The organism is Bacteroides sp. 1001302B_160321_D4, from assembly GCF_015667765.1.
Lineage (GTDB): Bacteria > Bacteroidota > Bacteroidia > Bacteroidales > Bacteroidaceae > Bacteroides > Bacteroides xylanisolvens.
Genome location: NZ_JADPLO010000041.1, coordinates 1 through 57,671, shown reverse-complemented (window position 1 = coordinate 57,671; position 57,671 = coordinate 1). Strand labels below are relative to the sequence as shown.

Sequence of the window (57,671 nt, the reverse complement as noted above, 5' to 3'; positions counted from 1 at the left end):
TAGCTTCGGCACCGTAAGGGTTACGTGTGTCTTTGGCCAGTTCACGATAGTCCTCCATTGCTTTCTTGTCAGCCTTTTGCTTGGTGTAGGCTTTAGCACGGTAATAAAGAGCTTCATTTCTTAGCTCCGGACTAAGTTTGGCTTCTGCAAGCAGGTCGGTAGCTGCATGGATGGTTTCTATATCATCTCGTAATAGGAAGGCGCAACGCAGAATACCCGTTTCAGCAAGTTGGCGGCGCTCTACGTTGGTTGCTTTTTCTTTCAGCATTTTGTAGCTAGCCAATGCTTCAGCCATATTTTGCTGGTTGAATTGCACTTCAGCACGCAAGATCAGTGCTTCTTCTGCAAACGGATTGTTTGGATATTCCAACAACTTACCGGAATGGAGAAGAATCATATCATAATTCTTCTGTTCGTTTCCGATCAGGCAGAGATAATAATGTGCGTTCAGGCTGAAGGCTCCTTCCGGGAAAGTTTGCAGGTATTTGTTGAGGCTTGTTTTGGCTTCTTCCATTCTGCCTCGTGCATAAATCTTTTCTGCGGCGGCATACGTAAGCGAGTCTTGTTCGTTAGCATCGAAACGGATGTGTCCTGGCATAGCATTTGCTAAAGCAGCAAATTCGTCGATGCGGTTGAGGTCTACATAAATAGATTTCAAATCACGCATGGCAAGACGTGCTTCTTCACTGCCCGGATATTTTTCGATAACCTGTTTGTAGGCTTCGATTGCTTGGTTGTAATCTCCTTTTTGGTAATATAATAATCCGATTTCGGCGGCAGCTTTCCGGCTGACCGGGCTTTCAGGATATTTAGTAAGCAATTCTTTGAAAGAGGTAATGGCTTGATTGTTGTTGTCCATCAAAACATAGGAACGCCCTTTCTCGTAAATAGCGTTTACGGCATAAGGAGAAGCAGGGTACTTTCCTACCAGACGGTTCAGCAAGGTAATCTTACCGGTATAGTCTTTCTGCAGACCGGATACAAGAGCCAGCTGATAGAAAGAATAGTCTCCGGAAGAAGTATTCATTTGTTCGGCTTGCGAATAATACTGTTTGGCTTCTTCAAAGTTACGTACATGCAGGTGGCAGTCACCAATACGATTGTATGCATCGGCAAGTGCGGTTGCATTTTCACCTTTCTCCAGTTGAATGTATTTTTGGAAATAATTGCTTGCTTGCGTATAGTCTTTCCGGTGGAAAGCGATATATCCTAAGTTATAATTGGCAAGCGCATACATTTCGTTATTGGGTTGGGTGGTGAGTTGCAGATAAGCATTAAAATCACGTGCGGCTTCTACCATTCGGTTTAGACGGTAATAGGATTCTCCGCACCAATAGTAAGCGTCTGCCTTGGTTTGACGATTGTATTGTCCGATGGCAATGGATTGGTTCAGATATTTCAGAGCTTGTTCGAAGTCGGCGTTAGCGAAAGATTGAGTTCCTAATTGGAACAGTATCTTTTGTTTGGCTTCCAATATTTGCGCGCTTGGTTTGGCAATCCGGTCGATTGATTTCAAAGCTGCATCGTAGCTACGTGTATTCATGTAAACTTCTACCAGGTAGCTGCTGACTTTTTCAGCATAAGGAGAAGTCGGAAATTCATTCAGGAATTTCTCGAAGGCAGTAACTGATTCACCGAAAGCGGAGAAAGAAGTCTCGTGCAGGCAAAGAGCGTAATTGTAAGCTGCCTGTTCCTTGATTTGCATATTAGCATTGGAGGCGGCTGCCTGTTCAAAAGCCATGCGTGCTTTGTTTTTCTCTGCCAGTTGCAGATAAGAGAGTCCCATGTGGAGATATGCATTTTGGGTAAGGGCATCGTTGTCAGTTGTCACCTTACCTAATGTTTCGGCTGCTTTGGAGTATACTTTTGTTTGGTAGTAGGAGAGTCCCAGCATATAAAGGGCATCCCGGCGGGGAGCCGAGCGATCCTTATTCAAGTAATTGTTGAATGCTTCTACGGCTTGGTGATATTGTCCGAAATGGTAATAGGCATCTCCCAGAATACGGTACATTTCTGCTGCGTGCTCGTTATTCGGGTAGGCTGACAGGTAGTTTTGTGCTACAATTTGTGCCTTATCATAGTTTTTGAGCTGCGTATAAATTTCGGCTATATAATAAGGGACGAGTGCTTTGTATTTTGAGTCGTCCTGTAAGGGGAGGAAGCCTTTCAACGCTTCAGTATAACGCTTTTGTGTATAGCGGATGTAGGAAAGATAGTAATCACAATCTTTGGCGTATTTGGGGCTGTTGGCACGCAAAGTTTCAAACCAGATGGCTGCTTCTCGTAGGTTATCGGTTTTCAGATAACAGGTAGCCAGTTGGTAGGTGCAGTCGTCCCGTTCTTCATTACCTAACAAATCGAGGTCGGCAGAGTTGAAGAGTGCCAGTGCTTCATCATATTTTCCTTCGTAGAAATAGCAGGAGGCTAACAGCGCATAAATGCGGTTAGCGTATGGAGTATCAGGATAACGGTCGAGATATTTGCGGAGGAGTTCGATGCGGTTTTTGTCTTTCAGTTCGTAAGCCGAACTGACTAGCATATACTCTGCGTCCTGAAGAAGGCTGGCTGCAGGCTTTTGTTTTACAAATGCTTTCAATGCCGGCAGAGCAGCTGCATAATTTCTTTCCTGGAAAAGTTCTTTTCCTTCTTTATAAAGATTGTCAGTCGAAGTGAACTTGTCACCTGTCTGGGCAAATCCTATAATGGGCGTGCAGCAGATGGCAGCACAAATGAGTCTAGTAATTTCTTTTTTCATAATCGGGTGTTTATGCAAAAGTACTATATATCTTTCAATGACGTATTTTAATAGCTATTAATTTAAAGCTCATTAAAATATAAGACAGAATGAAAGGGGAAATGTTTCTGTAATTTGTTATATTTTAACGAATTATCTGCCAGATAAAAACTTTTTAAGTCCTCGGCGAATAGAATCTAGTCCAAAATCTTCCGGATTAATTTCAGAGAGAGGCAGGAAGAAAGAATCTGCTACATCATCCATTGCCGAAAAATGGCTCATGTCTTCTACGGTGCACAGAAAAAACATATCGAGTGTGTGTACAGGAAAACCTGAATAGACATAAATATTGGGAAGTGTAAACTGGTAAACTGCTTTTTTTACCTTCAACCCTGTTTCTTCCAGCACTTCACGGGCTACGCCTTCTTCACCTGTCTCGTTCATATCGATAAATCCTCCGGGAAGGTCGAGAGTTCCCTTTGCCGGCTCTTTAGCACGCCGGCAAACAAGCAATTCGTTTTTCTCATTTAAGATGAGTGCTACGGTGGCGGCGGAAGGGTTAAAGTAATAGACGAAGCCGCAATCTGTACATTTTTTGGACTTTTCGTTATTTACTTTGAAATGCGGAGAACCACATTCGGGACAATATAGGAATTGAGCTAGAGGATGTTTCATAATCGTATATACTTCCAGTTTTTTTGTTTATACACGCAAAGGTATAAAATGCTTTTATTAATTTCATCTATCACAGCATAGAAATATTCGATTGGGCTTTTTTTGCAAAGGCGGGGTTTCTGCCTTTATCTTTGCATCAGAAACAAAAAACAAAACGTTGTTTCTGATGTTATAAGTCAAATCAATTAATAACAATAAAAGCAATAAAGATTATGGAACCAATTTTAAATTCTCAACTTCCTGAATTCAGTGTTCAGGCTTTTCACAACGGAGCTTTCAAGACTGTAACCAACAATGACCTGAAAGGTAAATGGGCGATTCTTTTCTTCTATCCTGCCGACTTTACTTTCGTATGTCCTACTGAATTGGTGGATATGGCTGAAAAGTACGACCAGTTCAAAGCGATGGGTGTAGAAATCTATTCGGTAAGTACTGACTCTCATTTCGTGCACAAAGCCTGGCATGATACTTCTGAAAGTATTCGCAAGATTCAATATCCGATGTTGGCAGACCCGACTGGCGCTTTGAGCCGTGCACTGGGTGTATATATCGAAGAAGAGGGTATGGCCTATCGTGGTACATTCGTTGTCAATCCGGAAGGAAAGATTAAAGTGGTGGAACTGAATGATAACAATATTGGCCGTGATGCAAGTGAATTGCTTCGTAAAGTGGAAGCTGCACAGTTTGTAGCCAGCCATGACGGAGAAGTTTGCCCGGCTAAATGGAAGAAGGGTGAGTCTACCCTGAAACCAAGCATTGACCTGGTAGGTAAGATTTGATAGATCTTGATAATGGTGATTATGGGAGGCCGGTAACGGGAGACGCTGCCGGCCTTTCTTTTAAAAAAATGAAAGGGAAAAAGATATGTTAGAATCTGCATTAAAAGAACAATTAAAGGGTATTTTTGCTGGGCTGGAGGCAAACTTTACTTTTGATATATCCGTATCATCCAGCCACGAAAACAAAACAGAATTATTGGAGCTGCTGGGAGATGTAGCGGATTGTTCCGATCATATCACTTGTGTAGTGAATGAGGGAGACGCATTGAAGTTTACTTTACTGAAGAATGGCGACCGCACCGGAATTACATTCTGGGGTATTCCTAATGGACATGAGTTCACGTCATTGCTTTTGGCTGTCCTGAATCTGGATGGCAAAGGAAAGAACTTTCCCGATGAGGCCGTTTGCAACCGTGTGAAAGCACTGAAAGGCCCGATACATCTGACCACTTATGTTTCGTTGACTTGTACGAACTGTCCTGACGTGGTGCAGGCTCTGAATGCAATGACTACTTTGAATCCGGCTATTACGCATGAAATGGTAGACGGTGCGCTTTATCAGGATGAAGTAGATGCACTGAAGATACAAGGAGTACCCTCTGTCTTTGCAGATGGAAAATTGCTTCATGTAGGCCGTGGTGAATTTGGCGAATTGCTTGCCAAGTTGGAAGATCAATATGGTATTGACGAAACCAAAGCGAATGCAGAGGTGAAAGAATATGATGTGATTGTAGCCGGTGGAGGACCTGCTGGAGTATCGGCAGCTATTTATTCTGCCCGTAAAGGGTTGCGTGTAGCTATCGTGGCCGAGCGTATTGGCGGACAGGTGAAAGAAACGGTGGGTATTGAAAATCTAATTTCTGTTCCGGAAACGACAGGAAATGAACTTGCCGATAATTTGAAAACTCACTTGTTGCGTTATCCGGTGGATTTGCTGGAGCATCGTAAAGTAGAAAAAGTAGAAGTGGTTGGAAAACAAAAGCAGATCACTACCTCTGTTGGTGAGAAATTCCTGGCTCCGGCACTGATTATTGCAACCGGTGCAAGCTGGCGTAAACTGAATGTTCCGGGAGAAGCGGAGTATATCGGTCGTGGTGTTGCTTTCTGCCCTCATTGTGATGGGCCGTTTTATAAGGGAAAGCATGTAGCAGTAGTAGGTGGAGGAAATTCCGGCATTGAGGCAGCGATTGACTTGGCTGCTATCTGCTCCAAAGTCACTGTTTTTGAATTTATGGATGAGTTGAAAGCAGACAGTGTACTTCAAGATCGACTTAAATCATTGCCGAACGTGGAAGTGTTTGTAAGTTCACAGACTACGGAAGTGATAGGAAATGGTGATAAACTGACTGCCCTGCGCATCAAAGATCGTAAAACGGAAGAAGAACGTTTGGTTGAGTTGGATGGTGTATTTGTACAGATCGGGCTTTCTGCGAATAGCAGTGTATTCCGCGACATAGTGGAAACCAACCGACCGGGCGAAATCATGATTGATGCACATTGCCGTACGAATGTGACGGGTATCTATGCAGCCGGAGATGTTTCTACGGTTCCTTATAAGCAAATCATTATCTCTATGGGCGAAGGAGCGAAAGCTGCACTTTCTGCATTCGATGACCGAGTGAGGGGGATTATCTGATTGACATATTCAGATATAAAAAGCACATAAACATAACATTAGCAAGAGGAGGAATGACTCCTCTAAAAAATACCCTCGTTACAGATTTGTAGCGAGGGCTATTTGATATTTAGTCATGATATGTATATCTGACGAAATCAAACAATCCGGAATTTTCCTGCTGTGCCGGTTGTTCTCCAATAAATTTAAGATTCTCTACACTGCAAAAAATATGGAATGCAATGTCTTTCCCAAATTCCAGTTGAAGTTCATGTTTGGGCTCGTTGTCTATTAACCAGGTGATGTAATAGTTCCCGTTTTTTAATGTCAGATCAATTTCGAACAGATGCCATCCGGTCTTGATTACTACAGGAACGGAAGAAAAAGGATATGCCTGCGATGTCATATAAGCAATCATTTCGTCGGGAGTTGCATTTAACTCCTTGCGAACTGTATCTTTACCATATCCGACTTCAAAATCCAATTCATGTTGGTCGTCATGGTATATCCACGAACCCACGCTACATTGATCTCCTATTCCCATTTGCGGGATATGAGTACGCCAGGTATATCTTCCTGTTGTATAAATCCGTTCTACAGTGTGAACCTTTTTCCGATCCACCGAGTTAGCCCGTGTAAAGATCCGTAAGTAACCATTCTCTAATATGCATTGATTATCCGGGTTGTTATCTTGATGTCCGTATTCCCATCCATCCAGATTGTTGAAGTTCCATTCTTTGTTTGGCGGATTTTTAGTAACGGTGTCATTGGTCTGTTGCTGTGCAAAGCAAAGGCCGCAAATGCATATTAGTAACAGAGTTAAATAGTAGTTTCTCATAATAATTGAATTTAAGTGTATTCGTTTTCTATCAATTGCTTGCTGCAAAAGTAGTCGAATGCTTTATTCTACTCATCAGATTTTAGTCATTTCAAATCATGAAACGTCCAAATCTGCACTGGAAATCCTAATCGCTCTGTTCCGGGGAGTATAATTTCTATATAAATGATAAACTAAAGTGCTGAATCTACTCTGATTGTTGTTGGGTGGAACCATGTTGTGCTCTGAATTGAGAAGGAGTCATTCCTTTCATTTCTTTAAATAACGTACTGAAATATCGTTGATAAGTGAAACCTACCTGCTCTGATATTTCAGTAATGCTCATGTCAGACTGAGTTAAAAGAATGATTGCTTTGTCGATTCTTCTACGATTGATATAATCGTTTGCTCCCATGCCGGTCAGTTCCTTGATCTTATTATATAAGGATGTCCGGCTCATAGCCATTTGAGCAGTCAGGAATTTTACGTCCAGATCTGGTTGAGACAGATTCTGATCGATCATTTCATTCAATTTAATCATAAATTGTTCATCCGCATTGCTGAAAGTAGCCTCTTGCGGAGACAGAATGAATTGATTGCCCCTGTATCTGGATTTAATATATTCACGATTTCTCATCTGGTTCTGGATCACGCTAAGGAGCATTTCCATTTCAAATGGTTTGGGCAAATAGGCATCGGCTCCTAATTTGTATCCTAACATCTGGCTTTCAGAATCGGCTCTGGCGGTAAGTAGAATAACAGGGATATGGCTAATATTCAGATTCTCTTTAATTTCCTTGCATAGCTGATAGCCATTCATTTGTGGCATCATTACATCACTTACTATAATGTCCGGTTGCTGTTGCTTAATAACTTCCAACGCTACCAATCCATTTTCTGCCTGATAGATCTTCTTGAACTTATCCTTAAGAGCATTTTTTAAGAATTCTCTTAAGTCCTGTTTATCTTCTACAATCAACAGTGAATATCCTTGTAGAGAGAAAGAACCGGATTCTATTTTCTCTTCTTCTTCCGGAGAACTTAAAAGTTCGTTGAGGTAGGAATGTTGAGGACATGATACTTCTTGTTCTTGTAGATTAGCCGGTATTTCATAAAAGAATGTGGCCCCTCTGTCTTTATTATTGAAAGCGCCCATCCTGCCTCCATGTAAGTCAATCAACATTTTAGCATAAGATAAACCGATACCACTTCCTCCCTCATTATGTTTGCCTTGGTAGAAACGGGTAAAGAGCTTCTTTATATCTACATTATCCAATCCGATTCCCTGGTCTTGTACGTGTATTTGTATACTTTCATTTGTACGGATGGTTTTTATAACAATACGAGTCTGATTAGGACTATATTTCAAAGCATTCATAATCAGATTGGAAAGAACAACTTTGCATTTAGTGTCATCATACGCGATAGATTGTATACTGTCGTCAAAGTCGTATGTAATTTCAATTTCTTTGGCTTTAGATGCAGTTTGAAATGTTTCTGCCACTTCCTGTATCCACTTGTGCAAAGGATGCGAAGAGATGTGTAGCACTTCCTGTCCTACCTCCATTTTGCGTGTATCAAGCACAATGTTGATAATATCTTTCATCTGATTCGCCTGTTTGAATGCCCCCTGTAGATATTCCGGTAGCTCGTCTTGCTTCACCTCTTTATTGAGAATTCGTTTCAGGGAAGCATAGATGAGTGTCAAAGGGGTGCGTAGCTCATGGCTGATATTGATTAAGAAGCGTATTTTCTCTTCATATATCTTCTTCTCATGTTCCCGCATCTCACGTTTCAGCCGATTTTCTTTTTTTCTTATCAAACTAAAGAAGACCATTCCTGCCACTAGAAATGCAAAGAAAATGCATAGTATAATAAACCAGGTAGATTTCCACCAAGGAGGTGAGACTATAATAGTTAAGATCTCTGTCGGCTGGCTCCATTCACCGTTGGAGGTGTCGCAGGATACGCTGATGGTATATTCTCCTGATGCTAATGTACCCAATTCGAGTGTCTGGAGATAACTCTCGATCACCATTTTGTCTTTTCCTGTGATGACATATCGGAAAAGGTGTTTTCGGAAGGAGTTCTTTTCGTCAGCAATCACTTTAATGTTGAACGATGAATGATTCCAGGGAATCGAAATACAGTTATTATTAACCTGTTTCAGAGTTGATTTACCATTCAGTTTTACTTCAAGTAGCTTGAGAATAGGAGACGAATTGCTTTCGAAAATAATATCCGTATTAATGCGTACCAGTCCCATAGTACCTCCCATATACAGATTGGGAGTACGAAGAGCAGGAATAGGGGTAAATATCAATTCGTTGGAAGGAACTCCATCGGATTCGTCCAGGATAACAAAACGTTTTTCGTTGATAATATACGCAAAGAACATGTTCTGTGCTCCTATCCAGACTTTTCCTTTTTTATCATAGGCAAGGCTGGATACACTGTTGAACAAGTTGGTATGTATTTTTTCTGTTTTTCCAGTCTGTTTATTATAGAAGAGCAGTCCGAAATTACTTCCTATCCAAAAGTTACCTTTATCATCCCGGCAGGCCGATGTGAAATCATCTCCCTCTTTCATATTGACTAATGAAGACAGTTCGTTGGTTTTGAAGTTTAGTTTAAACAGGTTATTGGTTCCCATTAGATACAGATGCGTATCGTCGGAATAAATTGCCTGCATAGCTATTTGGCGTTGAATGTCTATTTGGGGTGCGTAGAGAATAGATGTTTGCCGGGTATGCTTGTTGTAGATATAGACTTTTGCTCCTAATATGTAAATATTATCTTTTGTAGCATATAGATTTACCAAATCACCGGATGAAAATTCTCTTTTCGAAATAGAGTCATTGATAATGGGAAAAGGTTGCATCTGTGCGGTTCTCTTATTAAAGGTAAATACCCCTTTATTAAAACATGATAATAAGAGCTCATTTTCAGAAAAATTTGTGATAGAGGTAACTTTCTCCCCGTATGTAGTAGGGTAATGATGAAATGTATTCGTTTTTTGGTCAAATGAGTTGATACCTCCTCCGTCTGTTCCAATCCAGAGCAATGTATCCTTATCTTCAAAGATGCTAACCACGGTACGTTCGCTAATTCCATTGGGATTGTTCAGTGGAACATCTTTATAGGTTTTGATGAACACTTTCTTAATGGCGAATAATCCTCCGTGTATACTGCCTATCCATATATTGTCCATCTGATCTTTATAAAGCCGGTAGATAGAGTTATTCGGCAAGGATTGTTCATCATCGGAAATATGTTTAAGATGAGAGAATTTCATAGTCTGGAAGTCAAGTATGTTGATACCTCCTCCGTCAGTAGCTATCCAAAGTTGGTTGTCTTTTTCAAGAAAATCAAAAATGATATCGTTGTTGAGCCCGGAATTTTTGGTGGATAAACTGAAAAGCCTTTTCCCCTCTTTCGAGTAGCAGGCTATTCCTTTGCCATAGAATGATACCCAAAGCCGGTTTTGAGAGTCAACAAATATGGTGTTTATCTCGCGCTCTTTTACAAATGGACATCGATACATTTTCTTTTTTGTCAAGTCGTACATCCAAAGCCCGTCTTTTTTACTGCTGGTTATCAGCACATCGGGACTCCACTGAAAGATGCGATTGATACATTTTAACTTGTCTCCATCAATGTCGGGGAAGATCGTCGTAATACTTTTATCCATTAGATTGTATTGGTATAAAGTTTCTTCTCCTCCAAACAGGAAATTGTCACCTATTTGAAGATAAGACCAAGCGTTAAATGGCTTCCCGTTATATTTCAATGGCTGAAATTGATTTTCTGCTTTATTGTAGATGGCAATTCCTTTATTGGTAGAAACGTATAAATCGCCTAAACGATCCTCTGTAATAAAACGAATGAAATTGTCGGGCAATGAGTTTGGCTGCTCCCGGTCATGAAAATAACTTTTCAGTTCAGATTGGTCATAACTATTTAACCCCCATTTGGTACCTATCCATATGACTCCTAAATGATCTCTGTAAATGCACTGCACTCTTGATTGTGACAATCCCTGTTCCAAAGAAATTTGTCTGAAGTAGTAGTCTTGTTGTTCAGCCTTTGTAGAAAGAACAAAGAATAATATCCAGATTAGAAAAGAATACCTCTTTAGTACGTGTGCTTTTGACATAGTTATGTTCTTTTGATAGAGCAAATATAAAAGAAGTTATGAAACTGTACAATAGATTTCATCTTCTTTTGTCCACAAAGCTCATTAGATAGCTCGAAAGGATATTCAGAATACTCCTTTTGAACAGTAGCGGACTAATTATGGATGTTATTTGATCTCTATTTCCACGCTTTGCACCTATATTTGCATAGTTGACACTAAATACGGAATAGTATTAAACCTTAAAAAAAAGACTATTTACTATGAATACATCCTAAAACTGTAGAATGAAGAGGTGGCGGAGTAATGTTGGGAACATTTTGAATGCCTTGACTTGTATCTAAAATTCCTAAAAATCTAATATTATTATATTCTAACTAAATGAAAAGTATATGGATAATCTAAGAAAAACGCTTGGCTGCTTGCTACTATTTCTTTTTGCAGCAGTTACATCTACTTATGCACAGGTTGCAAAGCAGTATTCGGGTACTGTTATGGATGCCGACAGCAATGAACCTATCATCGGTGTCAACGTAACTCTTAAAGATGCACAAACTGGTACCGTAACGGATATTTCCGGAAAGTTCTCGATTAGTGCTCCTGTTGGCTCTACACTATCATTCTCTTATATCGGATACGTGACTAAAGAGGTTAAACTGGGAACGAATACCAGTTTGAAGATTACAATGCAGGAGGATCAGAACCAATTGAGTGAAGTAGTGGTCATCGGATATGGTGTAGTGAAAAAATCAGATATAACCGGTGCTGTGGCTTCTGTTTCTTCCAAACAATTTAAGGATCAGCCGGTAAAGCGGGTGGAAGATATTCTGCAAGGACGTACTGCAGGTGTGGCAGTGACGAGCGTAAATGGTTTACCTGGTGGTACAGTTAAAGTTCGTGTTCGTGGTACTACTTCTCTTAATACCAGCAATGACCCCTTGTATGTCATCGATGGCATTATGTCTGGTGGACTGGATGTAAATCCAGCTGACATTCAATCTATTGAAGTTCTGAAGGATGCTTCGGCAACGGCTATTTATGGCTCACGCGGTGCTAATGGTGTGGTATTGGTAACTACTAAAAAAGGGGTGGAAGGTAAAGTGCAGATTTATGCAGATGTGGCTATAGGCGTATCGAACATTCTTAAAAAATATGACTTACTGAATGCTTATGAATATGCGACTGCATTAAAGGAGTATAATGGTATCTCATTTGCAGATGATGAGATGGAAGCCTATAAGAATGGCTCCAAAGGCATTGACTGGCAGAATTTGATGTTGCAGACCGGTATTAGTCAGGACTATAAATTAGGTATTTCGGGTGGAACGGCTAAAAATAAGTATCTTATTTCCGCCAATGTATTGAATATGACAGCCATGACCATCACGACCAAGTATCAACGTGCACAGTTGCGGATAAATTTGGATAATGAACTCACTAAGTGGTTGACACTTTCTACCAAAATTAATGCTTCACGTACTCACAGTCACAATGGGGGCATTGACATTATGAACTTTCTGAACTATTCTCCTACGATGGAAATGAAAGATCCGGTAACGGGCGTTTATAATATGGACCCTTATAATTCAGTAAATGGAAACCCTTATGGTGCACGTGTCGCAAATTATGGTGACTCATATGTGTATGCTTTGAATACTAATATGGATTTGACTTTCAAAATAATGAAAGGGTTGACATTGTCTGTACAGGGTGCTGCTAATTACTCTCATGTTCCGAGTTACTCTTTCACCTCGTCATTAGCAAAACCCGGTCAACTTAGTGGTATGGAAAATGCGAGCAGGATGAATCTTTTCTGGCAGAATACCAATAATGTGACTTATAACACAAGTTTCGGCGATCATCATTTGACTGCAACCGCTGTGTTTGAAGCAAGTGGCGCCGAAGGTAGAAATTTAAAACTGACCGGTAGTGATTTAGCCAATGAATTTGTTGGTTATTGGAATGCAAAAAATGCAAAGACACGCGATGGAGAAAATGGCTATTCCGCAGAAGCTATTGTGTCCGGGCTTGGTCGAATTATGTACAATTACAAAGGGAAGTATATGCTGACAGGTACTTTCCGTGCCGACGGTTCATCTAAGTTTCAGAAGAAGAATAAGTGGGGATATTTTCCGTCAGCAGCTGTTGCTTGGGATGTTGCTAAAGAAAACTTTATGAGCAAACAAAACATTGTCCAGCAATTGAAACTAAGAGCCAGTTTTGGTGTTGTTGGTAATCAAAGTATCGGTGCTTACACAACATTAGGTATGTTGGCTCCTACAAATTATGACGGTTATGGTAGCGATGCAATCCATACCGGTTATTGGACTGGAAATCTCGCTACACCGGATGTAACATGGGAAAGCACCTATCAGTATAACATAGGTTTGGACGCCAGTGTTTTAGACGGTCGCTTGAGTTTTACAGCCGAATGGTTCCGAAAGGATACTAAGGACCTGTTGCTTCGCAAACCTGCTCCTCAATATAACGGAGGTGGCTCTTTCTGGGTCAACCAAGGTGAAGTTAGAAACTCTGGTGTTGAATTCACCATTACAGCTACTCCTTTGACAGACAAAGATATATTTGGTTGGGAAACATCGCTGAATGCATCTTATTTAAAGAATAAGATAATCGATCTGGCAGGTAGTGATTTTATCGTTGGGGAGAATTATACAAGTATTGGCGGTGGTCCTATTCAAATTAAAAAAGTAGGGTATCCGATTGGTTCTTTCTATCTTTATGAATGGGCAAACTTTAATGACCAGGGTGCCAACTTGTATAAACATCAATCTAATGGAAGTTTGACAACCAATCCGGGTGCTGACGATCTGGTTACTAAAGGGCAGGCCGAGCCTAATTGGACTTTCGGATGGAATAATACATTTACTTGGAAAAACTGGACGCTCAATCTCTTTATCAATGCTGCATTAGGACAAGATAGACTGAACGTAAGCCGCTATGCGATGGGATCTATGACAGGTGTATATCGTTTCATCTCTTTATCTGATGCTTATTACAAAAGTTGGGATAAAGTAGCCAATAAAGCAGATGCTGTGTATGCAAGTCATAAAAATTCAGATAATAGAAACTATCCTGATTCCGATTTCTGGCTTGAAGATGCATCATTTGTGAAACTGAAAAATATAAGCCTTACGTATAATATTCCTAAGAAGATAACGAAAGTAGCCGATATTCAACTGTCGGTCAGTGCTCAAAACCTGTTTACATTAACGAAATACACAGGTATGGACCCAGAAGTGTACAGTGAATCCGATTATGGCTTTAATGGTGTGGATATGGGATCTTATCCTGTTCCAAGAACATTCACTTTTGGTATGAAACTTAACTTTTAATCTTTTAACTATACATGGATATGAAAACAATATATAGAATATTCAAATCTGTCGGACTAGCATTGATAGCACTTTGGATGGTGTCTTGCCAGGATTTACTGACAGAAGATCCTAAAGGGCAGTTGGCGGTGACTAATTTCTTCAATTCAAAAGGTGATCTGGACTTGGCTCTGAATGGAATGTATTCCAAAGTTGCGAGTGATATGTATGCAAATATCTGGGCAGGTTTCGAATCAGTGATGGGTGATGATATTTCTACACACCCTGCAGCTAATAAACAGGGGTTGCGTGAGGTAGATACTTATAATGTTTCGGACAATAACACTTGGGTGACTGAATTGTGGGGAGCTCGTTGGAGATTAGTAAAAGCTGCTAATTTCATTATAGATAATGCCGGACGAACTCCGGAGGTGAGCCAGGAAGAGAAAGATGCAGCCATTGGACAAGCTTATTATTGGCGCGCCTATTCTTACTTTTATTTTGTAATGGCTTGGGGAGAGGTACCTATGGTTGTGAAAGATGAAATCAATTACAACATGCCATTGGCAACCGTTTCTGAAATTTACGAACTGATTGTTTCTGACCTGAAAAAGGCAGAGACAATGGTGCCTGCTAATTATACTAAAGAACCCTACGCAAGAAACGGGGTAAACATTGCTGTTAGTCAAGGAGCTGTAAAAGCAACATTGGCTTATGTGTATATGGCAATGGCAGGATGGCCGTTGAACAAGGGAACAGAATATTATCAACTGGCCGCTGCAAAGGCAAAAGAAGTAATCGATGCTTCGAAGAAAGGTACTTATTACTACAAGTTATTACCTGATTATAAGCAAGTATATTCGATGGAGTATAATAAGAATAATCCAGAAGTGTTACTTGGTGTTTACTATAATTTGGGAATAGATGCACTTACTAATGCTCCTTTAGCCGATTTCCTGGCAGACTATGCTTATGGTGGCGGTGGATGGGGAGATACGAACGGAGAAATTAAATTCTGGTATGATTTCCCGAAAGGCTCACGCAAAGATGCGTCTTATTTTCCGAAAATTATATTGAAGAATGAAACACAGTTACGTGATTGGTGGGAAGATCCTAATCCGGAAGCGCCGCGTGTGGTTGTTGCTCCCTGTTTCATGAAGAAAGTAGAAACGACCACTGGAGAAGAATTCGACTATACGAATCCGAAAATTTCGATGAATCAGAATGGAGAAAAGACGCATCAGATTATTCGCTTGGCAGAAGTATATTGCTGGTATGCCGAAGCCGTAGGTCGTTCAAAAACAGGTAGTATCACGGAAGCTGTCAACTTATTGAATGAGGTACGTAATCGTGCTAATGGATCTGTTGTTGCAGACCGGGATATCTATAAGACAACCATGTCGTATGATGATCTGGCAGAAGCTGCCTATAATGAACATGGCTGGGAAATAGCCGGATATTATTGGGGAAATATTGCCACTAGAGCAAGGGATATGTTTCGCATGAATCGCATTAAAGATCATTTTGAATACAGAAAATTAAATCCGGAGATTGAAGTGGCTCCTGGAGTCTTCAGGAAAGAAGCTGTTTCCGTATCTGGTACGTGGAATGACAGTAAGATGTATCTTCCCCGTCCTTTTGTAGATTCGTCTATTAATCCGAATTTGAAGAACTGAGTGAAACAATAAAAACAATCATTATGAAACTAAGATATTTATATTTAGCAATAGGTGTATTATGTAATGCCTCTTTAGTATCATGCGGCGATAGCTTCAAAGAGAAAACAGAGATTGTTGCATGCGGAATCTCCACAAATGCTTTGACATTCGGAGTCTCCTCTACTGAAGTTCAGACTGTAGATATTACGTCAGAAGCAGCTTGGGAAGTAGCAGTGGATCAGGCAGGTGGTAATTGGCTTACAGTTTCTCCTTTGGAAGGAACTGGTAATGGTACGCTAACAATTGCTGCTGATAAGAATAACGGCCCAAAACGCAGTGCAACCTTGACCATAGCGGCGAAAGGTGCTGAACTTCGAACCATCACAGTTATTCAGGATGGCTATAAAGGAACCATTTATAATTACGGTGACTTTACTGGATTGCAAAAGACGGGGCTTGTGGCAGGGATCAATCCGATCACTATCGTAGATAATGACGAATGTGAAGATGGAAAAGCGTTAAGAATCTATACCCGGGCAGGTGAAGAGTATGAAGGTACTAATGGGGACCGTTTCAAGGTGCAGACAACAACGCAATTCGGATCAGGTCGTTATGAATGGAGGATATATGTCCCTAAATTCGGAATGAATGACCGGGCTAGTATTGGAGCATTTTTATATTTTGACGATGGGCATGAATTGGATTTTGAAATTTGTTCCGGTACAGCTGCAGACCGTGCAGCACATAGTGCCGGACCAGATGATATGCTGTGCCTTGTGACTAGTCAGGCTAATCCTTTTTTCTCTGAATTCACGCCTATTAAGGGGGATGCTTGGCATACGTTTGTATTGGATTTGAAGTTAGAAAATAAGAAATATCTGGCGGAGTGGTCGGTTGATGGTAAAGTTTTAAAGAGGGCACAATTAGATTATGGTGAAGAGGCTTATTTCCGTGCTATATCTAGTGTCGAGAATCTTTATGGTATGGGCGATCATGCGGCAACTCAAGAAAATTATGCCTTATTTGATTATCTTGAATATGTTCCTTATGATTATTCAATGAAGCCGATTATCGAAGGTCAACTTCCTCCCGAACCAGAGGGAACAACAGTGAAGTGGGACTTTGAGGAAGCTGGTTTTGTTCCTGTTGGATGGACTAACAATGGAGGAACGATTGCGGATGGAAGTTTGAATCTATCTAACGGGAATAACTTCGTTTATGGTCCGGAGATAGGAGCTGGAAAATATACATGGGAAATAGATGTTCCTTTGGTAGGGGTAGGTGAAAAATGGTTGGCAGGTGGTAATATCGCTGCAACTAATGCTGAAGAAAGGTCATTCTCTATGTTTGTTTTCTCGGGTACTGAAAATGATCGTGCGGCTTGTACGGTTCCTCCTGTTCCTGGTCAGATGCTGGTACGTTGTTATACGGAAGCTATGGGAGTTTACGGTGTACCTATTGATCCGGGTAAACACACTTTGACTATTGACCTTAGACTTAATGCAGATGGTGCATATTGGGCGGCATGGATTATAGATGGTGAAGTGGCGAAAACATTTACTACTTGGTATACTCCGGCACAGTTTAAATTTGGATTCTCAATGATGACCTTTGCTGATGGAGGTGGCTGGCAAGGAGATAAGCCTACTGCAAAGACATATACAGTCAAATATGACTATATAGAATATAAGAAGTATAATTATGATGAAGAATAACAGTTTACTTTACATTCAATGAGGTATTTAAGTATAATTGGAACAGCTATATGCTGTGTAATGTTGGTAATGACGAGTGTTTCCTGCAAGCAGGAAACACTCTCTTCCACCACCCAGGAGAAGAAAGTAGCTCCTTGGTATGTCTATATAGATGGAAGCTCTTTTAAGGATATAGAGCCAGTGAAAGAGATTATTAGTTCCATTAGCGTTTTCGGGAATCCTCCGAAATCATTTATCGATGAATGTCATCAGAATCATATCGAAGTATATCAGGCTGTAGGTGGGAATGAAGAAACGATTGATACGCCACAGAAAAGAAAGGCACTTGTTGAGAAGTATGTAAGCGATTGCAATGCAAACGGATATGATGGAATAGATCTTGATCTCGAACATTTGAGCCCTGATATTCAGGATGCATATACCGAATTCCTGAAACTGGCTTCAAAAGAACTCCATGCTGTTGGAAAGAAATTAAGCCATTGCGTTAGTTTTTATCCGGCTTTGTATCAGGATAACGAAACTAAGATGTTTCACGATCCGGCAGTTTTGAATACTACCTGCGACTTAGTTAGAGTGATGTGTTACGATATGTATTTTGCACCTGGGATAGATAAGCCCGAGCTCAAACATAGGGATGATTGTATGGGCATTGGACCTACGTCTAATTATCTATGGACTAGAGAGGCGATGCTTTTCTGGATGAAACATATTCCAAATGATAAATTAGTGATGGCGTTGCCTGCTTATGCAAATGATTATGCTGTAACTGGCGGCATCAAAGGAAGGCAGATTTACCAATCTGTGCCTGACAGTATAAATGGAATTTTGCCTTCTCCTACCTGGTTATGTTATGAAAAGGTAAACATGTATCTGTATGATGGTACTGATGGTAATCGGCATATGTTTTATGCAAGTGATGCCAGAAGTACGGAGGCGCTACTTGAACTAGCTGATGAACTGGGGATCTCTCAAATCGGTTTTTGGCACTTTAATAGCGTAGATCCGCAAATGTGGGATACTACCGCAAAGTGGCAAAAGAAATAATAAGATAATAAATCGACCTTGTAAATAATATAGCTTTATTCTCATCCCCCCATTTAGAGAAAAGTTATTCTTAACAATAAGAGGCCGCAAAGGTATGAATCCATATCTTTGTGGCTTTTTATTTTTTTCTTACCTTTGGGGGAACTTAACATAACCCCCAAAACTGAAGAACATGAAAAAGATCTTTTTACTCATTTCCGCCATTCTATTTATTTTTCCAGTACAGGCTCAACATACATTGAGACTGATGACTTATAATATTAAAAATGCGAATGGCATGGATGATATTTGTAGTTTTCAACGGGTAGCCAATGTGATAAATAATGCTTCTCCTGATGTTGTGGCTATACAAGAGGTAGACAGTATGACCCGTCGGAGCGGGCAGAAATATGTGCTGGGTGAAATAGCTGAACGTACACAGATGCATGCCTGTTTTGCACCTGCTATAGAGTTTGAAGGAGGTAAATATGGAATCGGACTGTTGACAAAGCAAGTTCCGCTACGTTTACAAACTATCCCTTTACCTGGTAGAGAAGAGGCTCGCACCTTGATTCTGGCAGAATTTGAGGATTATATTTATTGTTGTACTCATCTGTCATTAACGGAAGAAGACCGTATGAAATCTTTGGAAATAGTGAAGTCATTGATTGCTTCCTATAAAAAGCCTCTTTTTCTAGCCGGGGATATGAATGCTGAACCTGAATCCGATTTCATCAAAGAATTGCAAAAGGATTTTCAAATACTCTCCAATCCGGAAAAGCATACTTATCCTGCTCCCGATCCAAAAGAAACCATTGATTATATTGCCGCGTCAAAGCAAAACGCTACCGGATTTGCTATCATATCTGCGAGAGTAGTTAATGAGCCAATGGCTTCCGACCATCGTCCCATACTTGTGGAATTGCGTACTGCTGAAAAGGCAGACAAGATATTCCGTACTAAACCTTATTTGCAGAATCCTGTGGGTAATGGCATTACTGTGATGTGGGAAACAACCGTTCCTTCTTATTGCTGGGTGGAATATGGCACAGATACTACCCGGCTGGAACGTGCGCGTATGATTGTTGACGGTCAGGTGGTCTGTAATAACAAGCTGCATAAAATACGTATCAACGATCTGATACCGGGACAGAAATATTATTACCGTGTATGTTCACAAGAAATATTGCTTTATCAAGCATATAAGAAAGTATTCGGAAATACTGCCCAGTCAGATTTCTCTGAATTTACGCTTCCAGCAACAACCGATACAGATTCTTTCACTGCCATTGTCTTCAATGATTTGCATCAGCATACAAAAACCTTTCGTGCTTTATGCAAACAGATACAGAATATCAACTATGACTTTGTTGTTTTCAATGGTGACTGTGTGGATGATCCTATGGATCACGAGCAGGCAACCACATTTATCAGTGAACTGACCGAAGGAGTGTATGGCGACCACATACCGACTTTCTTTATGCGTGGCAATCATGAAATCCGCAATGCCTATTCTATCGGTTTGCGTGATCATTTTGATTATGTGGGAGATAAAACTTATGCCTCTTTTAACTGGGGAGACACCCGTATCGTCATGTTGGATTGTGGAGAAGATAAACCGGACGACCATTGGGTATATTATGGCTTGAACGATTTTACCCAATTACGTAATGAACAGGTTGATTTTCTGAAAAAAGAGCTGTCTGCCAAAGAATTCAAGAAAGCAAAGAAACGTGTCCTTATTCATCATATTCCGCTTTATGGTAATGATGGAAAGAATCTCTGTGCAGATCTATGGACTAAATTATTGGAAAAAGCACCTTTCAATGTGAGCCTGAATGCTCATACTCATACGTATGCCTATCATCCGAAAGGTGAGTTGGGAAACAATTACCCGGTCATTATTGGTGGAGGGTATAAGATGGACAGTGCTACCGTGATGATTCTGGAAAAGAAAAAAGAGGTGTTAAGAATAAAAGTATTGAATACGAAGGGAGAAACTTTGTTGGATATAACAGTTTGAATATGAATTAAATTATAGAAAAAGGGGGTACCCTTTTGCCCCCCCTCCCCTTTTTCTATAATATTATTAACTACCTCCAGATAAAACGATGAATGATAATCCTATGACAAACAGGATAAACATAACCCCAAGAAGTCTATTTGTCGACTTAGAACTACCAATAAATTCTTTCCAAATAAATACTCCCCATAAGGCAGCGATCATTGGAGCTCCTTGTCCAAGTGCGTACGAAATGGCTGTTCCTGCTTTTTCTGCAGCAATATAACTTAATGCTGTACCTAATCCCCAAATACATCCGCCAAGGATTCCCACCATATGAGTACTTATTTTCCCTGCAAAGTATTCTTTGTAACTTACGGAAGAACCAACAAACGGATGTTTCATTACTAGTGTATTAAAGAAGAAGTTGCTAAGGAAAATGCCAATAGCAAAAATAAAGAATGCAGTATAGGGTGTTGCCATTCCTGGAGTCGGTGACTCAAAGTTGTTCAGGTCCATAGCTGCAGCTACAAAACGATAGAAGAAAGACATGAGTATACCGGCGATAGCTGCTAAAATAATTCCTTTTTTATTGCTGCCAGTATTTTCTTTTTTATTTTTTCCAGCCGCAATACCATTGCATATAATGGCAATAACAATTAAAATGACTCCGCCAAACAGCCAAAAAGGATCTCCTTTTGGAGCACTGAAATAGTTGACAAATACTCCTAAAACTAAAGCTAAACCGACACCTAAAGGGAAAGCGACTGCCATTCCAGCCATGGATACAGAAGCAGAAAGTAAAATGTTGGACGCATTGAAGATTACTCCACCAATCAGTGCGCTGATAATGTACTGGTTATCTAGTTGTTGGATATCTTCAGAGAAACTTCTACCGCCGCTTCCGAAACTTCCTAATGTGAATACCAGAAGTAATGCAAATAGTAAAATTCCAATGGTATAATCCCAGTAGTAGAGCTCATAACGCCAGTTTTTGCTAGCCATTTTTTGGGTATTTCCCCAAGAGCCCCAGCATATCATCGTTATAAAACAGAAGATGACGGCTAGTGTATAACTATTAACTATATACATAATGAATTCTTTTTAAAGTTTTATTTTTTTCCAGTCACTTGATTGACTAGTGCTTTGATAATTGTTTGGATATTTTCTTCTTTCTGCATTATGAGATATTGGTGTTTCCCATTTTCAGAAGTAGAAAAAATACTTTGTCCGATGCTGTCTATGGTGATTATTCCTTTCTCCGATAAATTGAAATAATTACTTTCCGGTTCTATTGCCTGTAATACAGATGTCAGATCCCAGGTTTCCCGGTCATAGGGCATTCTCTGATATATTTTATATGAAACGCAGAGAGGATGTTTATAGCTGTCGGGAAAATCGTTCAATATACTTTGATGAGGATATAGGATGCTAGTTCCTATTTCCCAACCACTGGCAATAATAGGTGTCGGCCATTCTTTAAAAGTTGTTTGGGCAGCATTCAGGTCTTGGAGAATATTCCATTCCGGGTGATCTACTCTTTCATCAAAACGCCCTGCCATGACAGATAGAACTTTAACTTTGCGAGCGATGAGAGATTTACCATTTAATGTGCTATATTCATCTGGCTCGGAAGTAAGCAATCTGGCCAGGTTCGTTTCCGGTCCTACGGCTATGAATACGACAGAACTGTCTTTTTGTGCGGCTAACATTTTACGTAATAGTTTGTATCCTTCCGGTATACTATTATTGATACTCCTCTGTGGGAATAGAATTTTATTTCCATCAATGATTGTATCTATAGTTTGGCGGAGATAATTACCATCTTCAGGATTAACTCCATTGTATGCATATCCCAACGGAATATCATTTCTCCCATTAAGGCGACAGTATCCGTCAATATATTCTATAGTATAAGGATTGGATTTACTGATTGTGATTCCTAATAAATCGATTTTACCCGCTTTTTCATAATTGAATAACATTTGCATGGCCAATACGTCGTCAATATCATTGCCGGCATCAGTATCAAATATAACAGGTATACAAGTCATTTTTTCTTCGTGCCTTGTGCAAGAGCACAAGGTCGAGAATACGAGAATAGCCAAAAGGATACTTTTGTTTAACTTTGGCAAAAAGCAGTTCTTGAATAATTTGTAATGCATATGCTGTAATTTATAATTATTTTATATCTGTTACACATCGAACAGGATAAGCTTTTCTATTCGAAGTATATTCATCAATTCCCATATTACCATTAGCGTCTATCCAAATGGTTTGTCTATCCCAGTTTTGAGGTGAGTTGGGACGTGATATACTAGTGATATTTGCTGGCCACCATGTTTCTTGGTAACCTGTTTCGTTATGGCGGTATCCCGATTGTGGTAAGAAAATTCCTCCTTTCATATCCTCTTTAGTTGCAAGTACTCCTTCACTTCGGGCAATTCCTACAATGGCACCAGGTATTGCAAAGTGGCTGTCTTGGGGTTCTTTCCATGTGAATTTAGGTTCTGAAGATGTACCTACCAGATTTTTAATTTCTTCAATTGTCGGTACTCTCCATCCTGGCGGGCATGGATTATTTTCGTCCCTCCATGTATTATATCCTGTATCATAATATCCTGTCTCAAATCCCTTAGGGCAGTTTCGATCTTCGTTAGGACTGCTGTTTGGATATCCTATTTTTGAATCATATTGGTATAATAATCCGCGTGTATCCGGACTGGCTGTAAAAGTGTTAGGTTCGGCGACGTCACTATTAGCCCAAACAAGTCCGTTGATTATTGTGCCTTCACCTTGGCTGACCTTTAGCGTGTAATTAAGTTCACCGGACGTTATAGAAATAGCAGCGGTTCGTGCTTTTTCATTTCTTAAATCAGAGACATGAATAGTAAAACTACCGATTCCTGTTCCCGTTTCATTGCTTAATGTACACCAGGAAATAGCTTCTTTATTGACACTTGCTTGCCATTCTGCTCTACATGTAACAGTAACAGTATACTCTTTGGCTTGTGCCGAAGCTATAATTGCTTCGGGATCAATACCTAACGAAGGTTTTGCCAATTGGGTAATTGTGACCTTTTTAGTTTCACTACCGGCTGTTATGACAAGAGTTGCATGTCGGTCATCCAAGACGTTCTTATAAGATTCTATCATTAGTGAATATACTCCGTTTCCGTTTAGTACAGTTGGCAATAAAAAAATCCATCCATTTTCTTCTGCAGATTCATAAATAATATTTGCTTTAGATGCAATATTACAAGAAATAGGTATGTTGATTGTACCACCATTATATTCTGCTTGAATACTTTCTTTTTCTATAATTAGATTGGGCGAGTCATCATCCTGGCATCCGACTAATAATGCCATAAATAATATTTCTATTATGAGAATACTCTTTTTCATATCATTGGATTTATAAATTTAAAATTGTATTTTATAAACAATACATGGTTCCAGCGAGAGTTGATTTCCTGTTGGTGTCATTTTTTCATCAGAAACCCAGTTGCCATTAATGTCATAATACCCCTTTTCTATATTTTTTATTTGTATATTTCTGAATGTCATTTGATCGTTTTGAGTAGATGCAACGACTAGATAATTATTCCTCTCTACTGCAAAAGCGACTCCTCTGGAACTAGTGCTCCATTTGATGCCCGCATGAGTAGTATTCTGGTTTTCTGTAGTTTGCTCTTGTCCGTCATCATACTTCAAATTGAAACCAATAATATCTTTGGCGTCTGCGGAAGCCAAATCTACCCATGCTCCTTTGAATATTTTGAAAGCATCTACAATTCGCTGTGTATGTGGTTTGGGGGTGAAATCCGGATTATAAACTCCTCGTAATGTCCAGTCTACCAAATAAGGGTGAGGAGTGGTAATAACTTCGAATATTTCATATCCGCATCCAAGGCTTATTGCTTTTAAGGTAAGAAGATCATTATTGGCGTATTCACCACCATTTTCTGCAATGTGGCCATAATTATCTTTTATTTTTCGTAATCTTCTCAGTTTGCTGTCTATTCCTAACATATTGTTTTCATAAGGATCCAGTCCTACATAATCTATTCCTGCTGTAGCTGCGATTTCTGCACTTCTTTCCATATAATCCGAATATGTTGTTGTTTGATTTACTCGTGTGTAGCAATCATATGCGGAGTTTTTGACAACTTGCCCTAATTGGTCCAGCATTGAGATCAAGTCCGGCCATAACTGTTCTGGACTATATCCATGTTCCTGATTGTGTCTTGTTGCTAACATGTCGGGCTCATTTTCTACTTGAATACCAATAACAGTGTGTTTCTGACCATGGTTATTGTCATAATGATAAATGGCGTCCATCATTTGTTTCAACGCTTTAGATTCGCGTTCAACTAAAGCTGGAGTATTAGGTTTCAGATAATAGTGTTTTCCTAACCATCCTTCAAATGCTGCACTAGGCTTAAGGTCAGGGTAAGTTGAGGTATTGTTTATTACATAGTCGGGAATATAACCTTCTACAGAATAACCGCACATATAACTACCAAACCATAGAATTTCCAACTTTAGTTGGTATCTATCGCATAATTCAATATATTTTTCTACTAATTCAGTATTATAAATGTCCTTTTCAGCTTCAACATCTTTCCACGCAACTGGTACTTGTACGACTAATATATTCATGTTGGCAGCTAATTCAAAATAAGGTGCCAGTTCCTCCGGTGTCTTTTTATCCAGTTGTAAAAAGAAGTCAGTACGTAATTGAGCTCCTAACATTAAGAACGGTTTTCCGTTAACCATCAGATGCTTGGTTATAATTGTATTATTAGGATCTATCTCATTTGCATTACTACAGGCGAAGAGAGTAGACAAGAAACAATATAATAAAAATTTGAGTTTTCTCATGATTCTTTCATTTTAAATTTATTATTGTAATAACTTAAGAGAGTTCTTATTGGGCTCCCTGTCCTGCTTGTAGCGGCCAACCGGGGTTTTGATATAACGGTGATGCTGAAATGTCACTAGCACCGGTAATCAAAAAATGTTGTATAGCTATCGGGTCAAGATAATGAGCCATGTTCCAACGGTAACCGTCATAAACACGGTTATTGGCTATGATATGGAATGGAGCTAAATATTTGCTGAAAGATTGTGGTGAAACATTTTTATTTTGTTGCAATCCGTCCTGATTGGATTTTAAGAAATCTGCATTATTAGTCATTTCTTCCCACAAGTTCATACCTAAGATATGATAAGGGGTATTTATCATCTGATCCATGGATCTCCAACGTCTGATGTCTGCAGAGCGAAACCCTTCTGCCATTAGTTCACAGCGGCGTTCCCGACGAATGTTAAATAGAGTCGGGTCAACTAAATTTCCGGCAGAATAGGCTCCCCAGTCTGTCTGGCTCTCCGTAATCATGTTAGTGTTATCAATTGTAATATTGTAATCTCCTATTTTTGAACGATCTCGAATTGCTTTCCAATATTTTTTAGCATCACCGTCCAGTGTTCCGGATTTCTCATAACATGATTCCATATAGTTTAAGTAAGCCTCTACAGCTCTGAATATGATGCATCCAACAATACTTCTGTCACGAACAGAATAGGCTCCATTAAAATTCAATCCTTTACGTATTGTTAACCCTGTAGTATATTTCATAGAGGATGTTGAGTTTACGATATTCGGATAGGGTTCTATTTCATAAGATTCCGGCCCCGGTGATGAATGTAGATTCCTATTGCCGGGCTTTTTAAAGAAAATTTCAGCACGTGAATCTCTTCCATGGGTTATTTGAGTAAGATTGGAATCTCCATTATATTCACTGCCTGTAGCATAAATAGGTTTACCATTGTTCATTACAAATGCGTCAAGCATGCTTTTTGTCATTCCCCAGCCTTGATTAGCAGCTGCAGCAAATTCGACAACGGAATTTACGACTCCTGCCGCTTGACTATATTGTTTCCAAAGCAGTACTTCCGGATAGGTACTCATGTCGGAGGCACCGAACATATCAAAATAGGAATTAGAAGCTTCGTTAGCAGTATTTTGGAATACTCCGGTGTTATCTACCAATCCATATTTATCCGCTACAATCTTAGACTCGTCCATTGCTTGGGTGAGAAAATAATCAATTTCTTGATCAATTCCACCTAAAGGATAGGAGTAATCTTTGTTATAATCTTTATCTTTTCCTGGCCAGTTCGGACCATTAGGTACAAATGCTGTACCTTTGAAATATTTCAGCCATGTTCCTTCATACAATGCAACTCTTGATTTGAATAGATGAACGCAGTCTTGACTAAGTCTGTTGGTTCCTCCTACCGGGGGAGTATTTTGCATATATTCAAGTGCTTTATCCAGATCGGAGAGGATGAAGCGTGCAACCTCATTACGGGGCATACGTTTGCTTTCGGCAGTAAGCGCTTCAAGATTGTCTGGTAAAGTCTTGGTGATGATTGGGAAGTCACCTAACGCTTTCAGCTTAGCGAAATATTGCCAGGCTCTGAAAAAATAAACTTCTCCAATATAATGACGAATGTTGGGATCAATGCCTGTTATACTTCCTTTTTCGTAGAGTGGCAGTACAAAATCCAAAAAATAGTTACAACGATAAATCGTGGTAAATTCGTATGAACCGCCAGTTTGCCCTACTCTCCAATATCCAGGTGCGAAGATATCACTAGGAGTTACGTAAGCCATGTTGTCGGTGTTGTTATCATCTGACCATCTTCCCCAGCTATTTGTACCATGTACTGGGAAGGTATTGTATAAATCTGTGGCATATGCTGCAATATTTTCTTCTGTCGATAGATATTGTTCAGGAGAAAGTTGGGATAACGGCTCCTGGTCGAGGAATTTATTACAACCGGTTAATAGTGTCAGCGATATACAAGTTAGAAATATTTTGGTTTTCATAATTGTAAGATTTAAAATGTTACACTCAATCCCATTGAATAGGTTTTAGTCAATGGATATACATTCCCTTCACCATTTTCACCGATGGTTTCAGGATCAAACAGGTCTTTCATTTTTGTGAAAGTGAATAAATTCTCTCCGGAAACGAATATGCGGCAGTTAGTAATTCCTATTTTGTTAGTAATCCTGGAAGGCAGAGTATATCCTAATTGTAAGTTCTTGATGCGCATATAAGCTGCATTTTGGAGATACATACTTTGTACCTGATAGTTTTTGCCATTGTCCAGGTGAGGACGTGGATAATAACTATTAGTATTCAATCCGAGTGGATGATCGGGATCATCGCGATAATAATTCAGATGTTGTTTCAAAACCATTGTCCCCCATTTGCTACCTCCTATTGAACCAAAGAAATATTTACTTCGTTGGAAATAATCACGTTTTCCAACTCCTTGTAAGAATAATCTAAAGTCTATTCCTTTCCAATCGGCTGTGATATCGATGCCGTAATTAAAACGTGGTGTCGTATTTCCTATAACAACAAGATCTCCATGATCTTCTACTGTATTTGCTCCAGTATCTATACGTCCGTCTTTGTTCACATCTTTAAACATAATATCTCCAGCTTGCCAGTCAGATCCTAAGCTGCTTTGTCCACCATTGGGCAGCGATGCCAAATGTTCGAGCATTTGATCGTCAGAGCGGGCAATACCAATAGATTCATATCCCCATATTTGTCCCCATTTCATGCCGGCATAGTATTTGTTTAAGGTTCGGGATGGATTTGAGTAGCGAGTGATTTTAGCTTGTGCGTCTGACAGTACGAAACGAATACCGTAGTTCAGGCTGTTGAACGCTCTGTCTCTCCATGCAATCTCAAGTTCGAAACCCTTAGTCTGCAAGTCTGTATTATTTGTATTGGGTACATTGGTTCCCAATATAACAGGCAGTTCATCTGCTGGACCTATCATGTTTAATGTCTTTCGTATGAAATAGTCGAAGGAACCTGTTAATCTATTGTTTAATAAACTAAAGTCCAAGCCTATATTCCATGAACGTATTTCTTCCCAAGTAAGTGTTTTGCTTATAAGAGAAGGTGGCCATGCTATATTGGTTTTTTGACCATTGATTAGCCAGCTACCGGAGACATTGGCAAATCCCATTGCTTGGTAGGTTGGGTAATATGAACTTGTGTTCTGATTCCCTAGTGAACCATAAGATGCACGGAACTTAAACGTGTTGATATACGGTTTTAATGGTTCAAAGTAAGCTTCTTTTGCTATGTTGTATCCTATTGAAAATGAAGGGAACAATCCCCAACGATTGTCGGAGCGGAAGCGGGAAGAACCGTCATATCTAAGGTTAGCCTCTAACAAGTATTTTTCCATATAGTTATAATTGAGACGTCCAAAGAAGCCGGCGGTCCTCCAACGATTATAGTCACCTGCTACATTGGGTGGAACTTGTTCGCCGTTAAATAATCCTGAAGAGGTGTTGATGGTAGGTATATCCGGGACAATAAGTCCTTCCTTTTGGGCATAGACAGTTCTGGTGTTGTATTGTTCAGCTTGAAATCCTGCCATAACCTTGAAATAATGCCGGTCTGCAAATATCTTTTCATAATCTGAGTAAGCGTTTATATTTATATATTCATTTCTACCTACATCTTCTGCTACTCCGGAGTGTTCATCCCATACACTGCCTGGAGTTATACCGTCAATACAAGTTTGAGATACAGGTATTGTTTCGGTGTGATTAAAATAAGAGCGATAGCGATAATTTACGTCTCCTACAATTCTCCACCCTTTGATTGGTTCAAATACCGCATTAAATTGGTGTACTTGAGTCGTATTTGAAATTTTCATTTGTCCTCCATCACGAAAACGGAGTACTGTGTCATTAAAAAGATTCCCGTTCGGATCATACAGGGGGGCTACCGGCCATAAATATTGTCCGAATAGTTGGAACATTTCATCACTCATAACTCGGGGTTGGTGATAATCTTCCCGAATATATCGGGTACTGTAACCCAACGTAAGGAATTTGTATGGTTTCACTTCCATTTTCCCAAATAAGTTTAGCCTTTTCAGACCATCTAAATTCCAGTTTAGCGTTCCGTCTTCTGTCAAATAGTTGGCAGACATAAAATAGTTCATTTTCTCATTTCCACCATTGATACTGAGATTATGCTCTTGTCCGGTAGTCATATCTTTGTAGAATACATCATAGTAGTCTATATTGTCATTACCTTCCGTGTATGCTGTTCCCCATTGGTCTCCTACAGGAATAGTTGAATAAGAGATTTTTCCGTCTATGTAATCTTTGATTCGTTGTAAACGTGCCGGACTGATATCATCTCCATTGCCATCATTATGTGCTCCATCATTGAAAAACAGTGCCCATGAATAGGAATCAGCCTGACTAGGCATATTAATGGGAACGTTGAAACGAAAATTGTTATTGTAATTGATAGACGTTTTTCCGGCTTTTCCTTTTTTAGTTGTAATCAGGATAACCCCGAAAGGAGCGCGTGAACCATAAATTGAAGAGGCGGCAGCATCTTTCAAGACTGATATATTTTCTATATCTTGTGGATTGATACTATAGGGATCTCCTTCCATTCCGTCAATAAGTACAAGCATATCTCCATTGGAACCTTGACCAATAGTAGTTAACCCGCGTAGCTGCATATTAGGATTCTTGCCGTATAACTGCCCGCTTTGTTGCTTGATAGTTAACCCGGGAACTTGTCCTTGTAATGCTAGTACTGTATTTCGTACAGGCATTGATGTTAATTCTTTAGAGCCGACTGTGCTGACTGAACCTGTTAGGTTTACTTTCTTTTGGGTTGCGAAACCAACGACAACAACCTCATCAAGTAATTGATTGTCTGCTTCTAATGTTATGTTTATCTTTTCTTTTCCATTTACGGCTGTTTTTTGAGTTTTATATCCGATACAGCTAAATTCAAGAGATGCATCAGGTGTTGCTTTGATTTGATAGAACCCATTTATATTGGTTATGGTACCTCCTTTCTGAATATCTCCTTTTTTCACAACGACAGATACTCCAATTAATGGTTCACCTTCGCTGTCTTTTACGAAACCGGATATATTATTCTGTGCATACATGTTCATTGTATGCATAATGAAGTAGCCTAGAATTACTATTAGTTTATAATATTTAGTGCAGTCAGAAACTAATAGAATCATTTCCTTTAATAGTTTAAAAGGGTGTTTCGGGTAGTTTTTCATGATTCATTAAATTTAATAAGGTTGATTCGTTTTCTAAAATGAAGTGTTTTACTTCGTCGAGAGTAGGGATAGATGGTTGGGCACCTGATCGTGTAACAGCAATCGCGGCTGCGGTATTGGCGAAACTCAGTGCTTCCCGATCTATTTCCCTTTGGGCGCAAAATACAGCTAGTGCTCCACAAAAAGTATCACCAGCCGCAATAGTATCAATCGCATTTACTTTACAACCGGGAAGCTGAATTGTTTCTTTTCTATTTTTCATGTACACACCTTGACTTCCCAGTGTGATAACTACATTACTTGTACCCGCTTTCAACAATGTTTTGGCAATTTCCTCGAGGTTATTATCTGTATAATCAATTCCTGAGATGAATGCTGCTTCCAGTTCATTGACAACTAGTATATCAATGGCTTTCATCAGTTCTTCATCAATCAGACAGGCGGGTGCGGGATTAAACAATACCTTTTTACCTTTTTGCTTTGACGATAGAGCTATTTTTTTTATTGTTTCATAAGGAATTTCAGCCTGCATGACGATGATATCAGCCTCATCAATTACTTCTGAGAAATGGGTAATCGAACCGGGCAATAAAGAATAGTTAGCCCCGGGAGCTACTGCAATACAGTTTTCACCACTGTTGGCCACAAAAATCAGTGCGGTTCCTGTGGGATGATTGACATCATCAATAATGTAATCAGTGGCAATACCTTCTTTCTTAAAGTGATTTTTTAAGATATCTGCATACATGTCATTCCCCAAAGACGTGACAAACGTCACAGAGCCACCAAGCCTGGCTGCCGCCACAGCTTGGTTAGCTCCTTTGCCTCCGAGAGACTGCATGAAATTTGCATCTCCGACTGTTTCGCCGGGTGCCGGGAGATGGCTGACTTGTGCAACCATGTCGATGTTTGAACTTCCAATAACTACTACTTTCATTTGAATCAGATTTATGTGATTAACCTAGGCTTTATTTGTTTTATAAAATAACTTCTCTTTTATATGGAATAGCACTTTGAGCTCCGATGCGTGTTACGGCAATAGCTGCTGCTGCATTCGCAAATCTTACAGATTCTGCCAGTGAATACCCTTTCGAAAGATAAACGCTGAATGCTCCACAGAAGACATCTCCTGCCCCTGTTGTGTCGATGGTTTCTACTTCTTTGGCAGGAACCATGGTATATGTATCTTTTTCTTTGACATAGGCTCCGTCTTTTCCTAAAGTGATGACAACATTTTCTATTCCTTTCTCTCCAATGGCTTTAGCTGCTCGGTGGGCGCTTTCGATATCCATCACTTTAATTCCTGATAACATCTCTGCTTCTATACGGTTAGGCAATATAGTGTGTACATTCTTTAAGAATAAATTACTTAATGTAGACGCAGGTGCCGGATTTAGTATTACTTTCTTACCATATTTGTAGGCAATAGTAGCTGCATACTCCACTGTTTCTATCGGAACTTCAAGTTGCATGAGTATGATATCAGATTCCTTAATTTTCTCTTCAGCTTTGTTGATATCTTCTATTGAGAGTGATCGGCTGGCACCCGGCGCTACAATAATACTGTTTTCACCAAACGAATCGACAGAAATAAGTGCTACACCTGACGGGCTTTTCTGATCGGTAAAGATGAATTCGGTATTGATTTTCTCTGACCTGTATATTTCTAAAGCTTGCAAACCGAATAGGTCATAACCAATCTTAGAGATAAATGTTACTTCGGAGCCTAGTCGGGCTGCTGCAATAGCTTGATTAGCTCCTTTGCCGCCGGGGTTCATATAGAAGGTCCCGCCTAAAATGGTTTCTCCAGGGACTGGTAGCCTGTTAGCCTTTACAACCATGTCGGTATTGCAACTACCAATGACTACGATTTTGGGTCGATGACTAGATATAGTTTCCATAATATTTAAAATTAAGATGATGCAAATAAAAGAAATAATAATGCTTCGTTTTTTACATTAATAATTCATTTGTATAATTACAAATTGAGTATATGGTATTTAATTCTCTTTTTTATAAGTGAATTATAAATTGTAATATCGTATAGTTTTGTATAATTTCAAATTGAAAAACTGAAAATAGAATGAGTGCTTTTTATATAGGGAATATGGATTGTAGGCTTTGTTCTTTTAAATTTCTTTAGTATTTGTATGCCTTCTAAGGACTTCTGACAGTTTCTCTTTCCGGATTTTCGATTCTATCCATGCTGTAAAATCGAAGAGACGTAAAAGTTGGTTTTCGTATTTATCATTATATAATTCTTGTATTTCCGGAGATAGCTTTTCCCAAAAAGCTTCCCGGTCTTTAAGCAGAATAGGGAGATTCCTTTTATTCAGGAACCATAGAATAATTCGTTCGGTTTTAAATGTTTGCTCTTTAGGAGAGGAGAGACTTCTGGTGATGGAGCGTGATTCGTGCCTAATCAGTTCGTATTCTTGTGTTTCGTAATAGGCGATGAGGCGAACCAAGCGAATAGTTCTCATCAGTGGTAGATATTTAATATTGTGGTCGATGATAGCGTTACTTATATATTTCTTTGCTGCTTTATAGTTTTGGTTACCAATATGTATGAGGGTTGTATAAAGTAATAATTCACTTTTACGTATGGGACTTAACCATGCTTCTTTATTGTAGAGCGATTCCTGATAGTGGTTCATGAGTTCTGTACAATTAAGGAAGTCACCTTTATCCAGATAAGGAAACAGCTCGTATTGAAAGAGCAGGCAGGTAGCATTCACTTTGAACTCAAGTGACGAGTCTTCTGCTATCAATTCTTTTAATTTTTCAATAAAGTAGGGCATCTCATCATAGTTGCCTACTGATCGTAGACTTCCGAGTACTCCTTCAAGTACGGATAAATAATAAATGGGTGGGTTTGACCAGAATTGTTGATTCTGTTCAAATAGACGGTTTAGTTCTTTGTAAGAGTTCAGGGCAGCTCTATAGTCCCCTGCTCCCATTAAATAATTTGCTTGAAAAAGTTTATGATTTCGTGTCAATTCAAAGTTCCCTTCCGCTTCGGAGGAAGCTGCTATATAAAGTTCGTTGACCATCAGGTCATTCATGTCTTGTTTTTGTTTAGCTGTTCGGATGGCGCCAATGTGCGAAAGACGATATTTTAATAAGTTGTGTAAAGAAGATTGCTCTGTGATTTTCCGGATCTTTTTTAGTGCTTCGTTTTGGATGAAATGTTTATGGAAAAGTTCCTGCTCCGTCATGTTGGGGAAGTTTAGTCGAAGCAAATATTCTAATTCTAACTTTTGTGCAATTGTCAGTATTTCATTGTTCTCGTAAAATTGCGCCTGTTTTATTGTATCGGATAAGATTTCGAAGCATTCTTCAAATAATGAACGTTCATATAGCATACGAGCCTTGCACAAATCGTTCAGCAGATCATAATAAACATCTTTCTTTTTGCGCAGAGTGAGCAAAGTATCTACTAGTTTTTCATATAGATATTGAATAGACACTTCAAAAGAACCATTGGGGCGGCGTTTATAAAACTCCTCTTTTACTATATTCCCATTTGGCTGTTTACTCTTAGTAATAATGTCATAAATCACCAGATAGTCTTTTTCCTCCTTGTCTTTGATGACTTGCAAGGAGAAGTGTTTTTTTTCTGATTTTGATAGAGAATATATAAGAGATATAACAGAATCGACTCTTTTCATGGAAGCCCTTTCAATTAGTATTAGGCTGCAATAATCGGGATTTTCTGTGAGAAAAACAAGCTATTTTAGAAATTAACAAATCCGGCTTAAACGAGTTTAAACCGGATTTGTCTCAAAAAAATAATGATGTTGCGTTACTTATGCTGCCGGATCCGGTGCTTCCCCGCTACCACCTCCTTCTCCTTTATCGTCTCCCTTTCCATCATCAGGGGTGATGGGACTATTGGTTTTAGAACTATCCAATTTCTGGATACTTATTGATTTTATCATGCCTTTAAACATACTTCCTGGAGTGAAAATTATTTTACGGTTCTTTAATGTGTCCGTAGTCACTTCTTTTTCATCATCCTGACTTTTGCACCCGAAAGATGGACGAAACGTTCCGAATTCTCCAAGGCTTACTGAAGCCCCAATTTCCATATAGGTTATCAGTGAATCTATCAATCCGTCAAGTACTGATTTTACAGTACCGCGTGGAACGAATCCTACTTTTGTTACCTGATCGCATAGCATTTTAAAATCAACAGTAACCACGTTGAATGGTCTTGCTACATATTTTTCGGCTTTTTCCTTATCAAAGCCAAAGGTTGTTTTCTTGACTACATATTTCAGTGCCATAATTCTTAATAGTTTTAATCGTTAGTAAATCTAGTTATTATTTTGTGATCACGTTGCAAAGATATGGTATCGGAATTTGCTGTGCAAGCGATTTTGAAGAAGTGCGTTAATAAAATAATTAATATTGATCCAATCGATTGTTTTATAGTTGTTTGTGTGTTTATTAATCTTTACATTAATGCGATTGGTTATATAAATAGATGCTTTAGCCTGTTTTTCTCGGAAGATTATTCATCCAAATACTGGCAATGCACATAAAAATAGCCTACTTATACATTTCTATAGATTAAAATTTTAACTAGCAGTAATTTTTAAGTTTGCCGATGTGCAGAAAGAAGCAAGGATAAAAATATCTTTGGAGGAAATGCCAATTATCTTTTTAAATATACCACCGTCTTGCCTCCTCCGTATTTTCGTATGATTCCCTCTTTTAAATAGCTATTTAACAGCTCGGTTGCTTTGTACCTACTTATGCCGGCCAGCCTCGTAAAATCGACACAGGTGATACAACCTTGCTCGTCCAGATGTTGCATAAGGAGGCTACGGCATTTGTCTTCATCGGGATTGCCATTGCTTCGGTAAGGTGATTCCATGCGTTCCAGCGGCAATGGTTCCAAACTCTCACGGAATTTCTTGTTGATGCGAAGGTTCACTTTATTCAGGTGGATGGAAGGAGAGCGGATTTCTTTCTTCTCCATTACCGGATAGTCGCATTTCAGCGATAAGGAGAAATAACCTAATTCTCCGACTTCCACAATCCAGCCTTGTTTCAACCAATGTTGTAACTCATCGGTGACTGCTTGCAAGCATCCTTCAATGGTAGCCTGACTGAAGCCGTTGCTTTTAGATACTAATTCTATAAACTTCTTAGCATCAAGAGTTCCTGATGGAATCACTCGTGCGTGAAGTGGTTGCTGCTCATCCTTTTTTTGTGGGTTGCCACTGGCATAAAGATCGTAATAAACACTCATGTCTTATTTTGTTTTTAGTTGTTCAGTAAATATTGTCTCCGGCTACATGATTTTATTCGTTTGACTATAGTCATTTAAATCGTTGACTATAGTGCTTCTTTTATTTGACTATAGTCTATCGAAAGAAACACTATAGTCAAATGAATTAATTTGTGCACTCAAAGGTATTAATTATTTCAGGTAAAGACACTAATTTATGCATTAAATGAGAAAATACTATCTACCCCTTTCTATTTTTGCTATTAAAAACGATACCTTTGAAGTGTTTTCTTTCTTTTTATCAAGTATGGATTGATTTCCGGCAAGTTCTCCTATATTTTCCGAATTAATATTCATTAACTTATTTGCCGTAATACTTTTTAATATCTCTTGTGTATTAGCTAATAGATATTGAACTATTAACTTTAAAGACTAATATTATGGAAAAAGATTCTCCTTTTTCATCCACCGGCAGAAGGTGTATTGTAACCCTAATGTGCATATTTGTCACTGCTTTTGTTTATGCACAACAGCAAAAAATATCGGTTAGTATCAAAGAGCTTCCTCTTAAAGAGGCTATCAGTCAGATAGCAGAGAAGGCATCGATGAATGTAGCCTATAGCAAAGAATTTGTGGATACGAGTAGGAAAGTGTCATTGGAGGTAAAAGACACAGAGGTAAACAAAGCGCTAACTCTTTTGCTAAAAGGGACTAACATTGGGTTCCGTTTCCTGGATGACAGTATTTTATTTTATAATAAAGAATATCAAAATAAAACTGAACCTGTTGATTCACAAGGAGAGAAGAAGGAACTGTATGTGAAAGGTAAAGTTACTGACGAGAATATGGAACCGATCATCGGAGCCACCGTATCAGTAAAAGGCTCGACTACAGGTACAATCACCGATATCAATGGTCAGTATTCCATCAAGGTACCCTATGGAAGTACACTTCGGTACTCATACGTCGGCTACCGTGAAGAAAGCGTCATAGCGAAAGCAACGATAGTAAACGTAGTGATGAAAGAGAATGCTGTCAGCTTGGAAGATGTAGTAGTTGTAGGCTATGGCGTGCAAAAGAAAGTGAATGTAACAGGTGCTGTATCTATGGTTAAAGCGGAGGCTATTGAGAACAGGCCTATAACTAACGTAACTACGGGGCTGCAAGGACTGTTGCCTGGAGTTAGTATCGTTTCTTCTTCGGGGCAGCCGGGTGCTGTGCCCAGTATCAACATTCGTGGTACGGGAACTATTAACAGTAGTACAGCACCTTTGATCTTGATTGATGGAGTAGCCGGGGGAGACATCAACTTATTGAATCCTTCGGACATCGAAAGCGTATCCGTACTGAAAGATGCCGCCTCATCGGCCATTTATGGAGCACGTGCCGCTAACGGTGTTATTCTTGTAACGACTAAAAAGGGAGAAAAGAAAGAGCGCGTAGTATTCCAATATAACGGATATGCCGGATTCCAGACTCCCACAGCATTGCCCGAACTTGTTAATGGAAGGGAATACATGGAACTCTCCAACGAAGCCATGAGTGCTGCCGGATTTTCCAAGCCCTATACACAAGAGGCTTTCGATAAATATGATTCGGGACTGTATCCCAACGAATATTCCAATACTGACTGGATTGACGAAATATACAAAAGCCGGGCTTTTCAAACGGGGCATAATGTAAGTGCACGGGGTGGAAGCGAGAAAACCGGATTTTTTATGTCGTATGGTTTCCTGGATCAGGATGGACTGGTTGTAGGTGACGGATATAGTTCCAAAAGACATAATGCGCGTATCAGTGTAAACACGGAGGTGTATGATCGTCTGAAACTGACCGGACAGATGAGCTATGTCGATTTCTATAAAAAGGACTTAGGTTATAGCGGCACATCAGGAGTATTCCGCCTGTCACAGCGTATGTCTCCGTTACTTCCCGTCATGTGGCAAATTCCTGATGAGAATGGCCGGATGGTAGATAGTGAGAACTGGTCGTACGGTTCGGTACGTAACCCCTTGCAGGTAGCCTATGAGTCGGGAATGGAAGAACGGAAAACACGTGTGCTCAATGGTATTTTCAATGCAGATCTCAAAATTATAGACGGACTGAACGTAGGTATGCAGTACTCTGCTAATATATATACCCGCCAGGTGGATGAGTTTAACCCGAAGATGTTGTCTTATTACTCGGACGGTAGCCCGTTGAAAGCAAATGAAGATGCCAAGGACTATATCTCACAAAGCCATCTTGACGTTATGACCCAAACGTTGCAATTCACCCTGAACTTTAATAAGACCATAGGACGCCACGAGTTGGGAGCATTGTTGGGATTTTCGCAAGAGTGGGAAAATAGAAGTACGTTGGGGGCTACGCGTGATAATGTGATGGTTGAGGATATTCACGTTATTAGTGCCGGAATGATTAATTTTATGAATAGCGGAACAAAAGACGAGTGGGCTTTGCGTTCTTACTTTGGTCGTGTCAACTATGCTTTTGACGGTAAATACCTGTTTGAAGCTAACCTGCGTGCCGACGGAACTTCAAGATTTGCCAAGGGCAATCGTTGGGGATATTTTCCATCATTCTCGGCAGGATGGAACTTCTCACGTGAAAAATTCATGGAGTTCGCTACTTCGGTATTGAGCTCGGGTAAGCTGCGTGCTTCCTGGGGTGAGTTGGGAAATCAAAACATTCCCGGTAATTACTACCCCTACTTGTCACCTATCATAACCGAAGAGTCTTATCCTATCGGAGCTTCTAATACACCTGTTATGGGACTTTGGCAAAACAAAATCGGTAATCCCGACATCAAGTGGGAAACCATCCGCATGCTTAATTTCGGGGTAGACCTTAGTTTTTTGAACAATAGACTGAATGTGGACTTTGATTGGTATAAGAAAGAAAATATTGATGCATTGGTTCGTCCCGATGTTCCGGCTATTGTCGGGGTTTCCAGTAGTAACGTAGGTTATGTCAATCTTGGTAAGATTGATGTCAAAGGATGGGAACTTAATCTGTCATGGCGTGATAAGATCGGAAATGTAAATTACAATCTCGGGTTCAATCTGTCGGACGCCCGTAATAAGATTACCGATTTGGGTGGAACTCCGGAGTCGCTGACCAGTACGGCTTCCGGTTCGTATCGTCGGGTCGGTGATCCGATAGGTGCTTTCTATGGTTATCTGACTGATGGGCTGGCGCAAGTGTATGACTTTGAATCAGTGAATACAACTACAGGTAAGTACCAGAAACCAAAATTTCCTCTTGTTGCATCACAAAACGGCATTGTACAGCCCGGAGATATTAAGTATCGGGACATCAGTGGTCCTGACGGCGCTCCCGACGGGGTAATTGATGACTACGACAAAGTGGTGTTTGGCGAGAAAGAGCCCCATTACACCTATGCAATCAAGGGTGGTTTGGAATGGAAAGGCATTGATTTCAGTTTCTATTTGCAAGGAGTAGGCAAAGTTGCCGGTTACCTTGAGGATGAGGCTCGGCATGCGTTTATCAATGACTACTCAATCCCTAAAAAAGAGCATCTTGACAGATGGACACCTATGAATCCAAATGCTTCTTATCCCAGACTTTATCAGTCGCAGGAGCACAACAGGCTCTTCAGTGACTACTGGAAAGAGGATGCATCGTACTTGCGCCTGAAGAATATTCAGATAGGTTATCGTTTTCCTGCCCGGATGGTGGCACCTCTTGGCATTAATAGTCTTAGAGTATATGCTTCGGCAGATAACTTGTTTACTAAAACCGATTACTTCGGAGCTTATGACCCTGAAGTGAGGACCACCAGCGGAGATGTCTATCCGCAAGTAAAAACCTATGTTTTTGGATTATCAATAACATTCTAACCTATTAAACGACTATAAAGATGAAATACTCAAAATACTTTTTAATCATTGCTTTCTTTGGTATAGTTACCTCATGTAGCGATTTTCTGGATAGAACGAACCCTAACGAGCCGGACAATGTAACATTCTGGGTAAATGAAGATCAGCTTAAAAATGCCTTGCCTCCCTGTTACGAAGCTTTACAAAAAGACTATCTCGTGAATTGGAGTGAATCGACGGCCGAAACTGTTATGTGGGGGAATATTACTAGTGGACTAAGTAAGGTTTCCGGAGGCAAGCACTCTTATACTGACGGCTTCCCCTTCACTACCTATTGGACAGGAGCATATAGCTATATTTATCGCTGCAATAATTTTCTGGACAACTATAATAAAGCGCAGGTAGCTCAAAATAAGAAGGACGTTTATGCCGCAGAAGTAAAAACCATCCGGGCGCTTATGTACTTTTACCTTACGGTGTTTTGGGGTGATGTACCTTGGGTAGGAGAAGTCATCCAGCCCGAAGATGCATATATCGAACGTACTCCCAGAGAGAAAGTCATTGACCAGCTCGTCGAGGATTTGAAATGGGCGGCAGAGCGCATGCCTGAAGAAAGGTATACAGGCGACAAACTGGGAAGACTCGACCGTTGGGGCGCTTTAGCCATATTGGCACGTATTGCCTTGCAAAACGAAAGATGGGAACTGGCTGCAAAAACGAGTGAATATATCATCGAAAACAGTCCCTATGGCCTGTATGAATACGAAAAACTATTTCATCACGAAGGGGATGTCGAGAATGATCCGAAAAATATCGAAGCCATCGTATATAGCCTTTTTGTACCCGAAATCCGTACACAAAGTCTGCCCAATGAAACTTGCAGTCCGACGGACTATATACGCCTCAATCCAACGAAGTCGTTAGTGGATGCTTATCTGTGTACAGACGGTAAACCGGCAAAAACCGGATTGGAATATTATAAAAAGACCGGTGTGCAGACCTCATCGTTATACAAGTCGCCTGAAGAGCATTATGTGGATTATTTCCAGAACAGAGATCCTAGAATGAAGATGACTTTATATGCTCCGGGTGACAAATGGCCGGGAGGAGATGACGGTGATCCTGATACGGATAAGGCCAACGAGATATTTAATCTGCCTCGTTTTGCTTCATTGCAAGATAATAACCGTGTGGGGGCAAATAGCCGTACAGGTTTCTATCTGAAAAAGTATAACGATATTGATTTGGCCGGCTCAAGTGTGGGTGGACATGGGAATCTCAATGTCATCCGCTTTGCCGAAATCTTGCTGATTTATGCCGAAGCCACTTTCGAACTACAAGGCAAGAAACTGACACAAACACAGATTGATTACTCCATCAACAGGCTTAGAGATCGTGTGAATATGCATCGTATGAACCTTGACGAACTTAGCGCATGGGGGATGGATCTCGAAACCGAATTGAGAAGAGAACGTCGCATTGAGTTGGCAGGTGAAGGAACAAGATACGCCGATGTGATGCGCTGGCGTGAAGGCGAACTTCGCTTTGGACGTGCCATCACCGGTCCCAGCCTGAAAGTTTGTATGAACGATTTGGGTGCCAACCCATATCCCGATACCGGAGTAGATGAGTTTGGTGATGTTATCTACGAAAAGTCTACCGCGGAAGGCGGCGCGCGTTACTTCGACGCAACGAAACATTATTTGTGGCCCGTGCCTAATCCCGAGCGTCAGAAGAACCCTCTGTTAGGACAAAATCCGGGCTGGGAAAAGTAATCATTTAAAAATAGAAACCATGTATTCAATGAAGAAATATTTATTATTGTTTTTATGCCTGACTTTGGGCGTTGCCTATGCGCAAGATACTTTACGGGTGCGGGTAATGACCTATAATTTGAGATTTGGCGAACTGGCATCTTTAGAGGAACTTGCTCATCACATCAAATCCTTCAAGCCTGATTTTGTGGCGCTTCAGGAAGTGGATAGCAAAACAGACCGTAAGCGTACCCCGCATCAGAAGGGGAAGGATTTTATATCCGAACTTGCCTATCATACAGGGATGTTTGGGCTTTACGGAAAAACGATTGACTATTCTACCGGTTATTACGGTATTGGGATGTTAAGTAAATATCCATATATTTCTGTTCAAAAGATAATGCTGCCCCATCCGGTCAAAGAGCATGAGAGACGGACCATGCTGGAGGGATTATTCGAAATGGGTAATGATACCATTGTTTTTACCTCTACGCATCTGGACGTCAACTCTCAAGAAACACGGGCGGAGCAAATAAAATTTATTACCGGGCATTTCAAAAATTATAAATATCCTGTAATTTTGGGAGGTGATTTCAACGCGCGTCATTACTCGGAGGCAATACGTGGTATGGATAGTTGGTTTGCTGCAAGCAACGATGATTTTGGAATGCCGGCATGGAAGCCTGTGATTAAGATCGATTACTTGTTTGCTTACCCGCAAAAAGGATGGCGTGTGATTAGTACACAAACTGTTCAGTCGCTTTTGTCAGACCATTTACCGATTATTACGGAACTGGAATATGTGAAAGAAGCATCGAAGAAAAAATATTGATACTCACTTATAACATTTATGATTTTCTATGATACATACAATAATCAAGTATTTACTGATTTCAGCAACGCTTTTTTTCTGCTCATGCCACAAGCCTAAGACGGATATTATCACCCCCGCCAAACAGTTAATAGAACGTCAGATTGGGGAAAGAGCACAGTCTATCCACTTTGAATATATCGAACCATCCGACGGTAAAGATATATTCGAAGTGATAGCAAGCGACGGCCGGCTTACCCTAAGGGGAAGTAGCTCCGTTGCTATCTGTTACGCTTTTCATACGTACATGAAAGAGGCCTGCAAGAGTATGAAAACATGGAGCGGTGAACACATAACGTCGGTGATGCCGTGGCCCGATTATGAATTGTATGAACAGGTGTCCCCTTATGAGTTGCGCTATTTCCTTAATGTTTGTACATTCGGCTACACTACTCCTTACTGGGACTGGGAGCGTTGGGAAAAGGAAATTGACAGGATGGCTCTTTATGGTGTAAATATGCCCTTGGCTACCGTGGCCAGCGAAGCCATTGCGGAACGGGTATGGCTGCGTATGGGATTGAACAAAGAAGAAATCCGTGAGTTTTTCACTGCCCCCGCACACCTTCCCTGGCATCGCATGGGCAATCTGAACAAGTGGGACGGTCCCTTATCTGATACATGGCAACAGAACCAAATCGCTTTGCAGCATCAAATCCTGACCCGTATGCGCGAGTTGGGGATGCAGCCCATAGCGCCTGCGTTTGCAGGTTTCGTGCCGGAAGCATTCGCACAGAAACATCCCGACACACAATTCCGGCACATGCGGTGGGGTGGTTTTGATGAAGAGTACAACGCCTATGTATTGCCACCGGATTCACCTTTTTTCGAAGAGATAGGCAAACTGTTTGTCGAAGAGTGGGAAAAAGAGTTTGGAGAAAATACGTATTATCTCTCGGACAGTTTTAACGAGATGGAACTGCCTATCGATAAGGCAGATAAAGAAGCGAAATATAAGTTGTTGGCCGAGTATGGAGAAACGATCTATAAATCAATTACAGCCGGAAACCCGGATGCCGTTTGGGTTACGCAGGGATGGACATTCGGATATCAACATTCATTCTGGGATAAAGAATCGCTTAAAGCCTTGTTAAGTAATGTACCTGATGATAAAATGATTATCATTGATTTGGGCAATGATTATCCGAAATGGGTATGGAGCACCGAACAAACATGGAAAGTACATGATGGATTTTACGGAAAGAAATGGATATTCAGCTATGTACCCAACTTTGGTGGGAAAAACGCCATGACAGGAGACTTGGACATGTATGCTAGTTCCTCGGTCAAAGCATTACGTGCCGCAAATAAAGGTAACTTGATTGGGTTCGGTTCTGCCCCTGAAGGACTCGAAAACAATGAGGTTGTTTACGAACTGTTAGCCGATATGGGATGGTCATCAGACAGTATCGATCTGGACGATTGGATGAAGATATACTGTGAGGCCCGTTATGGGGGATATCCCGATGCCATGGAGGAAGCTTGGAAACTTTTTCGGAAAACAGCATATAGTTCTTTATATTCATACCCCCGTTTTACCTGGCAAACCGTAATACCCGATCAACGGCGGATCAGTAAAATCGACCTTAGTGATGATTACTTGCAGGCTATACGTTTGTATGCTAGTTGCGCTGACGAACTGAAAAGCTCTGAATTATACAGAAACGATCTCATAGAGTTTGTTTCGTATTATGTAGCGGCTAAAGCTGAAAATTTTTATAAGCAGGCCCTAAAAGATGATTCGGAGAATCGTGTTCTCGCAGCGCAACGTAATCTGCAACAAACTGTTGATTTGTTGATGGACGTTGACAAGCTATTGGCTTCTCATCCTTTATATCGATTAGAAGAATGGGTGGAACTTGCGCGCAATAGCGGAACAACTCTTCAGGAAAAAGATGCTTATGAAGCAAATGCCAAACGCTTGATTACAAGTTGGGGTGGTATTCAGGAAGATTATGCTGCCCGTTTCTGGAGCGGGCTGATTAAAGACTACTATATCCCTCGTATACAGCTCTATTTCACAAAAGACCGGAATAAAATCCGAGAATGGGAGGAGCAATGGATCACATCTCCCTGGAGCAACAGTACGACTCCGTTTGATGATCCGGTCAAGGCTGCATTGAATTTAATAGAGAAAACAAATAAGTGATAGCTTTTATGAAAAAGATTGTATTGGCATTCGACTCGTTTAAAGGTTCGGTTGGTTCTTTCGAGATAGCGAAAACTGCCGAAAAAGCGATTCAGGAGGAATTACCCGACTGTCAGATTATACGTTTCCCCATAGCTGATGGCGGCGAAGGGACTACAGAAGCTTTATGCTCTGCCCTTCATGCCCAAATGGTGTCATGTCGGGTACATGATCCATTCATGAAGCCAATTGAAGTATCGTATGGTATCGTAAACAATGGTGCGATGGCTATTATCGAAATGGCCTCGGCCTGCGGTCTGCCATTGATTGATTCAAGCCGGAGAAACCCCATGAAGACTACGACTTATGGAGTTGGAGAAATGGTTGCTGACGCATTAAAACGCGGGTGTCGGGAATTCATTATCGGGATCGGCGGAAGTGCTACGAATGATGCGGGAATAGGTATGCTGAAGGCTTTAGGTGCACGCTTTTTAGATAGCGGAAACGGTGAGTTGGAGCCTGTCGGCGAAAATCTGATAAAAGTCCATCAAATAGATATTTCCCAATTAAATCCGGCATTGAAGGAGAGTAAATTTACGATTGCCTGTGATGTTAGTAACCCATTTTTTGGAAAAGAGGGTGCGGCCTATGTATATGCTCCCCAAAAAGGGGCAAATAGTTTGCAAGTGATAGAGTTGGACAATGGGTTGCGGCATTATGCACAGGTGATAAAGGAATATACAAATATGGATATATCGCAGCTTCCCGGTGCTGGAGCAGCCGGAGGAATGGGAGGCGGTCTGCTTCCGTTTTTGAATGCAGAATTGCAATCCGGAATAGAAGTTATATTGAAAACGCTTCGTTTCGAGGAGGTCGTCCGACAGGCAGACCTGATACTGACCGGAGAGGGGAAGCTGGATCGCCAGACTGGTATGGGAAAGGCGCTGGACGGAATCTTACGTGTCGGTGAGAGATGTCAGGTTCCGGTGATAGCGTTGGGGGGAGCGGTCGAAGCCACCGAAGCGCTTAATAGGATGGGGTTTACTGCCGTACTGCCTATTCAACCTTTTCCGGTAACACTTGAAGAGGCGATGCAACCGGAGTTTACGAAAGAAAACATAGAGAGAACGGTGCGACAGGTGGTGAGAATCATAAAACAATTTACTAAATAATACTCAATGACAGCGATAGGCGCATTAATCGGGCTTTCATTATCCATACTGTTAATCATAAGAAAGCTTTCTCCGACATACAGTCTGATTATCGGAGCGATAGTCGGAGGGTTGTTGGGAGGACTATCTTTAAATGAGACCGTAACGGTGATGACCGAAGGAGTGAAAGAGGTCACCCCGGCGGTATTGCGGATTCTGACAGCCGGAGTCTTGTCAGGCATATTAATACAAACCGGAGCTACCACGGTCATCTCCAATGCGATTATAAACAAAATGGGTGAAAAACGGGTATTTATGGCATTGGCACTCGCAACGATGTTGCTTTGTACGGTAGGCGTCTTTATTGATGTGGCTGTGATAACCGTTGCGCCGGTGGCTCTTTCGATAGGCAAGCGTCTAAACCTGTCTCCATCTGTGTTACTTATTGCTATGATCGGAGGAGGTAAGTGTGGAAATATCATATCACCTAACCCGAACACCATTATAGCAGCCGGAAATTTTAATGCAGATCTATCGGCTGTAATGTTTGCCAATATTTTACCGGCAGTGATCGGTTTGTTTTTCACTGTTTTTGTTATTGTCCGTCTGATGCCTCAAACAGTGAAAAACAAAAAAACGATGATGCAAACAGAGGATAAAGAGGAAGAGAGAAATCTGCCCTCGTTAAGAACCAGTCTGATTGCTCCTGTTGTTACGATTGTTTTATTGGCATTACGTCCTGCGGCAGGAATCAATATCGATCCTTTGATAGCGTTGCCGGTAGGTGGTTTATGTGGTGCTATCTGTATGAAACAATGGAAAAATATTCTTCCCAGTATAGAATATGGACTGCAAAAGATGTCTGTGGTAGCTATTCTGTTGATAGGAACCGGAACTATTGCCGGTATCATAAAGAACTCTTCTTTGAAAGATTGGATTCTTACAGGATTGGATCATGCTCATATGAGTGATGCATTGATTGCTCCTATATCAGGCGCGTTGATGTCGGCGGCTACCGCATCGACAACAGCCGGAGCGACACTGGCTTCTTCTTCGTTCGCTGAAACGATATTGGCTATAGGCATTTCTGCAGTTTGGGGAGCGGCTATGATTAATTCCGGAGCTACAGTTCTTGACCATTTGCCACATGGTTCGTTCTTTCATGCGACAGGAGGCGTATGCGAACTCAATTTTAAGGAACGTCTGAAGCTGATACCTTATGAATCGCTTATAGGGATAGTGTTAGCTGCCGGAACGACTATTTTATATATAATAAGTAATTAAAAGAATCAAATATTATGAATCCGAACAAACGGTTACTTTCGCTTGATGTACTTCGGGGGATTACTGTTGCCGGGATGATCTTGGTCAACAATACAGGAAAGTGCGGGTATAACTTTGCCGCTTTTGCACACGCCAAGTGGGATGGTTTTTCGCCTGCCGATCTGGTATTTCCGATGTTTATGTTCCTGATGGGTATTTCGACCTATATTTCCTTGTGTAAGTATAACTTCCAGTGTCGACCGGCCATTGCGAAAATCATAAAAAGAAGTCTCTTATTAATATTTATTGGTCTGGTTATGGAGTGGTTCATTACAGCAATCGATAGTGGTAACTATTTTGATTTGAGTCAGCTCCGGTTGATGGGAGTTATGCAACGGCTTGGGATTTGTTATGGTATTACAGCCTTATTGGCAGTAACAATACCGCATAAGCGTTTTATGCCATTAGCTATTATCTTGCTGATTGTCTACTTTATTTTTCAGTTATTTGGAAACGGATTTGAAAAGAGTGCGGATAATATCGTCGGGATGATTGATTCGGCTATTTTAGGATCTAACCACATGTATCTTCAGGGCCGCCAGTTTGTCGATCCCGAAGGGATACTTAGTACGATTCCCGCTGTGTCTCAAGTGATGATCGGTTTTGTTTGCGGAAAGATAATTATCGATATTAAAGACAATGACCGCCGGATGCTGAATCTATTTCTTATAGGTACCACTCTGTTGTTTGTCGGCTATTTGTTAAGCTATGCCTGTCCTTTGAACAAACGTTTGTGGTCTCCTTCGTTCGTTTTGCTCACTTGTGGGATTGCGGCATTGTCATTGGCATTGCTGCTTTATATCATTGATGTAAAGCAGAATAAAAAGTGGTTTTCGTTTTTCGAAGCATTTGGAGCGAATCCGCTTGTAATTTATGTGTTTAGCTGCATAGCCGGAGGATTGCTTGTGCATTGGCATATCCATACGGCTGTGTTCAATAATTTGCTTAACCCGTTATTCGGAAATTATTTCGGTTCATTTATGTACGGTGTATTTTTCCTGTTGTTCAATGGGCTGTTGGGATATATTTTGTTAAAAAGAAAAATCTATATAAAATTATAAATCAGAATGAAAAGAAAAAGTGTATACACGTGTCTGGTTATGCTGCTTATGTCGTTGGCTCTTCAGGCTAAAGACAAAGACGTAGCTGTTGCGGAAGCATTATTGAAACGTTTGCTACCGTCATACATCGAGAGTTTTCAGTTTCAAAAGTTAAAAGGAGAGAAAGACTGCTTTACGATAGAGTCCGTAAAAGATAAAATTGTAATCGGTGGAAACAACGCCAATTCAATGGCGATGGGACTGAACCATTATCTAAAATATTACTGTCTCACTACAGTGTCATGGTATGCGGATATAGCCGTTGAAATTCCTGAAGAATTGCCGATGGTTGGTGAGAAGGTGGTTTCGGAAGCGAGAGTGGATACTCGCTTTTTCCTGAATTACTGCACGTATGGTTACACGATGCCTTGGTGGCAATGGAAAGAATGGGAACGTTTTATTGACTGGATGGCCCTTAATGGTATAAATATGCCTTTGGCAATTACCGGACAGGAAGCCGTGTGGTATAAAGTTTGGTCGAAAATGGGAATGTCGGACATCGAAATACGCTCTTACTTCACGGGACCGCCGTATCTGCCCTGGCATCGGATGGCTAACATAGATCGCTGGAACGGTCCGTTGCCGATGGAATGGCTGGAACACCAGGTAAGCTTGCAAAAAAAAATACTCGCACGTGAGCGTGAATTGAATATGAAGCCCGTATTACCAGCCTTCGCCGGACATGTACCTGCCGATTTAAAACGGATTTATCCCGAGGCTGATATTCAACATTTAGGCAAATGGGCAGGCTTTGCTGATGCATACCGTTGTAATTTTCTGAACCCTAACGATGCTTTGTTTGCGAAAATTCAGAAGCTATTTCTTGATGAACAAAAAAAACTTTTCGGAACCGATCATATTTATGGTTTAGATCCTTTCAATGAGGTTGACCCGCCCAGTTTCGAACCCGAATATTTGCGGAAGATAGCTTCGGATATGTACGCTACATTGACGGCTGCCGATCCCAAAGCCCAATGGATGCAAATGACGTGGATGTTTTATTTTGATAAAGATAAATGGACTTCCGAGCGAATGAAGGCTTTGCTGACAGGAGTGCCACAGAATAAAATGATATTACTTGATTATCATTGTGAAAATGTTGAATTATGGAAAAGAACAGAGCATTTTCATGATCAGCCCTATATTTGGTGTTATCTGGGCAATTTCGGGGGAAACACGACTTTGACAGGTAACGTCAAAGAAAGTGGCGCACGACTTGAGAATGCTCTCATTAACGGTGGAGGCAACCTTAAAGGAATCGGCTCTACGCTGGAAGGATTGGATGTGATGCAATTTCCCTACGAATACATTCTTGAGAAAGCATGGAACCTGAATGTAGATGATAATAAATGGATTGAATGTCTGGCTGACAGACATGTGGGATGTGTGTCGCAGTCTGTGCGCGATGCTTGGAAACGATTATTCAATGACATTTATGCACAAGTGCCGCGCACATTGGGTACTTTACCCGGGTACCGCCCTGCATTGAATAGGAACAGTGAAAAACGGACAAGTAATGTGTACAGCAATGTTGAACTACTAGAGGTCTGGAGAAAACTGAATGAGGCACCTTCTGACCGGAGAGATGCTTTTCGCCTGGATTTGATTACTGTAGGCAGACAGGTGCTTGGAAACTACTTTCTTGATGTGAAAATGGAGTTTGACAGGATGGTTGAAGCTAAAGACTATCAGGCTTTGAAAGCTTGCGGCGAGAAAATGAAGGAGATATTGAATGATTTGGATAAACTGAATGCCTTTCATCCTTACTGTTCGCTGGATAAATGGATTGATGATGCGCGGAAGATGGGGGATTCTCCCCAATTGAAAGACTATTATGAAAAGAATGCTCGCAACTTGATTACTACTTGGGGTGGAAGCCTGAACGATTATGCCAGCCGTTCGTGGGCCGGGCTGATAAGTGATTATTATGCAAAGCGCTGGGAGGTGTATATCGATACATTCATCAAAGCGGTCGGGGAAGGTGTAGAGGTGGATCAGAAGCAACTTGAAGATGAATTAAAAGAAATAGAAGAAGGTTGGGTAAATGCAACTGATCGGAAGGATGTTCGAAAAGATGTTCATTCAACAACTAACGGATTATTATCATTCTCCACTTTTTTATTCAGCAAATATCAAAGACTGGTGAAATAAATAAGAGGCCTGTTTCATTTGTTGCTCGCGAATCATGCTATATCAGAAAGAATTAATATATTTGAAAGTAAGGACTTGATATAATAAGTTTTTTATTTTCATATTTAAAATGATTAAGATGTCCCAGAAATACTCACAGGATGAAGCCCAAGCTTTGGTTAAGGCTCTGAAAGAGGGGAACCAGCTGGCATTTAGTATTGTATACAAGACGTATGCGGCGCAGACCTTTTCTTTGGCATTTAAATATCTGCTGAATAAAGAATTGGCTGAAGATGCCGTGCAGAACTTATTCTTAAAACTCTGGCTGAAAAAAGAAGAGATCGACGAGACAAAACCCATAAACAGATACCTTTTTACGATGTTGAAGAACGATCTGCTCAATACGTTGAGAGATTCAAAGAAAAATATCTATTTGCTTGAGGATTGTCTTTCAATGGTTTTGGAACTGGAAGACAATTCTCAAAACGAAAACCTTAAACAAGAACAAATGAACATCATACAGCAAGCTCTTGAGCAACTTTCGCCGCAACGCCGCAAGGTTTTTGAAATGAAAGTTTCGGGAAAATACTCCAATCAGGAAATAGCCGATAAACTTAATCTTTCGATCAATACAATTAAATTTCAATATAGCCAATCTTTGAAGCAGATTCGCGCGACAGTGGGAGAGCTTGGCCTATTGTTGCTTTATTGTATGATGTAGTTTTATCACTTTTTGCTGATATGGAACGTTCTTTTGAATTAACACGGTTTAACGTAGTCTGTATAATACTTTTTTGTAACAGTGTGTACTACTAATAGATATTGAAATATGAAATCAAAAAAGAAACATACAAATCAGGACTTTGAAGTAGTTGACGGCATCGGGAAATATATGGATGACGACATTCAGAGGATAATAGAAGGCAAACAGCTCGAATTGGGCGACAGAGAATTGCCTCCTTTTGATGAATATCGCATTTATAAGAATATTCAGGCAGCCGTGATGCGGGAAGAAAAACGAAAGAACAGGAGAATCAGAATACCATTGTTCTTTAAGTGGACGGTAGCCTGTGCAATTGTTTTGCTAGTGATAGGTGTGGGATATAATTTCTATCAAAGTCATAATGAGGCAAACCTTGTTTATCGGGAGGTCTGTGCTGTAAGGGGGGAGAAGCTACTCGTATTACTTCCTGATGGTAGCCGGGTGTGGTTAAATGCCGATTCTAAATTGACCTATCCGGAACAGTTTGCAAAATACAACAGGAATGTTACGCTGGAAGGAGAGGCTTATTTTGAGATAACAGAAAACAAGAAATCCCCTTTTCAGGTGCTTGCCGAGAATGTGAAAATACAAGTGACGGGAACGTGTTTCAATGTAAAAGCATACGCTTCGGATAAGGTAATTAAAACTACACTCGACGAAGGAAGTATAAATATCGGGCATGTGCAAAGCCGCAGGCCTATGCAGCAAATGCTTCCCGGACAAACTGCAGTTTATGAAAAAAGGAGTAATGTAATAAAAATAAAAACTGATAGATATCACGATGATGCTTCGAGTTGGAAGAGCAACCGGCTTATTTTCAGAAATGCATCATTGAAAGAGGTGCTTACAACACTCTCGCGTCATTTTGATATAGAGATTACAGTTAAAAACGAAAAGATTGCTTCGTTTACGTACGACTTCGTTTGTAAAGGGAACGATTTGAACTATGTGTTGGAGGTGATGCAATCCATAACACCGGTTAGCTTTAAAAAAATATCAGAATATACATATACCGTTGAATAAGTAAACTTAATCTAATAACAAAAACAAATTTATGAAAGCACTTTTAAAGCCCATTGTATGGGTATGCCTTTTCTTCTTTGCGTATCAAAGTACGTATGCGCAGGCTCTTAAAATAATGAGCTATAATTGCCGGATGTCCGGACAGATGACTGGTTACTCGGTGAAGGAGTATGCTGTATTTATCAGGAAATACAATCCGGATGTTGTAATGTTGCAAGAGATAGATTACAACACAAAAAGGAATAAAAATCAGGATTTCACCACTCAACTGGCTGCGGAGTTGGGATTGTTTTCCGTATTCGGGAAAGCGATGGATACTGGTGGTGGAGAATATGGAGTAGCTATCCTTTCAAAATATCCTTTTGTTTATATCAATAACAAAACTTTTGAAGGTATAGACGGAGCCAAAGAACCCCGGACACTATTATATGTAGATATTCAGGAACCGGGAACTTCAGACGTAATCAGGATAGGAACGACTCACCTGGATCATTCGACGGACCTGATAAGGAGCGCAATGGCTGAACAGATTAATGAACGGATTGGTACGGGAGATACCCCGACACTGCTGGGGGGAGATTTTAATGCCCGGACCGACTCTAATGTGATTTGTGAGGTAATGAAGAACTGGCAGAGAATCTGCGATGATACATTCACCTATCCGGCAGATCAGCCGACAATCAAGATTGATTATATATTCGGACTTCCACAGAATAAGTGGAAAGTGAAATCGTTTAAAGTTTTATCTAATCCGGAGGTTTCTGACCACAGGGCTTTGTTTGCTGAAGTTGAATTTGTAAAATGAATGAAATATGAAATCAAACTATCTATATCTGCTATTTATATGTGTCATCTCTTGCTTGTTCGTTTCGTGTAGTGATGAGGATAACAAGGGAGAAGATATTCCGGAATGGAACCGATTCAGAACAACTAACGTGTTGGTTTATGCGCACTTGTCAGAGCAAAATTTATTTAGCTCTTGTAGTTATAAAGAGGTGGCGTCATCTATCAGAAACACTGTTCATTCAGTGGCATTGTTGGACAGGACGAACGCTGTCTATGGGCAAACAGCAATCATAAATACGGGTACGGAAACTGCTAGAGAGAGTAAGAAAGTACCGGTGTTTGTACCTGTCAGCTATAGTAACGGAGAGAAAAAGATAATCGGTAGTACGGTTCTTTTTCCTTCTACTATTTCCGAAATGACACAATATGTAGTAAAAAACGATTGCAGATATCTTGAAACAAAAACAGAAGCAGTGAACGGAATAGATATGCTCTTCTGTTCTGTATCATTAAATAGTGAAGACCTGATAGCTCCGGCTGTCGACGTTTTCAAGAAAAAGGTAAACGAACAGACGGTTCTGGTAGGCACTGTTAAACGTGCGTTATTGCCTAATCTTGAGTCGGCAATTACTTCTAACTTAACTTCTGATACCTATTCTTTCGTAGAAGTGGAAAATAGAAATAGAGACTCCGAGTATTGTATATTTGTCCTGACTTCACATAAATGGGCTTTTAGGGGGGTAACCGAAACAAGTGTAAGCGGAGATTTACATTGTTTTCAATTACAAATTGAATCTTTAAAATAAAAAATGAACGGTCATGAAGCAATATATCAAAAATATAATGATCCTGATACTTGCCCTTCCATGGGGTTTGTTGTTGACAAATTGTAGTGATAGTGAGTCCGATTATTCGGACGACAACGCATATCCGCCACCTACTGTAGAGCTCACTTCTCCTTCTGAAATAGATGTGGTGGAGTATAACTCAACGGTGACTGTATCTGCCAGAAGTTTCTCTGCTGTGGGTATACATAGTATATATGCTACCTTGTTGAAGATGGATGAAAATGGAGAATATGAAGAGATAAACGCGACTGAACGTCAACGTTTAAAGATAGATACTCTGCAAACTGATATGACACTTGAATTTGACTTGAATGTCAAGGTCAACACGCGTGAAGCAGCCGGAATACTGGTAACATCAACGGATGTTTTGACAAAAACGGCACAAAAGGTAATACCTATTAAAAAGATAACTAAACTTCCATCCCAGATATTCACTGAACCATCAGATTTCCCTGTTTTAGTACCCGATGAAGAGGTTTCTTTGTCTGTAGTGATTCGTTCTGCTGTGGGCATTAAGTCTATAAAACATACATTGTGTAATAAAGTACTGGGTGACCTGAAGGAATATACGACTATTCCGGTATCAGGCAATCCGTTGGAAATGGAATTTATCCTGAAAACTGTCGTAGACAATAAAGAGACCAATGGAATCAAGATTGTGGTAGAAGATATAGAGGGGTTGAAAGAGGAAAAGATTATCAATATCGAAGGTCTTGAGGGTGTTGACAATAATGTTGCGCTTGTTTTCAACGATATCGAAATGGCACCCGAATGGGAACATTCGACAGAACCGGATCAACCTTATATTTTCTCCATAGAGGGAATAATGATACGGGGTGTGCAGAAACATGTATTAAGCTTGAAGGAAATTAAAGGATATGGTTCAAAGGCAAATGGCGTAGACTTTGCTTTCATCAATATATGGAGAAATCCAAGCTTTGTTGCCGTTAAAAACAGAGGTTTCTCCTTTGTCAGTGCGTCAAGAATTAATGGAGGGCCGATAGGGAGAGCTTATGATGTGAATGACTGGATCAAACCGGCAGGTGTTGCTACCAACAAAACGTTGTTTACTCTTATACCTGATGATAAGGTTACTGATCTTGGTATTGATGTGATGATGGCGAACGCGGCTTCGGACGTCAAGACTTTTGAGGCGTTGAATGTATTGGAAAGTATAGCTAAAGGAGGTGCCGATATGTTAATGCAAAGAGTCAATGCGTCTGATGGATATCCGAATGATCCTTGTAGTTTGCAGATAAAAGACGGTTCTTATATTGCCTTTGTTACTGCGGCGGGCAAATACGGTGTCATTCATGTTATTGAAGCCGCAAACGATATGGATGCATTAGTTGCCGGAGGATGTAAAATAGCTACTCCTACAGGAGTGGTAGGAAGCCAGGGGCCAGCCTATTCGGGAGCTGGCATAACCGGACTCACTTATGATGGTGTGGCATTACTCTATGGACGTACCTGTAAGTTGAAAATTGTGGTTCAGAAGTAATGTTGTTATAAATTAAGGAATAAAGAACAATACATTTATATTTTGATGTAAAAGTAAAGAAAGGTCGGCTCATAAAAGAAAATGAGTCGGCCTTGTTTTTAGATGTTTTTTTAAAATATTGGTTATAATAGTTTTGATGTTATCTCATTAATTTGCGTATCAAACACGAAAATATTATTTTCCTTTATGCTTTTTGCCGGAAAAGCTATAACTTCGAAGCACTTTTTAATTTGAATAATAAATGTTGGATTTAAAACAACTTACAGCTGATGTATGCCGGATTGCTACGGAAGTTGGACATTTTTTGAAAGAAGAACGAAAGAACTTTCGTCGTGAGCGTGTGGTGGAAAAACATGCACACGATTATGTGTCTTATGTAGATAAAGAATCTGAAGTGTGTGGTGAAAGCCCTAACTGCTTTACTGCCTGAAGCGGGATTCATAACAGAAGAAGGCTCTGCTATTTATCAGGATGAACCATACTGCTGGGTGATTGATCCGTTGGATGGAACTACGAATTATATTCATGATGAGGCTCCTTATTGTGTGTCCATCGCTTTACGTAGCTGTACCGAACTTCTTTTAGGCGTCGTTTATGAGGTTTGCCGGGATGAATGTTTTTATGCTTGGAAAGGCGGAAAAGCGTTTATGAATGGCGAAGAAATTCATGTGTCGAACGTTGAAAACATCAAAGATGCATTCGTCATTACAGAATTGCCTTATAATCATCTGCAATATAAACAGACCGCTCTTCATCTCATCGATCAGCTTTATGGAGTAGTGGGAGGCATTCGCATGAATGGCTCGGCTGCTGCCGCAATCTGTTATGTAGCTATTGGGCGTTTTGATGCATGGATGGAAGCATTTCTCGGAAAATGGGATTATTCTGCAGCGGCACTGATTGTTCAGGAGGCGGGAGGAAAGGTGACTAACTTTTATGGTGAAGATCATTTCATAGAAGGACATCATATTCTTGCAACGAATGGAAATCTTCATCCTTTCTTTCAGAAACTTCTGGCAGAAGTCCCTCCATTGAATATGTAATTGCAATATGTAGGTGCTATTGCAACTTTAAATCTCTATTATTATGAAACACACACTTCTTATCAAAGACTGGCTTAGTTCTTTCTTATCTTTGCTATTTCCCCGTTGCTGCGTTGTTTGTGGCCGGCCGTTAGCAAAGGGTGAAGAATGTATCTGTACAGAATGTAATATCAATCTACCCCGTACTAATTATCATCTTCGAAAAGATAATCCGGTAGAGCGGCTCTTCTGGGGACAAATCCCTTTGGAACGGGCTACTTCTTTTTTCTTTTATGAGAAAGGAAGCGACTTTCGGTTGATTCTTCATCGGTTGAAATATGGTGGACAAAAGGAAATAGGTGCAATTATGGGGCGGTATATGGCTGCCGAACTTTTGTCTTCCAATTTTTTTCAGGGAATTGATGTGATAATCCCCATACCGCTTCATAAGAAAAAACAGCAAATCCGTGGTTATAATCAGAGTGAGTGGATTGCTCGTGGTATTGCTGCTGTAACAGGAATCCCCATCGATACAGAATCAATATTACGTAAGAAAAATACGGAAACGCAAACGCGTAAATCTGTGTTTGAACGTCGGGATAATGTGGAAGGTATCTTTGAACTTCAGCATCCCGAAACACTTGCAGGGAAACACATACTGATAGTTGACGATGTGTTGACTACTGGTTCTACTACTCTGGCATGTGCTTCCTGTCTGGTAGATGTGGAGGATATACGGATTAGTATATTGACGTTGGCAATGGTGGAATAAATATGTATATCAGTACCCTAATTCATTATAGGTATTCAACGAAAATGAAAATAATCTGTGTGAATCTGTGTAATCCGTGGTGAACTCTAAATTAGCATTTAGCTTGTTTCGGTACGGAAATAACCAAAAATACTGTCGCTGACAATAACTCGTCAATATGCAGCTTTTATCTCTTTCTCTTGCTTATATTATTTTTTCAATTGCCTAACGAATTATCGTTTGACAACTGTTGAACGAACGCTTGACAGATGTTGAACTATCGCTTAACAATTGTCAAACGAAAACTCCTTAGGCAATGAAATAACTATTAATAGGTAAACGTTCGCTTAAAAATAACTAATAAAATCATTAGTGGTAATTGATTCCAAACGGTACGGTTATAAATTTATTCCATATCATTATATTTTAGACACGATAAGATTATCATTGAAATATATTTCAACATATACATTCCTACGATAGAAGTGTCAAAAATAAAAGAGACGAACAATTTCCTTAATTTAAGTTTAGGACTTTATCAGTCGATTCGTTTCTCGGTGAGAAACACTTCGTTTCTCGGTGTCGAAAAGGTTGTTTCTCGGTGAGAAACGGGCCGTTGGTTTTAAAGGAAATTATAGAATTGTAACCGGTTGGATACCAGTGGTTTATAAAGTAGTGCTATCTATCAGAAATACATAGGAGTTTTATTGACATTTTTTGCAACACTGTTTGGCTCAGTTGTAATTCTTGGGGGATTAAGTTTAGTCAATTCCCTTCATGCATATACCTTTGCTAGCCTAAAAAGGAA

Annotated in this window: 36 protein-coding genes and 1 pseudogene (1 of these 37 running past the window's edge); 22 read left to right on the top strand and 15 right to left on the bottom strand. The window is 40.2% G+C overall.

The window, feature by feature from the left end:
* Both KFO40_RS16190 and KFO40_RS16185 read right to left on the bottom strand, forming a co-directional pair.
* Nucleotides 1-2,755: the 5' portion of a tetratricopeptide repeat protein gene (locus KFO40_RS16190; protein WP_211146579.1), read on the bottom strand. The gene continues 263 nt to the left of window position 1, outside the view; 2,755 of the gene's 3,018 nt are visible here — the first part of the coding sequence; the start codon lies at nucleotides 2,753-2,755; its stop codon lies off the left edge, out of view.
* 132 nt (nucleotides 2,756-2,887) lie between these two features.
* Complete coding sequence (locus KFO40_RS16185; RefSeq protein WP_074910362.1) at nucleotides 2,888-3,409, bottom strand: NUDIX hydrolase; 522 nt, start codon at nucleotides 3,407-3,409, stop codon at nucleotides 2,888-2,890.
* A gap of 212 nt (nucleotides 3,410-3,621) precedes the next feature.
* On the opposite strand from KFO40_RS16185, the gene ahpC reads away from it, so the two are divergent.
* Both ahpC and ahpF read left to right on the top strand, forming a co-directional pair.
* Entirely contained in the window at nucleotides 3,622-4,188 is a 567-nt protein-coding gene (ahpC, locus tag KFO40_RS16180; protein WP_004323108.1) for an alkyl hydroperoxide reductase subunit C, read from the top strand.
* An 85-nt stretch (nucleotides 4,189-4,273) separates the two neighbouring features.
* Nucleotides 4,274-5,824: an alkyl hydroperoxide reductase subunit F gene (ahpF, locus tag KFO40_RS16175; protein WP_004323109.1), complete on the top strand. Its 1,551-nt coding sequence runs from the start codon at nucleotides 4,274-4,276 to the stop codon at nucleotides 5,822-5,824.
* Between the two features lie 109 nt (nucleotides 5,825-5,933).
* Here the strand turns inward: ahpF and KFO40_RS16170 are convergent, their stop codons facing one another.
* Nucleotides 5,934-6,641, bottom strand: coding sequence for a hypothetical protein (locus KFO40_RS16170; RefSeq protein WP_004323110.1), 708 nt, complete (start codon nucleotides 6,639-6,641; stop codon nucleotides 5,934-5,936).
* 187 nt (nucleotides 6,642-6,828) lie between these two features.
* Nucleotides 6,829-10,776 (bottom strand): two-component regulator propeller domain-containing protein, encoded by a 3,948-nt coding sequence (locus tag KFO40_RS16165; RefSeq protein ID WP_211146578.1) that lies wholly within the window; start codon nucleotides 10,774-10,776, stop codon nucleotides 6,829-6,831.
* A gap of 371 nt (nucleotides 10,777-11,147) precedes the next feature.
* Between KFO40_RS16165 and KFO40_RS16160 the strand changes: the two genes are divergently transcribed.
* The 5 genes from KFO40_RS16160 (at nucleotide 11,148) to KFO40_RS16140 (ending at nucleotide 20,506) form a co-directional block, all read left to right on the top strand.
* Nucleotides 11,148-14,108, top strand: a complete 2,961-nt coding sequence (locus tag KFO40_RS16160; RefSeq protein WP_151923587.1) for a SusC/RagA family TonB-linked outer membrane protein — start codon at nucleotides 11,148-11,150, stop codon at nucleotides 14,106-14,108.
* A gap of 20 nt (nucleotides 14,109-14,128) precedes the next feature.
* Nucleotides 14,129-15,763 (top strand): RagB/SusD family nutrient uptake outer membrane protein, encoded by a 1,635-nt coding sequence (locus tag KFO40_RS16155; protein ID WP_115484439.1) that lies wholly within the window; start codon nucleotides 14,129-14,131, stop codon nucleotides 15,761-15,763.
* 23 nt (nucleotides 15,764-15,786) lie between these two features.
* Nucleotides 15,787-17,460: a BACON domain-containing protein gene (locus KFO40_RS16150; protein ID WP_004296466.1), complete on the top strand. Its 1,674-nt coding sequence runs from the start codon at nucleotides 15,787-15,789 to the stop codon at nucleotides 17,458-17,460.
* Between the two features lie 60 nt (nucleotides 17,461-17,520).
* A complete protein-coding gene (locus tag KFO40_RS16145; protein ID WP_211146580.1) occupies nucleotides 17,521-18,504 on the top strand; it encodes a glycosyl hydrolase family 18 protein in 984 nt (327 codons plus the stop codon).
* 172 nt (nucleotides 18,505-18,676) lie between these two features.
* Entirely contained in the window at nucleotides 18,677-20,506 is a 1,830-nt protein-coding gene (locus KFO40_RS16140) for an endonuclease/exonuclease/phosphatase family protein (RefSeq protein ID WP_211146577.1), read from the top strand.
* A 66-nt stretch (nucleotides 20,507-20,572) separates the two neighbouring features.
* Here KFO40_RS16140 and KFO40_RS16135 read toward each other — a convergent pair whose 3' ends face one another.
* The 11 genes from KFO40_RS16135 to KFO40_RS16085 all read right to left on the bottom strand — a co-directional run bounded on the left by KFO40_RS16135 (nucleotide 20,573) and on the right by KFO40_RS16085 (nucleotide 35,897).
* Entirely contained in the window at nucleotides 20,573-21,577 is a 1,005-nt protein-coding gene (locus KFO40_RS16135) for a GRP family sugar transporter (RefSeq protein WP_211146576.1), read from the bottom strand.
* A gap of 20 nt (nucleotides 21,578-21,597) precedes the next feature.
* A complete protein-coding gene (locus KFO40_RS16130; RefSeq protein ID WP_004302455.1) occupies nucleotides 21,598-22,650 on the bottom strand; it encodes a nucleoside hydrolase in 1,053 nt (350 codons plus the stop codon).
* A 16-nt stretch (nucleotides 22,651-22,666) separates the two neighbouring features.
* On the bottom strand, nucleotides 22,667-23,890 hold the full coding sequence (locus KFO40_RS16125; protein ID WP_211146575.1) for a BACON domain-containing protein: 1,224 nt from the start codon (nucleotides 23,888-23,890) through the stop codon (nucleotides 22,667-22,669).
* An 18-nt stretch (nucleotides 23,891-23,908) separates the two neighbouring features.
* Entirely contained in the window at nucleotides 23,909-25,369 is a 1,461-nt protein-coding gene (locus KFO40_RS16120; protein WP_004302450.1) for a DUF4978 domain-containing protein, read from the bottom strand.
* 46 nt (nucleotides 25,370-25,415) lie between these two features.
* A complete protein-coding gene (locus tag KFO40_RS16115) occupies nucleotides 25,416-27,383 on the bottom strand; it encodes a RagB/SusD family nutrient uptake outer membrane protein (protein WP_004302448.1) in 1,968 nt (655 codons plus the stop codon).
* An 11-nt stretch (nucleotides 27,384-27,394) separates the two neighbouring features.
* A complete protein-coding gene (locus tag KFO40_RS16110) occupies nucleotides 27,395-30,637 on the bottom strand; it encodes a SusC/RagA family TonB-linked outer membrane protein (RefSeq protein ID WP_004302446.1) in 3,243 nt (1,080 codons plus the stop codon).
* Nucleotides 30,609-31,574, bottom strand: coding sequence for a ribokinase (gene rbsK / locus KFO40_RS16105; RefSeq protein WP_004302444.1), 966 nt, complete (start codon nucleotides 31,572-31,574; stop codon nucleotides 30,609-30,611). The genes KFO40_RS16110 and rbsK (KFO40_RS16105) overlap by 29 nt, the downstream gene beginning before the upstream one ends.
* Nucleotides 31,575-31,614: 40 nt before the next feature.
* On the bottom strand, nucleotides 31,615-32,538 hold the full coding sequence (gene rbsK, locus KFO40_RS16100) for a ribokinase (protein WP_004302442.1): 924 nt from the start codon (nucleotides 32,536-32,538) through the stop codon (nucleotides 31,615-31,617).
* A 228-nt stretch (nucleotides 32,539-32,766) separates the two neighbouring features.
* Entirely contained in the window at nucleotides 32,767-34,308 is a 1,542-nt protein-coding gene (locus tag KFO40_RS16095) for a hypothetical protein (protein WP_032851824.1), read from the bottom strand.
* A 138-nt stretch (nucleotides 34,309-34,446) separates the two neighbouring features.
* Nucleotides 34,447-34,926, bottom strand: coding sequence for a DsbA family protein (locus KFO40_RS16090; protein ID WP_004302437.1), 480 nt, complete (start codon nucleotides 34,924-34,926; stop codon nucleotides 34,447-34,449).
* 371 nt (nucleotides 34,927-35,297) lie between these two features.
* The gene (locus tag KFO40_RS16085) at nucleotides 35,298-35,897 is read right to left on the bottom strand and encodes a DNA-binding protein (RefSeq protein ID WP_211146574.1); all 600 of its coding nucleotides are present in this window, start codon (nucleotides 35,895-35,897) and stop codon (nucleotides 35,298-35,300) included.
* A 419-nt stretch (nucleotides 35,898-36,316) separates the two neighbouring features.
* Between KFO40_RS16085 and KFO40_RS16080 the strand changes: the two genes are divergently transcribed.
* The 15 genes and pseudogenes from KFO40_RS16080 to KFO40_RS16010 all read left to right on the top strand — a co-directional run bounded on the left by KFO40_RS16080 (nucleotide 36,317) and on the right by KFO40_RS16010 (nucleotide 56,884).
* Nucleotides 36,317-39,736 (top strand): TonB-dependent receptor, encoded by a 3,420-nt coding sequence (locus KFO40_RS16080; RefSeq protein ID WP_211146573.1) that lies wholly within the window; start codon nucleotides 36,317-36,319, stop codon nucleotides 39,734-39,736.
* 20 nt (nucleotides 39,737-39,756) lie between these two features.
* Nucleotides 39,757-41,490: a RagB/SusD family nutrient uptake outer membrane protein gene (locus KFO40_RS16075; protein ID WP_004296448.1), complete on the top strand. Its 1,734-nt coding sequence runs from the start codon at nucleotides 39,757-39,759 to the stop codon at nucleotides 41,488-41,490.
* Between the two features lie 19 nt (nucleotides 41,491-41,509).
* Nucleotides 41,510-42,301, top strand: coding sequence for an endonuclease/exonuclease/phosphatase family protein (locus tag KFO40_RS16070; protein ID WP_117512226.1), 792 nt, complete (start codon nucleotides 41,510-41,512; stop codon nucleotides 42,299-42,301).
* Nucleotides 42,302-42,329: 28 nt separating this feature from the next.
* Complete coding sequence (locus KFO40_RS16065; RefSeq protein ID WP_211146572.1) at nucleotides 42,330-44,486, top strand: alpha-N-acetylglucosaminidase; 2,157 nt, start codon at nucleotides 42,330-42,332, stop codon at nucleotides 44,484-44,486.
* Between the two features lie 8 nt (nucleotides 44,487-44,494).
* A complete protein-coding gene (locus KFO40_RS16060) occupies nucleotides 44,495-45,637 on the top strand; it encodes a glycerate kinase (RefSeq protein ID WP_211146571.1) in 1,143 nt (380 codons plus the stop codon).
* 6 nt (nucleotides 45,638-45,643) lie between these two features.
* Entirely contained in the window at nucleotides 45,644-46,900 is a 1,257-nt protein-coding gene (locus KFO40_RS16055) for a GntP family permease (protein WP_009038939.1), read from the top strand.
* A 14-nt stretch (nucleotides 46,901-46,914) separates the two neighbouring features.
* A complete protein-coding gene (locus tag KFO40_RS16050; RefSeq protein WP_211146570.1) occupies nucleotides 46,915-48,000 on the top strand; it encodes an acyltransferase family protein in 1,086 nt (361 codons plus the stop codon).
* A gap of 6 nt (nucleotides 48,001-48,006) precedes the next feature.
* Nucleotides 48,007-50,190 carry an alpha-N-acetylglucosaminidase gene (locus tag KFO40_RS16045; RefSeq protein ID WP_211146569.1) on the top strand — a complete coding sequence of 728 codons (2,184 nt, stop codon included), beginning with the start codon at nucleotides 48,007-48,009 and terminating at the stop codon, nucleotides 50,188-50,190.
* Nucleotides 50,191-50,308: 118 nt separating this feature from the next.
* Nucleotides 50,309-50,890, top strand: coding sequence for an RNA polymerase sigma factor (locus KFO40_RS16040; protein WP_122137478.1), 582 nt, complete (start codon nucleotides 50,309-50,311; stop codon nucleotides 50,888-50,890).
* Nucleotides 50,891-50,998: 108 nt separating this feature from the next.
* Nucleotides 50,999-51,955, top strand: a complete 957-nt coding sequence (locus tag KFO40_RS16035) for a FecR family protein (protein WP_211146568.1) — start codon at nucleotides 50,999-51,001, stop codon at nucleotides 51,953-51,955.
* Between the two features lie 31 nt (nucleotides 51,956-51,986).
* Nucleotides 51,987-52,760 carry an endonuclease/exonuclease/phosphatase family protein gene (locus KFO40_RS16030; protein WP_004302417.1) on the top strand — a complete coding sequence of 258 codons (774 nt, stop codon included), beginning with the start codon at nucleotides 51,987-51,989 and terminating at the stop codon, nucleotides 52,758-52,760.
* A gap of 7 nt (nucleotides 52,761-52,767) precedes the next feature.
* On the top strand, nucleotides 52,768-53,547 hold the full coding sequence (locus tag KFO40_RS16025; protein WP_004317496.1) for a hypothetical protein: 780 nt from the start codon (nucleotides 52,768-52,770) through the stop codon (nucleotides 53,545-53,547).
* 13 nt (nucleotides 53,548-53,560) lie between these two features.
* Nucleotides 53,561-55,090: a hypothetical protein gene (locus KFO40_RS16020; RefSeq protein ID WP_211146567.1), complete on the top strand. Its 1,530-nt coding sequence runs from the start codon at nucleotides 53,561-53,563 to the stop codon at nucleotides 55,088-55,090.
* A 241-nt stretch (nucleotides 55,091-55,331) separates the two neighbouring features.
* Nucleotides 55,332-56,133, top strand: a pseudogene (locus KFO40_RS16015) (inositol monophosphatase family protein).
* Nucleotides 56,134-56,176: 43 nt separating this feature from the next.
* The gene (locus tag KFO40_RS16010; RefSeq protein WP_008023155.1) at nucleotides 56,177-56,884 is read left to right on the top strand and encodes a ComF family protein; all 708 of its coding nucleotides are present in this window, start codon (nucleotides 56,177-56,179) and stop codon (nucleotides 56,882-56,884) included.
* Nucleotides 56,885-57,671 lie beyond the last annotated feature (787 nt).

What these genes read in the sequence shown, in the direction of transcription:
- KFO40_RS16095 (WP_032851824.1), bottom strand. Translation starts at nt 34,308, where the DNA reads ATGAAAAGAGTCGATTCTGTTATATCTCTTATATATTCTCTATCAAAA.
- KFO40_RS16120 (WP_004302450.1), bottom strand. Translation starts at nt 25,369, where the DNA reads ATGAGAAAACTCAAATTTTTATTATATTGTTTCTTGTCTACTCTCTTC.
- KFO40_RS16035 (WP_211146568.1), top strand. Translation starts at nt 50,999, where the DNA reads ATGAAATCAAAAAAGAAACATACAAATCAGGACTTTGAAGTAGTTGAC.
- KFO40_RS16185 (WP_074910362.1), bottom strand. Translation starts at nt 3,409, where the DNA reads ATGAAACATCCTCTAGCTCAATTCCTATATTGTCCCGAATGTGGTTCT.
- KFO40_RS16080 (WP_211146573.1), top strand. Translation starts at nt 36,317, where the DNA reads ATGGAAAAAGATTCTCCTTTTTCATCCACCGGCAGAAGGTGTATTGTA.
- KFO40_RS16050 (WP_211146570.1), top strand. Translation starts at nt 46,915, where the DNA reads ATGAATCCGAACAAACGGTTACTTTCGCTTGATGTACTTCGGGGGATT.
- KFO40_RS16030 (WP_004302417.1), top strand. Translation starts at nt 51,987, where the DNA reads ATGAAAGCACTTTTAAAGCCCATTGTATGGGTATGCCTTTTCTTCTTT.
- KFO40_RS16145 (WP_211146580.1), top strand. Translation starts at nt 17,521, where the DNA reads ATGTTGGTAATGACGAGTGTTTCCTGCAAGCAGGAAACACTCTCTTCC.
- KFO40_RS16160 (WP_151923587.1), top strand. Translation starts at nt 11,148, where the DNA reads ATGGATAATCTAAGAAAAACGCTTGGCTGCTTGCTACTATTTCTTTTT.
- ahpC (WP_004323108.1), top strand. Translation starts at nt 3,622, where the DNA reads ATGGAACCAATTTTAAATTCTCAACTTCCTGAATTCAGTGTTCAGGCT.
- KFO40_RS16010 (WP_008023155.1), top strand. Translation starts at nt 56,177, where the DNA reads ATGAAACACACACTTCTTATCAAAGACTGGCTTAGTTCTTTCTTATCT.
- KFO40_RS16115 (WP_004302448.1), bottom strand. Translation starts at nt 27,383, where the DNA reads ATGAAAACCAAAATATTTCTAACTTGTATATCGCTGACACTATTAACC.
- KFO40_RS16065 (WP_211146572.1), top strand. Translation starts at nt 42,330, where the DNA reads ATGATACATACAATAATCAAGTATTTACTGATTTCAGCAACGCTTTTT.
- KFO40_RS16090 (WP_004302437.1), bottom strand. Translation starts at nt 34,926, where the DNA reads ATGGCACTGAAATATGTAGTCAAGAAAACAACCTTTGGCTTTGATAAG.
- KFO40_RS16165 (WP_211146578.1), bottom strand. Translation starts at nt 10,776, where the DNA reads ATGTCAAAAGCACACGTACTAAAGAGGTATTCTTTTCTAATCTGGATA.
- KFO40_RS16155 (WP_115484439.1), top strand. Translation starts at nt 14,129, where the DNA reads ATGAAAACAATATATAGAATATTCAAATCTGTCGGACTAGCATTGATA.
- KFO40_RS16055 (WP_009038939.1), top strand. Translation starts at nt 45,644, where the DNA reads ATGACAGCGATAGGCGCATTAATCGGGCTTTCATTATCCATACTGTTA.
- ahpF (WP_004323109.1), top strand. Translation starts at nt 4,274, where the DNA reads ATGTTAGAATCTGCATTAAAAGAACAATTAAAGGGTATTTTTGCTGGG.
- KFO40_RS16020 (WP_211146567.1), top strand. Translation starts at nt 53,561, where the DNA reads ATGAAGCAATATATCAAAAATATAATGATCCTGATACTTGCCCTTCCA.
- KFO40_RS16140 (WP_211146577.1), top strand. Translation starts at nt 18,677, where the DNA reads ATGAAAAAGATCTTTTTACTCATTTCCGCCATTCTATTTATTTTTCCA.
- KFO40_RS16110 (WP_004302446.1), bottom strand. Translation starts at nt 30,637, where the DNA reads ATGAAAAACTACCCGAAACACCCTTTTAAACTATTAAAGGAAATGATT.
- KFO40_RS16170 (WP_004323110.1), bottom strand. Translation starts at nt 6,641, where the DNA reads ATGAGAAACTACTATTTAACTCTGTTACTAATATGCATTTGCGGCCTT.
- KFO40_RS16150 (WP_004296466.1), top strand. Translation starts at nt 15,787, where the DNA reads ATGAAACTAAGATATTTATATTTAGCAATAGGTGTATTATGTAATGCC.
- rbsK (WP_004302444.1), bottom strand. Translation starts at nt 31,574, where the DNA reads ATGAAAGTAGTAGTTATTGGAAGTTCAAACATCGACATGGTTGCACAA.
- KFO40_RS16130 (WP_004302455.1), bottom strand. Translation starts at nt 22,650, where the DNA reads ATGCATTACAAATTATTCAAGAACTGCTTTTTGCCAAAGTTAAACAAA.
- KFO40_RS16085 (WP_211146574.1), bottom strand. Translation starts at nt 35,897, where the DNA reads ATGAGTGTTTATTACGATCTTTATGCCAGTGGCAACCCACAAAAAAAG.
- KFO40_RS16045 (WP_211146569.1), top strand. Translation starts at nt 48,007, where the DNA reads ATGAAAAGAAAAAGTGTATACACGTGTCTGGTTATGCTGCTTATGTCG.
- KFO40_RS16025 (WP_004317496.1), top strand. Translation starts at nt 52,768, where the DNA reads ATGAAATCAAACTATCTATATCTGCTATTTATATGTGTCATCTCTTGC.
- KFO40_RS16040 (WP_122137478.1), top strand. Translation starts at nt 50,309, where the DNA reads ATGTCCCAGAAATACTCACAGGATGAAGCCCAAGCTTTGGTTAAGGCT.
- KFO40_RS16075 (WP_004296448.1), top strand. Translation starts at nt 39,757, where the DNA reads ATGAAATACTCAAAATACTTTTTAATCATTGCTTTCTTTGGTATAGTT.
- KFO40_RS16060 (WP_211146571.1), top strand. Translation starts at nt 44,495, where the DNA reads ATGAAAAAGATTGTATTGGCATTCGACTCGTTTAAAGGTTCGGTTGGT.
- KFO40_RS16070 (WP_117512226.1), top strand. Translation starts at nt 41,510, where the DNA reads ATGTATTCAATGAAGAAATATTTATTATTGTTTTTATGCCTGACTTTG.
- KFO40_RS16125 (WP_211146575.1), bottom strand. Translation starts at nt 23,890, where the DNA reads ATGAAAAAGAGTATTCTCATAATAGAAATATTATTTATGGCATTATTA.
- KFO40_RS16135 (WP_211146576.1), bottom strand. Translation starts at nt 21,577, where the DNA reads ATGTATATAGTTAATAGTTATACACTAGCCGTCATCTTCTGTTTTATA.
- rbsK (WP_004302442.1), bottom strand. Translation starts at nt 32,538, where the DNA reads ATGGAAACTATATCTAGTCATCGACCCAAAATCGTAGTCATTGGTAGT.